This window comes from Variovorax sp. Varisp85 (genome assembly GCF_047304045.1).
Taxonomy (GTDB): domain Bacteria; phylum Pseudomonadota; class Gammaproteobacteria; order Burkholderiales; family Burkholderiaceae_C; genus Variovorax.
Window position 1 is genome coordinate 1 of sequence record NZ_JBGLYN010000059.1, and the last position, 40,502, is coordinate 40,502.

General features: G+C 69.2%; 32 protein-coding genes and 1 pseudogene. 23 read left to right on the top strand and 10 right to left on the bottom strand.

All coding sequences use genetic code 11. The annotated features are described in order from the left end of the window. Nucleotides 1–126: 126 nt before the first annotated feature. Nucleotides 127–1,032: pseudogene (locus ACCC97_RS21065) on the bottom strand (LysR family transcriptional regulator); the annotation flags it as partial. A gap of 48 nt (nt 1,033–1,080) precedes the next feature. Between ACCC97_RS21065 and ACCC97_RS21070 the strand changes: the two are divergent. Further along, nucleotides 1,081–1,605 (top strand): N-acetyltransferase family protein, encoded by a 525-nt coding sequence (locus ACCC97_RS21070; protein WP_413334834.1) that lies wholly within the window; start codon nt 1,081–1,083, stop codon nt 1,603–1,605. 50 nt (nt 1,606–1,655) lie between these two features. Here ACCC97_RS21070 and ACCC97_RS21075 read toward each other — a convergent pair whose 3' ends face one another. The 3 genes from ACCC97_RS21075 to ACCC97_RS21085 all read right to left on the bottom strand — a co-directional run bounded on the left by ACCC97_RS21075 (nt 1,656) and on the right by ACCC97_RS21085 (nt 4,796). After that, nucleotides 1,656–2,924, bottom strand: coding sequence for an AI-2E family transporter (locus ACCC97_RS21075; RefSeq protein ID WP_007830446.1), 1,269 nt, complete (start codon nt 2,922–2,924; stop codon nt 1,656–1,658). Further along, nucleotides 2,921–3,670 (bottom strand): LytR/AlgR family response regulator transcription factor, encoded by a 750-nt coding sequence (locus ACCC97_RS21080; RefSeq protein ID WP_007830445.1) that lies wholly within the window; start codon nt 3,668–3,670, stop codon nt 2,921–2,923. Before ACCC97_RS21080 ends, ACCC97_RS21075 begins: the two co-directional genes overlap by 4 nt. A 127-nt stretch (nt 3,671–3,797) precedes the next feature. Further along, nucleotides 3,798–4,796 (bottom strand): sensor histidine kinase, encoded by a 999-nt coding sequence (locus tag ACCC97_RS21085; RefSeq protein ID WP_413315898.1) that lies wholly within the window; start codon nt 4,794–4,796, stop codon nt 3,798–3,800. Here ACCC97_RS21085 and ACCC97_RS21090 point away from each other — a divergent pair. From ACCC97_RS21090 to ACCC97_RS21100, 3 genes are all read left to right on the top strand, one after another. Next, entirely contained in the window at nt 4,741–4,896 is a 156-nt protein-coding gene (locus ACCC97_RS21090) for a hypothetical protein (RefSeq protein WP_235507842.1), read from the top strand. The genes ACCC97_RS21085 and ACCC97_RS21090 overlap by 56 nt on opposite strands. A gap of 31 nt (nt 4,897–4,927) precedes the next feature. Then, a complete protein-coding gene (gene argH / locus ACCC97_RS21095; protein ID WP_413334836.1) occupies nt 4,928–6,325 on the top strand; it encodes an argininosuccinate lyase in 1,398 nt (465 codons plus the stop codon). Nucleotides 6,326–6,459: 134 nt separating this feature from the next. Continuing rightward, a complete protein-coding gene (locus ACCC97_RS21100; protein WP_413334838.1) occupies nt 6,460–7,929 on the top strand; it encodes a rhomboid family intramembrane serine protease in 1,470 nt (489 codons plus the stop codon). A gap of 13 nt (nt 7,930–7,942) precedes the next feature. On the opposite strand, the gene ACCC97_RS21105 is transcribed toward ACCC97_RS21100, so the two are convergent. Continuing rightward, nucleotides 7,943–9,253, bottom strand: coding sequence for a hypothetical protein (locus ACCC97_RS21105; protein WP_007830441.1), 1,311 nt, complete (start codon nt 9,251–9,253; stop codon nt 7,943–7,945). A gap of 39 nt (nt 9,254–9,292) precedes the next feature. After that, complete coding sequence (locus tag ACCC97_RS21110) at nt 9,293–9,832, bottom strand: hypothetical protein (protein WP_007830440.1); 540 nt, start codon at nt 9,830–9,832, stop codon at nt 9,293–9,295. 142 nt (nt 9,833–9,974) lie between these two features. Between ACCC97_RS21110 and ACCC97_RS21115 the strand changes: the two genes are divergently transcribed. The 3 genes from ACCC97_RS21115 to ACCC97_RS21125 are packed head-to-tail and all read left to right on the top strand — an operon-like array spanning nt 9,975 to nt 12,109. Further along, a complete protein-coding gene (locus tag ACCC97_RS21115) occupies nt 9,975–10,568 on the top strand; it encodes an RNA polymerase sigma factor (protein ID WP_007830439.1) in 594 nt (197 codons plus the stop codon). Between the two features lie 31 nt (nt 10,569–10,599). Further along, nucleotides 10,600–11,349, top strand: coding sequence for an anti-sigma factor domain-containing protein (locus ACCC97_RS21120; RefSeq protein ID WP_007830438.1), 750 nt, complete (start codon nt 10,600–10,602; stop codon nt 11,347–11,349). A gap of 28 nt (nt 11,350–11,377) precedes the next feature. After that, nucleotides 11,378–12,109 (top strand): SGNH/GDSL hydrolase family protein, encoded by a 732-nt coding sequence (locus ACCC97_RS21125; RefSeq protein WP_007830437.1) that lies wholly within the window; start codon nt 11,378–11,380, stop codon nt 12,107–12,109. Between the two features lie 106 nt (nt 12,110–12,215). Here ACCC97_RS21125 and opgC read toward each other — a convergent pair whose 3' ends face one another. After that, complete coding sequence (opgC, locus tag ACCC97_RS21130) at nt 12,216–13,358, bottom strand: OpgC domain-containing protein (protein WP_413315907.1); 1,143 nt, start codon at nt 13,356–13,358, stop codon at nt 12,216–12,218. Nucleotides 13,359–13,554: 196 nt separating this feature from the next. Here opgC and ACCC97_RS21135 point away from each other — a divergent pair, with 196 nt between their 5' ends. The 12 genes from ACCC97_RS21135 to ACCC97_RS21190 all read left to right on the top strand — a co-directional run bounded on the left by ACCC97_RS21135 (nt 13,555) and on the right by ACCC97_RS21190 (nt 32,976). Next, nucleotides 13,555–19,578, top strand: a complete 6,024-nt coding sequence (locus ACCC97_RS21135; protein WP_413334840.1) for an alpha-2-macroglobulin family protein — start codon at nt 13,555–13,557, stop codon at nt 19,576–19,578. Nucleotides 19,579–20,235: 657 nt separating this feature from the next. Then, entirely contained in the window at nt 20,236–21,420 is a 1,185-nt protein-coding gene (locus ACCC97_RS21140) for an HlyD family efflux transporter periplasmic adaptor subunit (RefSeq protein WP_237726054.1), read from the top strand. Between the two features lie 37 nt (nt 21,421–21,457). Next, entirely contained in the window at nt 21,458–22,771 is a 1,314-nt protein-coding gene (locus tag ACCC97_RS21145; RefSeq protein ID WP_413334842.1) for a hypothetical protein, read from the top strand. Next, nucleotides 22,759–26,160, top strand: a complete 3,402-nt coding sequence (locus ACCC97_RS21150) for an efflux transporter outer membrane subunit (RefSeq protein ID WP_007830432.1) — start codon at nt 22,759–22,761, stop codon at nt 26,158–26,160. Before ACCC97_RS21145 ends, ACCC97_RS21150 begins: the two co-directional genes overlap by 13 nt. 94 nt (nt 26,161–26,254) lie before the next feature. Next, on the top strand, nt 26,255–26,623 hold the full coding sequence (locus ACCC97_RS21155; RefSeq protein WP_007830431.1) for a nuclear transport factor 2 family protein: 369 nt from the start codon (nt 26,255–26,257) through the stop codon (nt 26,621–26,623). Nucleotides 26,624–26,725: 102 nt separating this feature from the next. After that, the gene (locus tag ACCC97_RS21160) at nt 26,726–27,643 is read left to right on the top strand and encodes a LysR family transcriptional regulator (protein ID WP_413334844.1); all 918 of its coding nucleotides are present in this window, start codon (nt 26,726–26,728) and stop codon (nt 27,641–27,643) included. Nucleotides 27,644–27,787: 144 nt separating this feature from the next. Further along, nucleotides 27,788–28,474, top strand: coding sequence for a hypothetical protein (locus tag ACCC97_RS21165; RefSeq protein ID WP_413334846.1), 687 nt, complete (start codon nt 27,788–27,790; stop codon nt 28,472–28,474). A 53-nt stretch (nt 28,475–28,527) separates the two neighbouring features. Further along, nucleotides 28,528–29,856, top strand: coding sequence for an MFS transporter (locus ACCC97_RS21170; protein WP_413334848.1), 1,329 nt, complete (start codon nt 28,528–28,530; stop codon nt 29,854–29,856). A gap of 3 nt (nt 29,857–29,859) precedes the next feature. Next, the gene (locus ACCC97_RS21175; protein ID WP_413334850.1) at nt 29,860–30,597 is read left to right on the top strand and encodes a DUF2848 domain-containing protein; all 738 of its coding nucleotides are present in this window, start codon (nt 29,860–29,862) and stop codon (nt 30,595–30,597) included. Further along, complete coding sequence (locus ACCC97_RS21180; protein WP_413334852.1) at nt 30,594–31,985, top strand: amidase; 1,392 nt, start codon at nt 30,594–30,596, stop codon at nt 31,983–31,985. The genes ACCC97_RS21175 and ACCC97_RS21180 overlap by 4 nt, the downstream gene beginning before the upstream one ends. Before the next feature lie 31 nt (nt 31,986–32,016). Further along, nucleotides 32,017–32,295 carry a DUF2277 domain-containing protein gene (locus tag ACCC97_RS21185; protein ID WP_413334854.1) on the top strand — a complete coding sequence of 93 codons (279 nt, stop codon included), beginning with the start codon at nt 32,017–32,019 and terminating at the stop codon, nt 32,293–32,295. Between the two features lie 54 nt (nt 32,296–32,349). Further along, entirely contained in the window at nt 32,350–32,976 is a 627-nt protein-coding gene (locus tag ACCC97_RS21190; RefSeq protein ID WP_007830424.1) for a LysE family translocator, read from the top strand. A gap of 67 nt (nt 32,977–33,043) precedes the next feature. On the opposite strand, the gene ACCC97_RS21195 is transcribed toward ACCC97_RS21190, so the two are convergent. Continuing rightward, entirely contained in the window at nt 33,044–33,250 is a 207-nt protein-coding gene (locus ACCC97_RS21195; protein ID WP_007830422.1) for a thrombospondin type 3 repeat-containing protein, read from the bottom strand. 264 nt (nt 33,251–33,514) lie between these two features. On the opposite strand from ACCC97_RS21195, the gene pbpC reads away from it, so the two are divergent. The 3 genes from pbpC (at nt 33,515) to ACCC97_RS21210 (ending at nt 37,883) form a co-directional block, all read left to right on the top strand. Further along, nucleotides 33,515–35,767, top strand: a complete 2,253-nt coding sequence (gene pbpC, locus ACCC97_RS21200; RefSeq protein WP_413334856.1) for a penicillin-binding protein 1C — start codon at nt 33,515–33,517, stop codon at nt 35,765–35,767. A 143-nt stretch (nt 35,768–35,910) separates the two neighbouring features. After that, nucleotides 35,911–36,594, top strand: coding sequence for a FadR/GntR family transcriptional regulator (locus ACCC97_RS21205; protein ID WP_007830417.1), 684 nt, complete (start codon nt 35,911–35,913; stop codon nt 36,592–36,594). Then, the gene (locus ACCC97_RS21210; RefSeq protein WP_007830416.1) at nt 36,591–37,883 is read left to right on the top strand and encodes a CynX/NimT family MFS transporter; all 1,293 of its coding nucleotides are present in this window, start codon (nt 36,591–36,593) and stop codon (nt 37,881–37,883) included. The genes ACCC97_RS21205 and ACCC97_RS21210 overlap by 4 nt, the downstream gene beginning before the upstream one ends. Nucleotides 37,884–37,889: 6 nt before the next feature. Here the strand turns inward: ACCC97_RS21210 and ACCC97_RS21215 are convergent, their stop codons facing one another. Next, nucleotides 37,890–38,657, bottom strand: coding sequence for a hypothetical protein (locus ACCC97_RS21215; protein WP_413334858.1), 768 nt, complete (start codon nt 38,655–38,657; stop codon nt 37,890–37,892). A 76-nt stretch (nt 38,658–38,733) separates the two neighbouring features. Here ACCC97_RS21215 and ACCC97_RS21220 point away from each other — a divergent pair, with 76 nt between their 5' ends. After that, on the top strand, nt 38,734–39,366 hold the full coding sequence (locus ACCC97_RS21220; protein ID WP_007830414.1) for an ATP-binding cassette domain-containing protein: 633 nt from the start codon (nt 38,734–38,736) through the stop codon (nt 39,364–39,366). A gap of 9 nt (nt 39,367–39,375) precedes the next feature. On the opposite strand, the gene ACCC97_RS21225 is transcribed toward ACCC97_RS21220, so the two are convergent. Beyond that, entirely contained in the window at nt 39,376–40,242 is an 867-nt protein-coding gene (locus ACCC97_RS21225; protein ID WP_007830412.1) for an oxidoreductase, read from the bottom strand. Between the last annotated feature and the right edge of the window lie 260 nt (nt 40,243–40,502).

Genomic DNA, 40,502 nt, shown 5'->3' on the forward strand with positions numbered 1-40,502 from the left:
CCCCCCCCCCCCCCCCCCCCCCCCCCCCCGGCCTTTTTGGCGCCCCGGGGGGGGGGGCCCGGGGGGGGGGGGGGGGGGCCCCCAAACCCAAAAAAAAAAACCCGGGCCCCGGGGGGGGGGGGGCCCCCCCCCCCCCACGATGGCATCGAGCACCGCGCGCAAGGCCTTGCTGACGGGCTTGTCCCGCCGCATCACCACAGCCAGCGTGCGGTGCATGCGGGGATTCAACCGGCTGGTCTTCAGCTCGGGATGGGCGCCGCGGCCCGCCATCGACATGCCGGGCACGATGGCGTGGCCCAGCCCCGCGGCCACCATTTCCTTCATCGCCTCGACGCTGCCCAGCTCCATCACGGGCTGCGGATGCAGGCCCTGCGCGGCGAACCAGCGGTCGACCAGCTTGCGCGTGTTGGCGCCGGGCTCGAACAGCACCAGCGGCAACGCGCCCAGGTCACCCGGCGCCACCCTCGCCTTGAGCGGCGCGAAGTCCGCCCGACCGATCGCGACGAACTCGTCGTCGAGCACCGGCATCACCGCCAGCGAACGCCCCGCCACCGGCAGCGTGACCAGCGCGAGGTCGAGGCTGTTCTCTTCCACCTTGCGCGCCTGGTCTTCCGTGTTGCCGGTGCTCACCACCACGCCGAGTTCCGGAAACCGTTCGCGCAGGCCGCGCAGCACGGCCGGCAGAAAATGCAGGCAGGCCGTGGCGCCCGTGCCCAGCCGCACCCGGCCCGCGATGCCGCTCGCATGGTCGGCCAGCGCGTCGATCGCGTTCTCCACCGCGGCGTCGATGTGCGGCATGTGGCGCAGCAACTCCATACCCGCGGGCGTGGCCTTCGCGCGCTTGCCGACACGCTCGACGAGCCGCACCGCCAGGCGACGTTCCAGTTGGCGGACCTGCAGGCTCACGGCCGGCTGCGAGAGCCCGAGCCGCTCGGCGGCCGCCGAAAAGCTGCCCGTTTCGATCACCAGCCCGAAGGACCTGAGCTGGTCGAGGTTCAGCGACTTGTCCAAAGTATTTCTCATGCCTTGCATATCTCGGCGAAGCTTCACTTATCGAATGTGGGTCGTCAAGATCGGGGCATGCCATCACAACCCATCGCTTCCACCACCGTTGAAGTCCTCGACGCCGAACCGCACCACATGGCCGCCGTGCAGGCCATCTACAGCCACTACGTGCTGCACGACCTCTGCTCCTTCGAGGAGGATGTGCCCACCGTCGAGCTGATGCAGGCGCGACGTGCCGACGTAACCGCTCGCGGCCTGCCCTACCTCGTGGCGACGATCGGCGGCGAAGTGGCCGGCTATGCCTACGCCACGGCCTACCGCGCCCGCTCCGCCTACCGCCATACGGTGGAAGACTCGATCTACGTCGCGCACGGCATGCACGGCCACGGCATCGGCAAGGCGCTGCTGCACGAAGTGATCCGCCGCTGCACTGACAGCGGCTTCACGCAGATGGTGGCGGTCGTCGGCAACAGCGCGAACATGGGCTCGCAGCGGCTGCACGAAAAGCTGGGCTTCGATCGGGTCGGCGTGCTGCGCGACGTCGGCTTCAAGTTCGGGCAGTGGGTGGACACCGTGTTGATGCAGCGCGCCCTGCGCTGAGCGACACGACGGCGCCCGGGAGCGGCTGGCTTGCGCTGCTGCGCGCAGCCCTACTCCCCCAGCAGCTCTCCGACCGGCTGCAGGTCCTCGACCCGGTCGCAGATCGACTTGATCACCATCGTGATCGGAATCCCCAGCAGCAGCCCCCAGATACCCCAGAGCCAGCCCCAGAAGATCACCCCGACGAACACCGCCACCGGGTTCATGCGGCTGGTGCGGCTGGTAAGCCAGGGCATGAGCAGGTTGCCGACCAGCGTGTGGATGACCAGCGAGGTGCCGGCCACCAGCAGGCCCATCTGCAGCGTGTTGAACTGCAGGAAGGCCACGAGTCCGGCCGCCGAAAGCACGATCACCGAGCCGATGTAGGGAATGAGGTTGGTGACCGCCGCGACGATGCCCCAGACGGCAGCGTTCTCGAGGCCGATGGCCCAGAACGAGAGGCCGGTGGCGAGGCCGACCAGCGCACTCGTGAAGATCTGCACCAGCAGATAGCGCTCGATGTTGCGCGTGATGTCGTCGAGCACATGCACGGTGACTTTCTTCTTCTGCAGGCTCGGCCCCGTGATCTTGATCAGCTTGCGCCGGAAGGTGTCGCCCGAGCACAGCGCGAAGTAGGTGAGAAAGGCCACCAGCGTGAGCTGCCCCATGGCGCCGAGCAGCCCGACGGTGCCGCTCAGCAGGTAGTCGCGCACGTTGAAGTTGGGCCGTTCGACGATGACGCGCGCCACGCCCTTGCGCGCCGCCACGCGGGCCGAGTTTTCCTCGGCGGCGCGTTCGAGCTGGGCGGCGGCCTGCTGCACGCTTTCGAGCGGCGTGGCGCTGGCATTCCTGTCCCTGCGCATCGCCTGCCCGAGCTTCTGCGCGGCGACCGGCAGTGCATCGAGCAGCTGCGAGGCATTGCCCGAGAGCGAGTAGCCAGTCCAGCCCACTCCGCCGAACACGCCCGCGAGGATCAGCGCCGCGCCGATCCAGCGCGGCAGCTTCCAGCGATACAGGCGCTCGACCAGCGGCGACAGCGCATAGGCCAGCAGCAGGCTCAGCATCAGCGGAATGAAGACCGCCTTCGCCCACTGCAGCGTGAAGACCGTGGCCAGCACCGCGAGCAGCACCAGGGAGGCGCTGCGCACGTCGATCGGCATGTCCAGCACCAGGCGTTCGCGCCCGGTCGGCGCGGGCTGCGCGAGCAGTTCCTCCGGCGAAGGTTCGGGCGGGGGTTCGGACGCGGCCCCGGATGCAGGCGCGGCAGCCGGAGGCTCCGCGGAGGCTTCGGCGGGTGCGGGCTTTTCTTCGGAGGCCGGGGTCTTCTGCTCGTCGTTCATCGCGTTTCCTTCAGCACTTCGCGCACCGCGGCAAGTTGGCGGCGCGACACGGCCACGGGTTCGGGAATGGCGTCGAGCCGCAGCGCCCAGCCTTCGGCGTCCTCACCATCGTCGTACTTTTCCAAAGCGCGGATGGCCCAGCGCGCCACCAGCGCATTGCGGTGCACGCGCAGGAAGCGGTTCGGATAGCGCTCCTCGAACTCGTTGAGCGAACCGTCGAGGATGTGACTGCGCGTGGCGGTGCGCACGGTGAGGTACTTGTATTCGGACTTGAGGTAGAGCACCTCCGACAGCGGCACGCGTTCGGCGCGGCCACGGTCCTGGATCAGCACCGTCTCGGGTACCTGGGCCTCGGCCTGCAGTGCACGGCGCTCCTTCAGGAAGCGCTCGGCCTTCTGCAGCGCCTGCTGCAGGCGCTCGGCGCGCACGGGCTTGGTCAGGTAGTCGACCGCATCGAGATCGAAGGCCGTCACCGCATGGCTCGCATGCGCGGTCACGAACACCACGGCCGGCGCGTCGGGCCGGCTGCGCAGTGCGCGCGCCACCTCGATGCCGTCGACGCCGGGCATGTGCACGTCGAGCAGCACCAGGTCGAGCGCCAGCGCAGCAAGATGCCGCTGCGCTTCGGCCCCCTGCGAGGCCTCGGCCACCACGTCGGCGGCAGGCGAGGTGCAGTCGCGCAGCAGCGTGCGCATGCGCGAACGCGCCAGGGCTTCGTCGTCGACGATCAGTGTCCTGAGGGTCATGCAGTCTCTCTTCTTCTCTTTCGGTGAACACCGCGGAACCGGCTTTGCCGGGCCGCAGGTGTTGCCCCCGGCAGGGGGTTGGCGCAGCGACACGAAGTGCGCGCAGCCTGGGGGCGAGCCTGATCCGTCATGATTCGGCGGGAATGGCGATGCGAACCCGGTAATTTTTCTGGTCCATGCCGGCGCTGAACTGCATCTGCATGTCGTGCAGCAGCCGCAAACGGTCGCGCACGTTGGCCAGCGCAATGCCGTGGCCGCGCGGCAGCGGCTCGTCGGCCCAGCGCAGCGGCGGCAGGCTGTTGACCACCTCGATCACCACCATGCCGCCGCGCCGCTCGGTGCGGATGCGCACCTTGGCGCCCTCGGGGCTGGGCTCCACGCCGTGCTTGATGGCGTTCTCGACCAGCGGCTGCAGCAGCAGCGGCGGCAGGCGCGCGTTGCTGGCGGCGGCATCCAGGTCCCAGCGGATGCGCAGGCGGTCGCCGAAGCGCACCTGCTCGATGGCGAGGTAGCGCTCGGCCAGCGCGATCTCGTCGGCCAGCGTGCCCGATTCGCCCGGGTCGGCCAGCGCCTGGCGGAACAGCTCGGCCAGGTCTTCGAGCATGGTCTCGGCCTTGGCCGGCTCCTCGCGCACCAGCGCGATGGCGCTGTTGAGCGTGTTGAACAGGAAGTGCGGGCGGATGCGCGACTGCAGCTCTTCGATCCGGGCCGTCATCGCCGCGGGCGTCTGGCCGCGCGCGCGCAGCACCATCGCGGCCATCACCAGCGCCGAGAACAGGGTGCCGGCCAGGGCGCTGGCCAGCCAGGGCGCGGTGGAGAGCACGCCCGTGAGGCGCAACAGGCCGCAGCCATACAGCGCCGACACCGCGCCGAGCACGGCGCCGGCCGTGTACTGCCATTGCTTCGGCAGGCGCTGCAGCGGCTTCTTGAGCCCGCAGGCGCTCACCAGCCACAGCAGCGTGGCAGGCAGGGCCCCGCCCGTGACCGTGGCCGCCTGCACCAGCCATTCGCCGGGCGTGGACGCCACGAACAGGGTCGCAATCGCCACCACCACCTCGACGAACACCACGGTGCGCAGCACCACCCCGATCTGGCAGGCGTCGAAGATGGACGGACTGCCGCGCAAGGGCGCGCGCGCCCTTTCGGGCGATGGCGGGGGCGTGGTTGTGGAGCTGGCCGATAAAATCGCCGGGTTGCGCATCGCAGACATCAGTTACATCGGGTGACCAACCCATTATTGCCTCCTGGACGGCTCCCATGACCCAAAACCAACTCGACAAGAAATCCGAAGCCTGGTCGGCCCTGTTCTCCGAACCGATGAGCGACCTGGTGAAGCGCTACACCTCCAGCGTCTTCTTCGACAAGCGCCTGTGGCAGGCCGACATCCAGGGCTCGCTCGCCCACGCCGGCATGCTGGCTGCGCAGGGCATCATCGGCGTGCAGGACCACGCCGCGATCGAACGCGGGATGGCGCAGATTCGCGCCGAGATCGAATCCGGCGCCTTCGAGTGGAAGCTCGACCTCGAAGACGTGCACCTGAACATCGAGGCCCGCCTGACCCAGCTGGTCGGCGACGCCGGCAAGCGCCTGCACACCGGCCGCAGCCGCAACGACCAGGTCGCCACCGACGTGCGCCTGTGGCTGCGCGGCGAGATCGACCTCATCGGCGACCTGCTGGTCGAGCTGCAGAAGGCGCTGGTGGACATCGCCGAGAAAAACGTCGACGTGATCCTGCCGGGCTTCACCCACCTGCAGGTGGCGCAGCCGGTGAGCTTCGGCCACCACATGCTGGCGTACGTGGAAATGTTCAGCCGCGACGCCGAACGCATGGCCGAGGTGCGCCGGCGCGTCAACCGCCTGCCGCTGGGCGCCGCCGCACTGGCCGGCACCAGCTACCCGCTGGACCGCGAGCTGGTCGCCAAGACGCTGGGCATGGACGGCGTCTGCCAGAACAGCCTGGACGCCGTGAGCGACCGCGACTTCGCCATCGAATTCACCGCTGCGGCCAGCCTGTGCATGGTGCACGTGAGCCGCATGAGTGAAGAGCTGATCCTGTGGATGAGCCAGAACTTCGGCTTCATCCAGATCGCCGACCGCTTCACCACGGGCTCGTCGATCATGCCGCAGAAGAAGAACCCCGACGTGCCCGAGCTGGCACGCGGCAAGACCGGCCGCGTGGTCGGCCACCTGATGGCGCTCATCACGCTGATGAAGGGCCAGCCGCTGGCCTACAACAAGGACAACCAGGAAGACAAGGAGCCGCTGTTCGACACCGTCGACACGCTCAAGGACACACTGCGCATCTTCGCCGAGATGATTGGCGGCATCACCGTGAAGCCCGAGGCGATGGAAGCCGCCGCGCTGCGCGGCTACGCCACCGCCACCGACCTGGCCGACTACCTCGTGAAGAAGGGCCTGCCCTTCCGCGACGCGCATGAAACCGTGGCCCATGCCGTGAAGGCCGCCACCTCGCACAAGGTCGACCTGGCCGAGCTGCCGCTGTCCGTGCTGCAGCAGTTCAACCCGAGCATCGAAAAGGACGTGTACGACGTGCTGAGCCTGCGCGGCTCGCTGAACGCGCGCAACATCCTGGGTGGCACCGCGCCCGCGCAGGTGAAGGCGCAGGTAGTCCGCCACCGCGCCCGCCTCGGCTAGAAATGTCGGCCCCCCGGCTTTTCACTCGCTGCACTCGTGTAACTCCACCCCCCAAGGGGGAGGCGCGGCCCGCCTTGGGGCGGCCCGGCGGCAGCCGCCCGTAAGCGGCCAACCCAACAATTGGGAAACGCACCGTGTTCTACGCCATACCGCTCGAGAACAAACCGAGCTGGCGCAATCCACCGTGGATGACGGTGCTGCTGATCCTCGTGAACATGATCGTGTGGTGGGGGCCGCAGCGCAGCGAGGAGAACGCACGCGAGCGCGCCGCCCACTACTACGTGAACAGCGTGCTGCCCGAACTCGAGCTGCCGCCTTTCGTGGAATGGCTCGAAAAGACGGACCCCAAGCGCGGCAAGCTGGCTCGCCGGATGCTGCCGCACGAGGAAACCTACCCCCAGCTTCTTGAAAGCCTGCAGAACGACAGGAAGTTCCTGGCGAAGCTGCAAGCCGACGGGATCATCACGCCCACCAACCCGCAGTACGGCGAATGGAAGCGGGACCGCCAGCAGTACGAGGCCATGCTGCCCACGCCCTTCACCGCGCGCTGGTCGCAGGACTACACCAAGGACGCCGAGTTCAAGCCCTGGACCTGGATCACCGCCGCCTTCCTGCATGGCAGCACCGGCCACCTGCTGGGCAACATGCTGTTCCTGTTCCTGTTCGGCTTCTCGGTCGAGCTGGCGCTCGGACGCGGCACCTACCTGAGCTTCTATCTGCTGGGCGCCGTCGGCGCCTCGGCGCTGGCCGGCTGGGCTTATGCCGGCAAGGACGGCTATGGGCTGGGCGCCTCGGGCGCCATCTCGGCGTTGATGGGCATGTACGCGGTGATGTACCGGCTCAAGCGCATCCGCTTCTTCTACCAGCTGTTCTTCTATTTCAACTACGTCACCGCGCCGGCCTTGCTGCTGCTGCCGGCATGGATCGTCAACGAGCTGATGCAGCATTGGCTGGGCGGCCAGGGCATCGCCTACATGGCCCACCTGGGCGGCCTGCTGACCGGTGCGGCATTGATGACCGGCGCGCTGCTGCTGCGCCGGGTGCAGGCGCCGGAGACGGCCGCCGCACCCGAGCCCGACCGCTTCGGCGAGCATGTGGCCGCGGCCCAGAAGTTCGGCGCCGCGATGAAGTTCGACAAGGCGTGTGGCGAATGGCGCGCCGCCGCCGCGCTGCGCCCCGGCGACAGCGACACGCTGCGCGCCTGGTTCAACACCGCGCGGCTGCAGCCCGCGAGCGACGACTTCCACCAGGCCGCCCGCCGCATCTTCCGCCTGCCCGCCACCGACGAGGGCACGATGGCGCTGCAGCACGCCAGCTACAAGACTTATCTCGACCAGGCCAAGCCCGGCGCACGGCTGAAGCCCGAGGACATGGCCCGGCTCGCGCGCCGCTTTGCCCGCATCCGCCAGTTCGAAGACACCGACAAGCTCTGCCGCATCCTGCTGAAGACGGCGCCCGACCATCCGGAACTGGCCGACACGCTGTCGGCCTGTGCGAACGGGTTGCTGCATGCGGGCGAGCGCGACAAGGCGATCGGCCTGCTGCCGCACCTGCTGCGCCTCGCGCCGAATGACATGGTGACGCGCGCACTGCAGCGCGCCTGAGGAGCCTGAAGAACTAGGCGGCCGCCGCCGGCCGCAACAGCCAACGCACTTCCTGCGTCTGCTCGCTGTCGGGGTAGCGCGACTCCATCGTCGCCAGGATGGGCTGCGCCATGTCCGAGCGCCCCAGCCCCTGCACCAGCGCACGCGCCGCCAGCTCGTAGGCCTGCGGAATCGCCTCGTGGCCGCGAAAACGCTTGTCGAAGCCCGACAGCAGCGCCAGCGTGGCGTGCGCGTCGCCGCTGCGCCATTCGGCGCGCGCCATCGCGACCACCATCGCCGCGTCGTCGAGCGCGAAGGCCTTGTCCTTCTCCTTGCAGGCCTTGAAGACCTTGAGCGCCTCCGAGGCCAGGTCGCGCCGCATCAGCAGCGGGACGAAGCGCCGCGCCTGGTCGAGCATGGTGTCCTTCTTCTCGGGCATCAGCGCCAGCACGCGGTGGTAGCGGCGCTGCGCCGCGAGGTCGTCGGACGCGGCCGTGCGCTGGGCCTCGTAGGCCGTGCCCAGCGCGGCCGCGAGATCGCCCTCGGTGATCAGGTGGGCCACCTCGGCGTCGATGCGCTGCGCCGCGATCTGCTCGGGCGTGCGGCGGTCGACCGGGGAGCCGTCGCCCAGTTCGCTGCCCGGCACCGCGTCGAAACCGAAGGCGTCGTGGTGCTGGAACATCACGTAGCCCAGCAAGCTCGCCATGACCCAGCCGAAGTAGATGAACGCGAAGTTGACGACCGGCAGCGCAATGCGCCCGTCGAACATCGGCAGCAGCAGCGACAGCGCCACCTGCGCGCCCGTGCTCAGCAGGAACAGGAAGAAGCACAGCAGCGCATACGGCCAGCCGATGGTGCGCATCGCGTCCATCACGTGGCCGGGGTTCATCGCCTGGAAGAAGCTGGCCGACTGCACCAGCACGATCACCGCCGCCGGGAAGGTGAAGGACATGACGAACAGCCCCACCGTGCCCAAGATCGGCGCATACCAGGCAAGCCAGCCGATCAGGAAGGCCTGCACCAGCGTGATCGCGAACAGCTTCCAAGGCAGGTAGGTCCAGTCGTCGCTCGATTCGCGGCCGAAGTCGGCCGAATCGCGAATGCCGCGCGCGCCCAGCGCGATGATCTTGAAGCCGTATCGGCTGGCCGCCAGCATGATGCCGACCTCGATGACGAAGAGCGCCAGCGCATCCGGCAGGAAGAAGATCGCATCGAAGAGCAGGCTGCAGAAAGACAGCAGCAAGCCATAGGCCAGCGGCCGCATCTGGAACGGGAACGCGAAGAAGCTGTTCAGCCGGCGCCAGAACGGCGGTGGCGGCGGCAGCGAATCCTTGACGGCGATCATGGCAATTCCTCCTGTTTTTCTTCTTGTGCCTGTATCCGCTTACTTGCGGAAGAACTCGCTCTGGCTCATGGCGCCGGCACCGCCGATGCGCATCACCGTGACCTCGTCGGCATGAACGAGGCGCATCTGGCCGAGCTCGCGCTCCAGGCGCTGGGTGAAGCTGGTCTTGTATTGCAGCAGCGACTCGCCCATCTTCAGCACATTGGTGCCCGTGACGGTCGCGCTCTTGCGGTCGGTGGCCACCTCGATGGTGTCGATGTGGTAGTCGTACTCGATGGTGAGGATGCCGCCCATGCGCTCGCCGACCCTGCTGAAGGTCTCGAAGGCCTCGCGGTTCGCCTGGCAGGCCTCGTCGCGGTTGTGGGAGCGCTCCACCGTTTTCCCCATCATGGTGGTCTTGCTCTCGATCCGGGCCTTGCGGCTGAGCTGCTTGCACAGCATCTCGGCGTCGCGCGAATAGATGGCGTGGGCTTCCTTCTGGTAGAAGTCGCGCACCATCGATTCGTCGAGCTTGCGGCCGCCGATAAAGAAATACCACGCGCCCACGCAGAGCGCGATCACGATCGCAATTTGCTTCATTTCTTCCCGCCCGCGCCTGCGCGCATCCCTCTTGATTTTGCGGGGCAGTATACGTTGCCGAATGTTTCCTGGAGGCATCGAAACGAGCTCGCGCCCCTGAATCCGGCCGCCCGGGAGCCCCGTATACCGGGCATGTGCATCGATGCCCGACAATCCCCGAATGCCAGCACCCAGCCCCGACGCCGAACTGATGGCACTGATCGACCGGATCGGCCGTCGCGACGAAGCCGCCCTGCGCCAGCTGTACGACCGCACCTCGCCCAAGCTGATGGGCCTCGCGATGCGCGTGGTGCGGCAGCGCGAATGGGCCGAGGACGTGCTCCAGGAAGCCTTCCTGACTGTCTGGCGAGTCGCCGGCGACTATCGCGCCTCGCTCAGCCCTCCGCTCGCGTGGCTCGGGTTGATCGTGCGCAGCCGGGCGCTCGACCTGCTGCGTCGCCGCGCCGCCGACCGCACCCGGCTGACCCAGGAATTCGACGAACTCATGGCCGACCAGTTCGAATCGGATGCGCCCAGCCCCGCCGACACCGCCGATGCCAGCGAGCAGGCCTGGGCACTGCACCAGTGCCTGAGCCAGCTCGAGGGCCGCCAGCGCGAGGTGGTCAGCCTGGCCTACCTGCGCGAAATGAGCCACGGCGAGCTGGCCGAGCAGCTCAGGCTGCCGCTGGGCACGGTCAAGACATGGATCCGGCGCGGGCTGGAAAAGCTGCGCATCTGCATGGGGCGCTTTGCGTGAGAGCGATGGCGAAGAAGAAGGCGGCCCTCCCATGAATCTCCTCGCACACCCCGAGCTGCTCGAACTGCTGGCCGCGAACCACGCGCTCGGCACGCTGCGCGGTGGCGCCCGCCGCCGCTTCGAGACCCTGGCCCGCGAACAGGCGCCGGTACGCGCCGCCGCGCTGGTCTGGCAGAGCCGGCTCGCGGGCATGACCGAAATGCAGTCCCCGGTCGTGCCCGACCCGGCCGTATGGACCCGCATCCGCAACACGATCGCCGCCGAGCAGTCCGCGCTCGCCATCGAACGCCAGCGCAATGCCGCCGCCGGCAAGCCGCAGCCGCAAGGCGGCTGGCTGCGCAGCCTCGCGCTGTGGCGCGGCGCCACGGCCGCCGGCGCACTGGCCACGGTGCTGGCCGTGGTGGTCGGGCTGAACCTGCGCGACCAGCTGCAGAACGCCCCGGCAGTGCAGTACGTGGCCGTGCTGAACGACGACAAGGCCGCGCCCTCGATGCTCGTCACCTTCGATCCGAAGAAGAAGCAGCTGGTGCTGCAGCGCGTGGGTGGCTTCGACGAAGGCAACGACAAGTCGCTGCAGCTCTGGGCCCTGCCCCCGGGCGGCGCGCCGCGTTCGTTGGGCGTGCTCGACAAGGCGCCCGCGCTGCGGCTGGCTGCGTCAGAATCCGACGTGCGCGTGCCGGCCCTGGCGATCAGTCTCGAACCGAAGGGCGGCGTGCCCAGCGAGGGCGGCCCGACCGGCCCGGTGCTCTTCCACGGCGCCCTCATTGAAAAAACCATCTGACCTGTTTGCTGCCCTTCCGATGCCTTCGATGAAAACCGCGCTGGCCGCGGTCGCGCTGCTGACTGCGGCACTCGCCTCGCATGCCCAGTCCGCCTTCTTTCCCCAGGAATCGGAGACCGCCGCCGCCGAGGCCGCGTCCGCCCGCGACTACCTCGCCGCCAAGGAGCGCTGGCACAACGAGCTCGCGGCCTTCGCGCGTGCCGACCAGGAGCGCTTTCCGGCGCCCGGCGGCGTGGTGTTCGTCGGCAGCTCCACGGTGCGCATGTGGACCCGCCTCTCGCAGGACTTCGCGCGTGTGCCCGGCGGCGTGGTCAACCGCGGCTTCGGCGGCTCGACGCTGGCCGACTGCAGCTTGTTCGCACGCGACCTCGTGGTGCGCTACAAGCCGCGCCAGGTGATGGTCTATGCGGGCGACAACGACCTGGCCGAAGGCCGCACCCCGCTGCAGGTGCTCGACAGCTTCGCGCGCTTCGCCAACGCGGTGCGCGCAGAGCTGCCCGACACGCGCATCAGCTTCATCTCGGTCAAGCCCAGCCCGTCGCGCGAGCAGCTGATGCCGCAGATCCGCGAGACCAACCACGTGATCTCGGCCTACCTGAACCTGCTGCCCAACAGCGAGTTCATCGACGTCTACACGCCGATGCTGGGCGCCGACGGGCGCCCGCGCGCGGAGCTGTTCCGGGGCGACAGGCTGCACATGACGGACGAAGGCTACCGGCTGTGGCATTCGATCATTGCGCCGCACCTGCCGAATCCTTGACTCGCCCCCAGGCTTCGCGCACTTCGTGTCGCGCGCGCCTTCCCCCTACCGGGGGCAACACCAGTGGCCCGGTAAAGCCGGTTCCACGGTGTTCCAGGAAAAGACCTCAGGCGGGCGCGGTCTCCGACGGCATGTCGTCCGCCGGCGGCGGCACATCAGCCCCGCGCGTGAAGCGGGCCACGAAGTACATCCCCGAGAACACCGCCAGCAGCAGCAGGCCGTCGCCCCACCACGGCCGCGCCATCTGGTTGTCGCCGTAGAAGGCCAGCACCAGCAGCACCGCCACGAGGTGCGCGCAGAACACCGGCAGCGAGGCGGAACCCATCGCCTCCAGCCAGCGCAGCCGCGGAATGCGGCGCATCAGCCACGGCCCGAAGCGCACTGCCAGGATGCACAGCGCCACGAGGTTCACCAGCCGCAGCGGGCCGAGTTGCCATTTGTCGAACAGCAGGTTCAGCTCGACGTCGCCGCCGAACGGCGCCTGGCCGTTGATGCCGGTGTGGCGCCAGTAGACCCCGTAGAGCGCAATGCCCGCCGCAAGCATCAGCAGCCACCACGGAAAACGCAGGGGCCGGGCTTCCGGCCCGCTGCGCGTGGCGCCGATGCACAGACCCGCGAACCACAGGAACTGCCACGCATACGTGTTGAACGCGCCCATCTCATGGAACGGCACCGGCACGTCCAGGTAGCGCACAGCCAATGCATAGATCCATTCGCTGACCCCGAACTGCGCCGCCGCCCACACGGTCGCGCTCGCCACCATCACCCCCGTCCAGCCGTGGCGCATGGCAAAGGCCAGCACCCAGGGACTCATGAGCATGAAGAAGATGTACATCGGCAGGATGTCGAGCAGCGCCGGCTCGTAGATCAGCAGCAGCCCGAACAGGAAGCCGTCGCGCGGCTCCGCCAGGTAGTACGACACCAGGTTCTTCACGGCTGGCTGGTCGATGTGCAGCCCCACCGCCGCGATCACCGTGAACAGGAACAGCAGGATCGCCGCCTGGCACAGGTAGACCTTCACCACGCGCCGCCAGAAGGCCTGGCGCATCGAGTCGACGCCGCGCAGGTAGCCGATGCGGCTGTACACCAGCCCGGCCACGAAGGCCGACAGCAGCACGAAGCCCTCGGCGGCCGAGACGAAACCGAAGGGCTGGCCCAGCGGATCGGTCAAGCGGGTGGGCAGATGGGTGACGGTCATCAGCACGAGCATCAGCCCGCGCAAGGCGTCTATTTCCCAGTAGCGTTTCATCGGTCGGCGGCGAGGTCTTGGTGGCGGTCCGCGCGGCGCACGCACGACGGCCCCGATTGTAAGAAGACCGGCGTAAAGCCCGCGTAAGGCCCGCCGCGCCCGGCGATCAAGCCAACGGCCTATGACTGTTGGCACTCCCGAACCGTCGCGCAAATCGGATACGCTGCGCGCTGCCTTCAGGTGGAGATACAAAAAAGTGAATCGTTTCTTTCCAACATTGCTCCTGGCTGGCGGTGTCCTCGCGGCCGCCCCGGGCTTTGCCCTCCAGATAACCAGCCTCACGCCGCAAGGCGAAGTCGCCCGCGTGCGCCAGGTCGTCGCCAAGTTCGACCAGGCGGCCGTCAACTTCGGCGACCCCAAGGCCCCTGCCCCGCTTGCGGTGAGTTGCACCGACGCGCAGGCCGCCAAGGGTACCGGCCGCTGGACCGACGCCAAGGCCTGGGTCTACGACTTCGAGAACGACCTGCCGCCCGGCGTGCGCTGCACGGTCACCCGCATTCCCACCTTCAAGCCCGCGTCCGGCGAACTCACCGGACCCGAGCGCTACCAGTTCAACACCGGCGGCCCGTTCGTGCGCAACTACATGCCGGGCAGCTACAGCCGCATCGACGAGCAGCAGATGTTCATGCTGGAGCTCAACGGCGCGGCCACGCTCGACAGCGTGCGCCAGAACGTCTGGTGCGCGGCCGACGGCGTGGGCGAGCGCATTCCGGTCAAGCTGCTCGATGGCGATCAGCGCGCCGGCCTGCTCAAGGCCTTCGGCCGCGACAAGGCGGCAGAGAAAGACCCGCTGCGCTTCGTCACGATGCAATGCAACCGCACGCTGACGCCCGGTGCGAAGGTGCAGATCGTCTATGGCAAGGGCGTGGCCACGCCCTCGGGCGTGCCCAACAACGTGGAACGCCGCTTCGACTTCCAGGTGCGCGAGCCCTTCGCCGTGTCGTTCACCTGCGAGCGCGAGAACGCGCAGGCCGGCTGCCTGCCGCTGCGCCCGATGCAGCTGACCTTCAACGCGCCGGTCACGCGCAAACTGGCTTCGCAGATCGAGCTCAAGGGCAAGGGTGAGACCGTCAAGGCCCAGATCGAAGGCAGCACGCAGAGCGACGATGACGTGGTCAACGGCGTGTACTTCGGCCCGCCGCTGGCCGAGAGCGCGCAGTTCAGCATCGAGCTGCCCTCGAAGTTCGAGGACGCCTCGGGCCGCCCGCTGGCCTCGCCCGGCAGCTTTCCGCTGAAGGTGGCGACCGGCGCGATGCCGCCGCTGGCCAAGTTCGCCGCCTCGCCCTTCGGCGTGGTCGAGCGCCTGGCCGAGCCCGACACCCCGGCCATGATGCCGGTCACCGTGCGCCGCGTGGAGCCGAAGCTGATGGTGAATGCCCTCACGCCCGGCAAGGTGAGCGACATGAACCCGAAGACCGACGCGGAAATCATCGCGTGGTTCCGCAAGGTGCGCCGCTACGACAGCTTCACCATCTCGCGCGAACAGGCCCGCAAGGACGTGAAGGGCCCGCTGCCCCCGGTCATCGACAAGGACGACCGCACCACGCTGCAGACCCGCATGCTGTCGCTGCTGGCGGGCCAGTCGGGCGTGAAGGCGCTGGACATGCCCAAGTCGGACAGCGGCGATCCGCGGCCCTTCGAGGTCATCGGCATCCCGCTGACGCCGGGCTTCCACGTGCTCGAAATCGCCTCGCAGAAGCTGGGTGAGGCGCTGCTCGACGAGCGCTACAACGCCGGGCGCACGATGTACGTGCGCACCACCGCGCTGGCCACCAACCTGGCGGTGCACTTCAAGCTGGGCCGCGAGAACTCGATGGCCTGGGTCACCACGCTGGACAAGGGCAAGGTCGTGGCCGGCGCCGATGTGCGTGTGTCGGGCTGCGACGGCAAGGCCGTGGCCACCGGCACCACCGATGCCAACGGCGTGGTCATGCTCAATGGCATCTCGCCGCAGGCGCCGTCGTGCAACGGTCCGAACGAATACGACACGGCGGCCTGGTTCGTCAGCGCCCGCGCCAAGGACGACAAGGGCGTGGAAGATCTCGCCTTCACCTGGAGCGACTGGCAGCGCGGCATCGAGCCCTGGCGCTTCAACGTGCCGACCAGCATGCAGGCCGAGGCCGACCGCGTCGCCCACACGATCTTCGACCGCACGCTGCTGCGCGCCGGCGAGACGGTGTCGATGAAGAGCCTGATCCGCACGCAGACCAGCAAGGGCTTCGGCCTGCCCGAGAACCGGCCCGACACGCTGGTCATCACCCACGTGGGCAGTGGCCAGCGCTTCACGCAGCCGCTGAAATGGCGCAAGACCGCCACCGGCGGCCTGAGCGCGGAGAACACATTCCCCATTCCGCCGGCCGCCAAGCTCGGCGTGTACGAGGTGATGCTGCGCACCGGCGGCGGCAAGGACGCCAACGGCGAGGGCGAAAGCGATGGCGACGAAGGCTACGGCCGCAGCTTCTCCACCGGCATGTTCCGCGTCGAGGAGTTCCGCCTGCCCGTGCTCGAAGGCCGCATCGCGCCCACCGACAAGAAGCCGCTGGTGGCCGCCACCAGCGTGCCCACCGACGTGCAGATCAACTACGTGGCCGGCGGCGGCGCCGCCAACCTGCCGGTGCGCGTGTCGGCCATGGTGCGCGGCAAGAGCTTGAGCTTCTCCGACTACGACGCCTTCAGCTTCAACCCGCCGCGCGCAGCGCAGGGGGACGGCAGCGAGGCCGCCACCGCAGTCAGCGCCGCGGCCGAGGCCGGCTCGGGCGAGGAAGACCTCAACAGCGTGAACGACACCCGCGTGATCGCAGACAAGCTGCCCCTCACGCTGAACAAGGACGGCGCCGGCAAGGTCACGATCGACAAGGTGCCGAAGGTCAAGGCCGCACGCGAGCTGCTGCTGGAGGCCACCTACGCCGACCCGAACGGCGAGGTGCAGACCATCCGCAGCACGCAGACGCTGTGGCCGGCCTCCGTCATCGCCGGCATCAAGACCGAGGGCTGGGTTTCCACTGCGCAGAAGCTGAAGTTCCAGGCGCTCGCGCTCGACCTCTCGGGCAAGCCTCAGGCCAACGTGACGCTCAACGTGCGCGCCGTGGCGCGCATCACCACCACCAGCCGCAAGCGCATGGTGGGCGGCTTCTACACCTACGACAACAAGACCGAGACCAAGGACATCGGCACCGTCTGCAGCGGCAAGAGCGATGCGCGCGGCCTGCTGCTGTGCGAGTCGGAGCTGAAGGAAGCCGGCGAGGTCGAACTCATCACCAGCGCCACCGACGGCGAAGGCCGCGACGCCAAGGCCGTGAGCTCGGTCTACGTGACCAAGCAGGGCGAGCTCTGGTTCGGCGGCGAGGACAACGACCGCATCGACGTCCTGCCCGAGAAGAAGAGCTACCAGCCCGGCGAAGTCGCCAAGTTCCAGGTGCGCAGCCCGTTCCGCTTCGCGACCGCGCTGGTCGCAGTGGAACGCGAAGGCATCATCGAGACGCACGTGGTGCAGCTCGACGGCAAGGACCCGACCGTCACCCTGCAGGTCAAGCCCGAATGGGGGCCCAACGCCTACGTGAGCGTGCTCGCCCTGCGCGGCCGCCTGCGCGAAGTGCCGTGGTACAGCTTCTTCACCTGGGGCTTCAAGTCGCCGCGCGAGTGGTGGACGGCCTTCTGGTACGAAGGCAAGGAATACGTGGCGCCGACCGCCATGGTCGACCTGAGCAAGCCCGCCTACCGCCTCGGCATGGCCGAGATTCGCGTCGGCACGCGCGCCCACCAGCTCGACGTGACCGTCACCAGCGACAAGCCCAGCTACCCGATACGCAGCAAGGCGCAGGTCACCATCAGCGCCAAGCTGCCCGACGGCAAGCCGGCGGCAGGTGCCGAAGTGGCGCTGGCCGCGGTCGACCAGGCCCTGCTGGAGCTGATGCCCAACGACAGCTGGAACCTGCTCAACGCCATGCTGCAGCGGCGCAGCTGGGGCGTGAGCACCTCCACCGCGCAGATGGAAATCGTCGGCCGGCGCCACTACGGGCGCAAGGCCGTGCCAGCGGGCGGCGGCGGCGGCAAGGGCCAGACGCGCGAACTGCTCGACACCCTGCTCGTGTGGAACCCGAAGGTGGTGCTCGACGCCAATGGCCAGGCCGTGGTGACGGTGCCGCTGAACGATGCGCTCACCACCTTCAAGATCGTGGCCGTGGCCGATTCGGGCGCCAGCCTGTTCGGCACCGGCCAGGCCAGCATCCAGGCCACGCAGGATTTGCAGATCATCAGCGGCCTGCCGCCGCTGGTGCGCGAGGACGACCAGTTCCGCGCGCAGATCACCTTGCGCAACACCACGCAGAAGCCGATGAAGGTCGAGGCCACGCCGCGCGCCACCCTGCTCACGCTGGAGACGCAGACCGTGGACATCCCGGCCGGCGAAGCACGCGAGGTGGCCTGGACCGTTACCGCGCCCGCGCAGCTCGCGCAGACGCGCGCCGAAGCCATCCTGTGGGAAATCGAGGCCAAGGACACCATCGGCGGCGCGCGCGACGCGCTCAAGGTGCGCCAGCGCATCATCCCGTCGGTGCCGCTCACGGTGCAGCAGGCCACGCTGGTGCAGCTCGATGGCCCCTTCACGCTCGACGTGGCGCCGCCCGCCGACGCCCTGCCCGGCCGTGGCGGCCTGAAGATGTCGTTGCAGCCCAAGCTGGCCGAGGGCCTGCCGGGCGTGCGCGACTGGTTCGCGAACTACCCCTTCATCTGCCTCGAGCAGAAGACCAGCAAGTCGGTCGGCCTGCGCGACGCGAAGATGTGGCAGGGCGTGCTGGCCCAGCTGCCGACGTACCTCGACAGCGACGGCCTGGCCAACTACTTCCCGCCGCGCGACGGCGAGGCGAACCGCGGCAGCGACATCCTCACCTCGTACCTGCTCGCGGCGACGAACGAGGCCGCGCAGCTCAACCCCGCCTTTGCGCTCGCCGACGACGTGCGCGCGCCGATGGAGTCGGGCCTGATCGCGTTCGTCGAAGGCCGCATCACGCGCGAGTTCTGGAGCCCGCGCAAGGACCTGGACGTGCGCAAGCTCGCCGCGCTCGAAGCGCTCTCGCGCTACGGCAAGGCCAAGGGAAGCATGGTCGGCAGCATCACCATCGCGCCGAACCAGTGGCCCACCGGCGCGGTGATCGACTGGCTCAACATCCTCAAGCGCGTGAACGACGTGCCGCAGCGACAGCAGCGCCTGGACGAAGCCAACAACGTGCTGAAAGCGCGCCTGTCGTACCAGGGCACCAAGCTGATCTTCAGCACCGAGCAGGACGACTACTGGTGGTGGCTGATGACCAACGGCGACGTCAACACCGCCCGCCTGCTGCTCAGCGTGATGGACGACCCGGCCTGGAAGGACGACATCGGCAAGCTCGCCAACGGCTTCATCGGCCGCCAGCAGAACGGCGCCTGGCACACCACCACCGCCAACCTGTGGGGCGGGCTGGCGCTGGAGAAATTCAGCAAGGTGTTCGAGAGCACCCCGGTGGCCGGCGTCACCGCCGCCACGCTCGGCGCGGTGAAGGCGCAGGTCGACTGGAGCAAGGTCGAGCGCGTGAAGACCAGCGACGCCACCGGCGCGCCCAACCAGACCACCTTCTTCGGCGCGCCCGCCTCGCCGGGCAACCTGAAGAACAACACGATGTTCCTGCCGTGGGCTGCATCGCCGTCGGGTGCACCCGTGCGCGACACGCTGCTGGTCACGCAACAGGGCACCGGCAAGCCGTGGCTCACGCTGCAGTCGATCGCGGCCGTGCAGCTGAAGGCGCCGTTCGCGGCCGGCTATGCGCTCAAGAAGACCATCACCCCGGTCGAGCAGGCCGTGGCCGGCAAGTACACGCGCGGCGACGTGCTGCGCGTGAGCATCGAGGTCAACGCCAGCACCGACATGACCTGGGTCGTCATCAGCGACCCGATCCCCGGCGGCGCCACCATCCTCGGCAGCGGTCTGGGTCGCGATTCGCAGATCGCCACGCAGGGCGAGAAGAAGAGCGGCTCCGGCTGGCCGGCATTCGAGGAGCGCAGCTTCGAGGCCTTCCGCAGCTACTACGAGTACCTGCCCAAGGGCGTCGTGAAGATGGAATACACGGTGCGCCTGAACAACGTCGGCGACTTCGCATTGCCCCCGAGCCGCGTCGAGGCGATGTACGCGCCCGAGATGTTCGGCGAGACGCCGAATGCGCGGGTGAAGGTGGAAGCGGCGAAGTAGCGGCCCACCGCGCTTCTTCTCCAGCGTCCTTACCTCGTCGACCCGGCCGGCTCCGCACCCCGCGGCGCATCCGGCTGTTTCGCCCCGGCCGCGGGCGAGCGCAGCGCGGGGGGATCGGCGAGCGGCGCAACCTGGCCAGGTTGTGCGGCCGCGGTCAGCATCGTTACTGAATACCCCGCCGGTTCGCCTCCCGCCATCCCGCATGGCGGAAGAGCAAGGGCCGCCCATCGGCGTCTTTAGGCGCCGCCACCCCGCGCATTCCCTTGAGAAGCCCGGCCCCGCCTCGGCCGGCATGCCTGTGCGCCTTTTGATCGTCAACGGCGCGCAATCCGACGCCTTTGTAGGACTTTGGCCTGACTCGCGCTGTGGTTGAAATGTGAAGTTTGCACACTTTGTTTCGCCTCGAAGCAGCCCAAATCCGGGTTTTGCCCTACCTTTATATTGCACTGCAGCATGCCACGTGAGGGCCGCGGGCAGTCTCTTCAATCCCATGGATGTACGCCGACGTTCCGGCGTGCGCCGTCGCCACGAGAGGTTGGTATGCATGTCTCGAAAACCGGTTCGTTCCGTCCTTCCCGCGCCCTAAGGCGCAATGCCCGCGCCTCGGCACGCCGACCTTCCGGCTCGTCCGGCCGCCACCGGCAGCGGGGCGCTTTCGTGCCCAAGCTCGCGGGCTACGGGCTGCTCGCGTTCGTGCTGTGGCTGATGGTCGAGACGCTGATCCAGCCGCTGCTGTCCTCGCAGGCCACCCGGGCCGTGTTGCAGGCGCCGGTAGGGCTGATCACCTCGCCGATCAACGGCGTGGTCACCCGGATGGTGGTCCACACGCGCGATGCGGTCGAAGCCGGCACCGTCGTGGCCACGGTACGCAATCCGACCGTCAGCCAGGAATTACTGACCACCCTGAGATCGCAGCACCTCGCGCTGCAGAGCCAGCTTGCGCAGCTCGGCAACCAGTTCAAGGCCGACAGCCAGGAAATGAAGTTCGTCGGCCATGAGGCCAATGTCCATCGCGAGGCCTCGCTGGCCCAGGCCTGGGAGGCCTGGCAGATCGCCCAGCGCCAGCGCGACGTGGCGCAGAGCGTCGTGGAGGAGCAGGAGAACAAGGTCCGCACCAACCAGGCGCTGCTGGAACAGGGGGCGATCAGCGAGCAGGTGATGAACGCGTCCGAGGCCCAGCTGAACACGGCGCGTGCCAACGCCGCGGTGGCGGCACAGGCCTTCGCCGGGCAGGCCCAGACGGTGGCGAGCGCCGGACAGGGCGCCTTCGTGGGAACAGGCGGCAACAGCCTGTTCCAGACGCTGGAGAGCCGGCGCGGCGTGCTGCGCAACAGTGTCGACCGTGCCCGGCAGGACGGCACCGCCATCCTCCAGCAACTCAAGCAGGTGGCGGCGCTCGAGGAAGAGGAGCGCCAGCGGGTGGAGAAACTGTCCTCCTACGAGATCAAGGCCACCCAGCCGGGGCAGGTCCACACCGTGCTGGCGCCCGAAGGCGCGTACGTCACGGCGGGACAGTCGCTGGTGCGCGTCACCGATTGCAGCCGGCTGGGCGTGGTGGCGGTGTTTCCGGCCCGGCTGGCCAAGCGGCTGAGCATCGGTTCGGTGCTTGACGTGAAGGTCGGCCAGGCCGTCGCATCGGTGCCGGCGCGCGTGGAGCAATTGCTGCCGGTGGCATCGGACGCGCTGCAGAGCACCTACAGCGTGCCCTTCCCCTTTGCCGAGCAGGGTTCCATCTACGCCGTGGCGCGCATCGACAGCAACGAGCCGCCGAAGGCGCAGTCCGCCGGCGAGAGCAACCTGTGCGCGCCCGGCAAGGTGGTCTCGGCCAGCCTCAGGTCCTGAGTACAGGCAATGAACTGCCCTGCATCGAAAGACAAGCATGCGTTTTTCCCCCCGCGGCCTGGCCCTGGCGCATTGCGCGGCCGCCCTGGCGGCGCTGGCCTCGCCGCCGGCGCTCGCCGAGCAACCCGGTGCCACGCAGCAGCGGCTCGCACAGCAAAGCTGTGAGGGTTTGCGACGGGCGGTGGCGCAAGACCAGAAGGGCGCTGCGTCCGGCCCCCTCTTCCTTGCCAGCTACAGGCTCGCCGCAGGCGGCCAGGGCACGCCACCGCTGGAACCCGCGCTGGCGGGCGCAGCCTTCACCTACGACAACGCACTGGCCGGCATCGCGCTGCTGGCATGCGGCGACGCGGGCTCGGCCAGGCGCATCGGCGACGCGATCGTCCGCGCGCTCGAGCGCGACCCGAACGTGGCCGACGGGCGCGTGCGCAACGCCTATCGCGCCGGGCCGATGACGGAGGACAAGGCCGCGCTGCCGGGCTACTGGGATGCGGGCAAAAAGCAATGGATCGCCGACGCCTACCAGGTGAGCACCGCGACGGGCAACGTGGCATGGGCCGCACTGCTGCTGTTGAACCTGAACCAGGCCGAACCGTCGCCAGCCTATCTGGCGAGCGCGCGAAAACTGCTCGGCTGGATCGAGCAGCGCACGCGCGCCCGGAACGCCCCCGACGGCTACAACGGCGGCTGGTACGGCTGGGACAACAAGCAGCGCCCCCAGACCTGGAAGTCGACCGAGCACAACATCGATATCGCGGTGGTCGCTGCGTGGGCGGCGCGCGCCGGCGGGCAAGGCGAGGCCGAGACCCAGCAGGCGCGCACCGCGCTCGATTTCGTGACCCGCATGTGGAACCCGTCCGAGCAGCGCTTCAACATCGGCACCAAGGAAGACGGCGCCACCATCGCCACCGAAGGCTCCGGGCTCGATGCCCAGCTCTGGCCGCTGCTGGCGGCTACCGACCGTTCCTGCGGCTGGATGCGGGGGCTCGAATGGGTGGAGAAGAACCATCGCTTCGGCGAAGGCTACGGCTTCTCGCGCAGCCCCGACGGCATCTGGACCGAAGGCAGCGCGCAGGTCGCCGCCACGCTGGTGGCCCGCAAGGGCGCGGCGCCCGAAGCGCTGTGGCGCCTGCTGGCGTCGCAACGCGCCGACAACGGCCTGTACTACGCCACCCCCGCTCCCCGCATCTCCACCGGGCTGGCCATCGGGCCCGACTCGGCGGGCGCCGACTTCTTCTACTACCACTGGCCGCACCTGGGCGCCACTGCGTGGATCGCATTGGCCGCCACCGGCTTCAACCCATTCACCGGCAAGACCGCCGCAACCGGAGCCAATCCATCATGTCCCACCTGATCGCCACGCCGGAGTTCCAGCTCAATGCCCTCGTGGCGGGGCTCGCGCTTCTCCTGATGACGTGGGGCCGCGTCGAGCGCATCGGCCACCGCGCGTTGTTCGGGGCACTCACCGCCCTGCTGCTGATGCGCTACGCCGTCTGGCGCGTGGTGGCGACCATGCCGCCCTCGGACCTCGGCTTCGAGACCCTGTTCGCCTGGGTCTTCCTGGTCTTCGAGCTGACGGCCATCGTCTACACGCTGATGTCCATCCACATGCTGCTGCGGCGGCGCGACAACCACGGGCTGGCCGATCGCGGCGAGGCCGCGCTGCGCGGACGCGGCGAGCAGGTGCCGGCACTGGACGTGTTCATCTGCACGTACAACGAGGAGCTGGACGTGCTCGAGAAAACCATCATCGCCGCCCAGGCCATCGACTACCCGCAACTGAAGGTCTGGGTGCTGGACGACACCCGCCGCGACTGGCTGCGCGACTACTGCGAGCGCCGGGGCGTGCACTACGCGCGGCGGCCCGACAACAGCCACGCCAAGGCCGGCAACCTCAACAACGGCCTGCGCCTGTCGGCGGAGGTGACCAACGCGCCTTTCATCCTGGTGCTCGACGCGGACTTCGCGCCGCAGCGCCAGATCGCCTACCGCATGCTGGGCCTGTTCGACGATCCCAAGGTGGGCCTGGTGCAGACGCCGCAGTTCTACTACAACGCCGACCCTATCCAGCACAACCTGCGCGCCACCAACAGCTGGGTCGACGAGCAGCGCGTGTTCTTCGACGTGCTGCAGCCCGCGAAGGATGCCGTGGACTCGGCCTTCTGCGTGGGCACTTCGTTCATCGTGCGACGCGACCTGATCACGGCCGCGGGCGGCTTCCCCGTCGGCAGCGTCTGCGAGGACATCCACACCACCTACCTGCTGCTGCGCCATGGCCACATCACGCGCTGGCTGGGCGAACGGCTTTCGCACGGCCTGTCGGCCGAGAGCATCGTCGACTACATCAACCAGCGCAGCCGCTGGTGCCTCGGCACGGTGCAGCTTGCGCTGCTGCCCCAGGGACCCTTGCGCGGCAAGGGCTACAGCCTGTCGGCGCGGCTGCATTTCCTGCACGGACTCCTGCACTGGCTGGGCAAGCCGTTCATGGCGATGATCATGGTGGCGCCGGCGTTGTACTGGTATGCCGGCGTCTCGGTCTTCCACGCGACGCCGCAAGCCTTCGCAACCTACGGGTTGCCGCCGCTCGTGATGTTCTGGGCCTACAGCTACTGGATCAGCCAGCGGCGCTGCCTGCCCGTGTTCAGCGAGGTGAGCCAGCTCGTGGCGGCGATGGCCGTCACCAGCACGCTGCTCGCCGCGATGCTGAAGCCCTTCGGCCACCCCTTCAAGGTGACCGCCAAGGGCCTGGACCGCTCCAAGACAGTGGTGCACTGGAAGCTGGTCGCCGTGTTCGGCGGGCTGCTCGTCGCACTGCAGGGCGGCGGTGCATCGGCCGTCATGAGCGGCGCTGCGCTCACGCCGGGCGACCAGCTCAATCTGGTGTGGACCGGCATCGCGCTCATCCTGTGCCTTGGCGCGCTCATCGCCTGCGTCGACCTGCCGCGGCCCGACCAGGAAGAGCGCTTCCCCTGGCGCGCCGCGACGCGGGTCCGCACGGCGACGGGCGAAGGCGATTCGCGCTTCGTCAATATCGCCGTGGACGGGGCGCTGCTCGAAGGCGGCGCCCTGCTGAAACGCTTGCGCGTGGGGCAGGCCCTGGAGGTCTACGTCGATGCGGTGGGCTGGCTGCCCGCGCTCGTCGCCGGTCGCAGGCGCACCAGCGCGGAGCTGCGCTTCGCCGGCACCGAGACGCAGCGCGAGCAACTGGTGAGCCATGTCTTCAACGTGCTGCCGAGCCACGTCGCGGTGCAGGTGCGCCCGTGGGGGGCGGCTTCGGCGCTGCTCGCGAGTGCGGGGTTCCGTGCGCCTGGCGCCGGCTTCGTGCGCCTGTTCCTGCGGCTGTCGCTGCTCGTCCTGGCGGCCGGCCTCCTGCTGGTGGTGAGCGGCTGCAACCTCACGCCGCCGCTCAAGCAGCCCGACCTGGCGGTGCCTTCCAGCTGGCCCGCCGGCCAAGCGGTGCCGGCATCGGAGCCCGCGGACTGGCGCAGCTTCGTGCGGGACGATGAACTGCGCGGCCTGATCGCCACTGCCCTGAACCAGAACCGCGACCTGCGCGTCTATGCGGCCCGTGCGCGCGAAGCCCGCGCGGCCTACGCGGGCAGCCGTGCCTCGCTGTTCCCGCAGATCGGGCTGTCGAGCCATGCACAGCGCGCCCAGACCACGACACAGGGTTCGCTCAGCCCGGTGGGGAACGTGCCGTCCGACGGGCGGATCTCGAACAGCTTCGACGTGCAGGCCGGCGTCACGTCGTACGAGCTCGACTTCTTCGGCCGCCAGCAGAGCACCGCCCAGCAAAGCGGCTCCCTCGCCGAGGCCGGCGACAAGGACTACGCCGCAGCCCGCATGAGCCTCGTAGGCGAAGTGACCAATGCGTATCTCACGCTGCGCGCCGACCGCGCCCAGCTCGCCCTGGCCAGTGCCAACGAGGCCTCGCTGTCTTCCAACGCCGACATGATCGGCCGCGCCAAGGCCGCGGGCGGTGCGGCGCAGCTGGACGTCTTCCGCGCGCAGTCGCTGCTGCAGAACGCCCGCGTGCGGCAGGAGGAATACCGCATGCGCGTTGCCCAGGACCTGCAGGGGCTCAACGTGCTGGTGGGCCAGCCCGTGTCGCCGGACACCGGCGCCGCGCGCCCCTGGCCCGAACAGTCGACGGAATCCGTGGCGGCGGGCCTGCCGTCCAGCCTGCTGCAGCGCCGGCCCGACCTTCTCGCGGCCTATGCCCGCGTCGAGGCTGCGAACTCGGGCGTCGGCGCGGCCAAGGCGGCCATGCTGCCGACCATCTCGCTGACGGCCCTCGCCGGCGGCGTCAGCGGCGAGCTGTCGACGCTGCTGAGCAGCGGCAGCCGGAGCTGGGCCGGCGTGCTCGGCGTGTCGCTGCCTCTGTTCGACTGGGGACGCCGCTCGGCCAACATCACGGGCAGCGAAGAGCGGCTTGCGGCAGCGATGGCCTCGTACGAATCCGCCGCGCAAGTGGCCTTCCGCGAAACCGCCAATGCGCTGATCGCCAGCGACCACCTGCGCCCGCAGCTGCAGGCGCAGCAGTCCCGCGTGCAGGCGCTGGAAAACGTGGCCCGCATCTCGCGCACGCGCTTTCGCAGCGGCCTGGAAGACTACTTCTCCAGCCAGGATGCGCAGCGCGAGCTCTATTCCGAGCAGCAGCAGCTGATCGAGCTGCAGCTCAAGGAAGCCGTGAACATGGTCAACCTCTACAAGGCCCTGGGTGGGGGGTGGAGCAGCACCTGAAGCGAGCCGGCCCCTGCTGAAGACACACACACGCATGTAGCTTCGGCAGGCGCACCGGCCTACACTCGCGCCTCGATCAGTGCAGGAGAAACGCATGGACACCCTGGAGATCGCCAACAAGCTCGTGGCGCTGTGCAAGGAAGGTAAATACGAGGATGCCAAGGTGCTCTACGCACCCGAGGCCGTGAGCGTCGAGGCCGGTGCGCCGCCCGGCCAGGCGCGCGAAGCGGCCGGCCTTGCGGCCATCAAGGCCAAGGGCGATTGGTGGGTCGCCAACCACGAGGTGCATTCCGCGCAGGTCGCAGGCCCATGGCCGCATGGCGACCGCTTCATTGTCGGCTTCCGCTTCGACGTGACCATGAAGTCCAATGGCCACCGCTTCACGATGGAAGAAATGGCGCTCTACACCGTCAGGGACGGGAAGATCGTGCGGGAAGAGTTCTTCTACGACACCGGCGAATAAGCGCCGATGGCGCCGCGCCGGCAGCCTTCCACACGCAGGCACAAGTAGGAAGCAAGTTCTCCTGTGGGCGCGATGCGGGCAGAATGCCCCGCAGGTGCCCTCATGAACACAAGATTTGTAGAAGCCTTCCTCTGGGCCGCCCGGCTCGGCAGCTTCCGCGCGGCGAGCGACCGGCTCCACATCACGCAAGCGGCGGTGTCCAACCGCGTCGCCTCCCTCGAAGAAGACATCGGCGCGCGCCTGTTCGAACGCGACGCGCGCGAACTGCGGCTCACGCCCGTGGGCGTGCGGCTGATGGACTACGGCGAGCGCCTGCTGGAGCTGCGGCGCGAGATCGTCTCGCTCGGCCGGCCGCGGGAAGACATCCTCGGGCTGGTGCGCATCGGCGCCATCGAGACCGTGGTCCACACCTGGCTGCTGGGCTTTCTCACCAACCTGCGCTCCACCTATCCGGGCATCGAGGTGCAGCTCACCTCCGAGACCACTCTGGCGCTGCATCGCGGCCTGCGCGAGGGCGCGCTCGACATCGCGCTGCAGACCGACCACATCGCCGGCGCGGGCATCGTGAGCACGCCCTGCCTGCCGATGCCCATGGGCTGGGTGGGCGCGCCCGGCGCCGAGCCGGTGCAGACGGTCGAGCAGCTCCTGCGCCAGCCCGTGCTCACGATGAGCCCCGGCTCGCAGCCGCACGAGGCGTTGAAGAACCTGTTCCGCGCGGCGGGCATTCCGCTGGGCAAGGTGCACTGCGTGAGCTCGATCTCGGCGCTGGCGCGGCTGGTGAAGGCGGGCTTCGGCAACGCGCTGGTGCCGCTGCCGCCCTGCTACGAATACGTGGCCATCGGCGACGTGAAGATCATCGAGTGCGATGCGCTCATCTCGCCCCAGCGCATCGTGGTGAGCCACCTGGAAGCCGCCGACTCCGACGCCATCCGGCTCGTGGCCGAGCTGGCCTGCCGGGCCTCCGACCAGTTCACCACCTCGGCTGTCGCACCAACCTGGAGCGCGACCACAGAGGATTAACCCTCGAAATGGCGCATTTCGGCCCCGAAAAGGGGCCAGTAATTCTTGTGGCTGTCGCCCAGAAAAACTCGTTTGTGACAGCCCGACCACGCGGCGGAAGATCGCGCCTTCATTTTTTCGAAGGCCCGCTCCTCTTTCGCCGTCATGACCCCCCCTGACTCCCTTTCTTCCGCAACAGCAGCAGCAGTGAACGGCCTGCTGTTCGTCGCCTCCGACGTCGAGCCCGCCGACGAGGCCGACTTCAACCGCTGGTACGACCTGGAGCATGTGGAAGAGCGCGTGCGCATTCCCGGCTTTCTCTCGGGCGCGCGCTACTTCTCGCTCGAAGGCGGCCGCAAGTACCTGGGGCTGTACCGCACCGAGTCGCTGGCGGTGTTCGGCTCGCCCGGCTACCGCGCCGCATTCGAGAAGCAGACGCCGTGGTCGGTCTCCAACCTCGATCGCATGCGCCAGCCGATGCGCCGCGTGTGCGCCGTGCGTGCCGTCACCGGCTTCGGCAGCGGCAGCCACGTGGCCGTGCTCCCCCTGGCGCCCGCCGCCGATGCCGAAGCCCAGGTGGCAGCCGCCGCCAGCACCAGCGCGCAGCTGAAGAAGGAGCAGGCAGGCTTCGTGCAGTCGTACCTGCTCGTGCCCGACGCTGCGCTCAGCACGCCGCTGCCGCGCGAATCCACCGAAGGCCGCGTCCTTCAGCCGCTGCTGGTGATCGAAACCAGCAGCGAAGGCGCGGCCCGCGCCGCGCGCGCCACGGCCGCCGCCGCATTCGACGCCGATCCCGCCAGCGGCTGGCTGCTCGCGCTCGGCTGGAAGCTGACCGCGGCCGAGCTGGCCTGAAACAGCAGACCTCTGTCCCCCACACATCCCCCCTCACCGAACAAAGGCATCCAATGACCGAACATGTTCTTCCCGCCGCGGCTTCCGTGGCACCCGGGCAGGCCGCGCCGGCCTCCGCGAAGATGGGCCGGCTGGCCATGGCCAGCTCCATCGGCACCACGCTGGAGTGGTACGACTTCACCGTCTACAACATCATGGCGGCGCTGGTCTTCAACGCGGTGTTCTTCCCCTCGTTCGACCCGCTCACCGGCACCATCCTCGCGTTCTCGACCTACGCGGTCGGCTACATCTCGCGCCCGCTGGGCGGCGTGGTGTTCGGCCACCTCGGCGACCGGCTGGGCCGGCGCTTCGTGCTGGTGGCCACGCTGGTCATCATGGGCGTGTCCACCGGCCTGATGGGCCTGCTGCCCACCTATGCGAACTGGGGCATCTGGGCACCCGTCGCGCTGGTGGCGCTGCGCTTCGTGCAGGGCGTGGCGCTCGGCGGCGAATGGGCCGGCGCGGTGCTGCTGTCGATGGAGCACGGCAAGCCCGACGAGCGCGGCCGCAATGCCTCGTTCACGCAGGTGGGGCCCTCGTGCGGCACGCTGATCGGCACCGGCTTCATCGCCATCGTGTCGGCCTGGCTGAGCCCTGAGGACTTCCAGAGCTGGGGCTGGCGCATTCCCTTCATCTCCAGCGTCGCGCTGGTGCTGTTCGGCCTGTGGCTGCGCCGGGGCGTGGACGAGACGCCCGTCTTCCGCGAGATGGAAGAGAAGAAGGCCACCGCCAAGACGCCCATCAAGGAAGTGCTCACGCAGCACTGGCGCCGCCTGCTGGTGGCCGGCGGCTCGCGCATCGGCTCCGACGTGCTGTATGCGCTGGTGGTGGTGTTCACGCTGACCTACGTGACGACGGTGCTGCATCTGTCACGCCCGCTGGCGCTCACCGCCACGATGATCGGCGCCGCCTGCAACGCGATCGCGGTGCCGTGGTTCGGAAGTCTCTCCGACCGCATCGGCCGCCGCCCGGTCTACATCGCCGGCGCGCTGCTGGGCATGGTCTGGGCCTTCGTGTTCTTCGTGCTGATGGACAGCGCGCACCCGGTCGCGATCTGCGCGGCGGTGGTGGTGGGCCTGCTGATCCACGCGATGATGTACGGCCCGCAGGCCGCCTTCGTGACCGAACAGTTCCCCGGCCGCGTGCGCTACGCGGGCGCCTCGCTGGCCTACACGCTGGCGGGCATCGTGGGCGGCGGCTTCGCGCCGCTGATCATCGCGAGCCTGTTCAAGTCCTGGGGCAGCACGGTGGCCGTGTCGTTCTACGTGGTGGCCGCACTGTGCGTGACGCTGATCGCCCTGGTGGTGGCGCGCGAAACCGCCAAGCGCCCGCTGGAGAGCTGATCGATGACGACGACGAGCAACACGAATTCCCGCCTGCGCTTCGCCTGCGAGAGCATCGCCGACGACGGCACGCGCTCCACCGCCTTGCACCTCGTCGCGCCGCGCGCGCTGGTGGTCGCGGGCTGGACCGGGCGCGACATCGCTGCCATCGAGCACCACATCGAAGAGCTGGCCGCGCTCGGCGTGCCGCGCCCTTCGAGCGTGCCGCTGTACTACCGGGTGGCCGCCCAGCTGTTGACGCAATCGCCCGCCATCGAGGCGCTGGGCGACCAGAGTTCCGGCGAGGCCGAGCCGGTGCTCTTCTTCTCGCAGGGCGAGTGGTGGCTGAGCGTGGCCTCGGACCACACCGACCGGCAGGTCGAGAGCTACTCGGTGGCGGTGTCGAAGCAGATGTGCGCCAAGCCCGTGGCCGAGACCGCCTGGCGCTGGCGCGACGTGCAGGCGCACCAGGACACGCTGGAGCTGCGCTCGCGCATCCTGGAGGACGGCCGTTGGGTCGACTACCAGCGCGGCACGCTTGCATCGATCCGACCGCTGGCGGGCCTGCGCGACGGCATGCCCGGTGCCGATGCGGTTCCCGAGGGCCTCTTCATGACCTGCGGCACACTGGGCGCGCTGCCCAACGCCAAGGGCGAAGGCATCCGGCCCGCGACGCAGATGGAAATAGAGCTGCACGACCCGAAGCTGCAGCGCCGCATCGTGCATCGCTATGCGGTGGAAGCACTGCCGGTGGTGGCATGACGATGAAGAACGGCAACACCATCACGGCGCTGCGCAAGCGCATCGCGCGCGGCGAGCTGTCGCACGAGGCGCTGATCGACGAGGTGCTCGAAGCGGCTGAACAGCCTGCTGCACAGCATGTCTTCACGCGCCTTTACGCCGACGCAGCCCGCGCCGCCGCGCGCCATGCCGATGCGGCGCGCAAGGCCGGCGTCGAGACCGCCCCGCTCGCCGGGCTGCCGGTGTCGGTGAAAGACCTGTACGACGTGGCCGGCGAAACCACCATGGCGGGCTCCGCCGTCTGCGGGGGCGAAGCGCCGGCGGCGCACGACGCGACCGCCGTGGCGCGGCTGCGCGCACAGGGTGCGGCCATCGTCGGCAAGACCAACATGACGGAGTTCGCGTTTTCCGGCGTGGGCATCAACCCGCACTACGGCACGCCGCGCAACCCGGCCGATGCACAGACGCCGCGCATTCCGGGCGGTTCGTCGTCCGGCGCTGCAGTGTCGGTGGCGCTCGGGCTCGCGGTGGCCGGGCTGGGCTCGGACACGGGCGGCTCGATCCGCATCCCCGCCGCGCTGTGCGGCCTGGTCGGCTTCAAGAGCACGCAGTCGCGCGTGCCGCGCACGGGCGCCTTCGAGCTCGCGCGCTCGCTCGACACGGTGTGCGCCATGGCACGCAGCGTGGAAGACTGCCTGATCGCCGATGCCGCCATTGCCGACGCGCCGCTCGCGGTGCGCCGCCGTCCGCTGCAGGGCATGCGCCTGGCCGTTCCGCGCACGCTGATGTTCGACGACATCGAGCCCGCGGTGGCGCGCGCCTTCGACCGCGCGCTGCAGGCGCTCTCGGCGGCGGGCGCGCAGGTCGTGGACATCACGCTGGCCGAACTCGCCGAGATCGCGACCGTCAACGCGCCCGGCGGCTTCTCGCCGGTGGAAGCCGCCGCCGTGCACCGCGAGCGCTTCGCCGCCAGGCGCGACGGCTTCGACGCGCGCGTGGCCGCCCGCATCGCGCTCGGCACCGAGGTGCGCGCCGCCGACTACATCGCCATGCAGGACCGCCGGCGCGACTGGATCGGCCGCGTCGAGCGCGCCATCGAAGGCTTCGACGCACTGGTGTGCCCGACCGTGCCCATCGTCGCGCCGCCCATCGATGCGCTGGCGGAAGACGCGGCCTTCTTCAAGGCCAACGGCCTGCTGCTGCGCAACACCTTCGCGATCAACCTGCTAGACGGCTGCGCCTTCAGCCTGCCATGCCATGCGCCGGGCGAACTGCCGGTGGGGCTGATGCTGGCGTCGGTGCACGGCGACGATGCGCGGCTGGCGGCGGTGGCACTGGCTGCCGAGCCCGTGCTGCGCCACATCGATGGCATCTACTACGACTCTCACGCCATGGCCCTCCTTCGCTAGACTGGATGGCGTCGTCGAATGGAGAGCACCCATGTGCCGCAGCATCAAGACCCTCTACAACTTCGAGCCGCCCGCCACCGAGCAGGAAATTCGTGCCGCGGCGCTGCAATTCGTGCGCAAGCTCAGCGGCTTCAGCGTGCCGTCCAAGGCCAATGAGGAAGCCTTCGGGCGCGCGGTCGATGAATTGGCCGCCACCGCGGCTCGGCTGATCGAATCGCTGGTCACCACGGCCGAGCCGCGCGACCGGGGCGTCGAGGCCGAACGCGCCAAGGCCCGCGCGGCCCTGCGCTTCGGCAACAGCCCTGCATGATAGAAGACAAGCGACAGCCTCCATCCAACCAACAGCCACACAGGAACACAACCCATGCCTATCGAACTCTGGCTCGCTTTCGTCGCGGCCTCCGCCGTCATGCTGGTCATTCCGGGGCCGACCATCCTCACTGTCATCAGCTATTCGATGTCGCACGGGCGCCGTGCCAACGTGCCGCTGGTGGCGGCCGTGGCGCTCGGCGACTCGACCGCTCTGGTGGTGTCGCTGCTGGGGCTGGGTGCGCTGCTGGCCACCTCGGCCTTCTGGTTCACGGTAGTCAAGTGGGTGGGCGGGCTGTACCTGCTGTACCTCGGCATCAAGCTGCTGCGCGCGGGCATCTCGTCCACCGAAATCGCCGCGCCGGCCGCGCCCGCCTCGCGGCTGCGCCTGTTCGCCAACACCTACCTGGTGACGGCGCTGAACCCGAAGGGCATCGTGTTCTTCGTGGCCTTCCTGCCGCAGTTCATCAGCCCGGCGGCCAATGTCACGTACCAGTTGTGGGTGCTGGCCGTCACCTTCGTCGTGATGGCAGCGACCAATGCCACGCTCTATGCGGTGTTCGCGGGCTCGGCGCGCAGGCTGCTGTCATCGCCGCGCGCGCAGCGGCGCTTCAACTTCGCGGGTGGCTCGCTGCTGGGCGCGGCCGGCATCTGGGCGCTGATGGCGCGCCGGCCGGGCTGAGCGGCCCGCGCGTGCTCATGAAAAAGGCCGCGAAGCGCCATGCCTTCGCGGCCTTTGCCTGCGGCAGTCAGTAGCGGTACGGATTGTTCGGGGCGCGGTCGTAGCGATTGGGCACGCCGTCGTTGTCGCGGTCCCTGTCGTAGCGGTTAGGCACGCCGTCGCGGTCGCGGTCGCCGTAGTAGTGGCCGCGCGGCGGCGGGCGGTCGTAAGGCGCGACCACGCAGCCGGCCAGGATGGCCGACGCGGCCAGCAGGATCGCCAATGTCTTCGTCATGTGAGTTCTCCTTGGAGTGTTTGTGGAACCGGGCTTCGCCTCCTGCGAGCCGGTACTGCATTGAAGGCCACGCCGGTACGCATCGGGTTTCTCCAGTGAAGCGCTTGTGTGAAGTTGGTTACCGGATGTGGAACATGGCGAGAACTTTGGGCTGAAGTCTTCATGCCCGCAAGGCGGCAAGCCGCCCGTCGCGGAGTAGGCGCCGTTCCCGTGGTGCATCGCAGAGAATGTCGGCGCCCACGCTTCCGGACACCGACCTTTTCGATGCAATCCGCGCCCCTCTTCGTTCCCGCCCGCAAGGCCCTCGCCGCAGCCCTGCTGGCGGCGGCCTGCGTCCATCCGGCCTGGGCCCTCGTGAGCTTCGAAGAAGTCAAGCGCGACTTCCGCTCGTCCGACACCGAGGTGCTCGACCGCAACGGCGAGTTGCTGCAGCGCGTGCGCACCGATCCCACCGTGCGGCGCGGCCGGTGGACCGCGCTGGCCGACGTGTCGCCCGCGCTGCGCACGGCCATGGTGCTGAGCGAGGACAAGCGCTTCTACGAACACAGCGGCATCGACTGGCGCGCGGTCTCGGCCGCGGCCTGGGCCAACGTGTGGAACACGCGCACGCGCGGCGCCTCGACCATCACGATGCAGCTATCGGGCCTGCTCGACGACGACCTGCGCCGCGCCTCTGGCGGACGCAGCTTCACGCAGAAGATCGGCCAGACAGTGGCGGCCGCGCAGCTGGAGCGCAACTGGCGCAAGGACCAGATCCTGGAGGCCTACCTCAACACCGTGCCGTTCCGCGGCGAGATCGTGGGCATCGACGCGCTCTCGCGCACGCTGTTCGGCAAGGCACCGAGCGGGCTCGATGCGCGCGAGGCCGCCGTGGCCTCGGCGCTGGTGCGCGCGCCGAATGCAAAGCCTGCCGTGGTGGCGCAGCGCGCCTGCGAGGTGCTGCGCGCGATGGAGCCGCAGCAGAAGGTCGACTGCGAGGCACTCGACATGTTCACGAGCGCAGCGGTGCAGCGGCGCGCCTTCGAGACGAACGAAGGGATTGCGCCGCATGCGGCTCGGCGCGTGCTGCGCGAGATTCGGGATGCGAATGCGGTGGCAGCCCCCACCCCGGCCCTCCCCCAGAGGGGGAGGGAGAAAGACAGCAAGGAAACCGGTGTGCGCACCACGCTGCGCGCGGCGCTGCAGCGCTTTGCGCTGGACACGCTGCAGCGCCACCTGCGCGAACTGCGCGAGCGCCACGTGGAAGACGGCGCGCTCGTCGTGCTTGACAACACGACCGGCGAGGTGCTTGCCTGGGTCGGCTCCTCCGGCCCGCTGAGCCAGGCGGCCGAGGTCGATGGCGTGACCGCGCTGCGGCAGCCCGGCTCCACGCTCAAGCCGCTGCTCTATGGCCAGGCGATTGCCGAGCGGCGCATCACCGCGGCCTCGCTGATCGAGGACTCGTCGGCGCAGATCAGCACCGCCAGCGGCCTCTACATTCCGCAGAACTACGACCGCCGTTTCAAGGGCCCGGTGTCGGCGCGCACCGCGCTGGCCGCCTCGCTCAACGTGCCGGCCGTGCGCACGCTGGTGATGGTGTCGCCCGAAGCCTTCGCGCGCGAGCTGCGCGCCGCCGGCCTGCCACTGCGCGAGAGCGGCGACTACTACGGCTACAGCCTCGCGCTCGGCAGCGCCGAGGTGTCGCTGCTGTCACTCACCAATGCCTACCGCATGCTGGCCAACGGCGGGCGCTACGGCACGACGACGCTGACCATGCGGCCACCCGTCCCGGCCGAAAGATCGAAGCCGCCGATGCTCGACCCGCGCGCCGCCTTCATCGTCGGCGACATCCTCTCCGACCCCAACGCGCGCACCCGCACCTTCGGCCTCGACAGCATCCTTTCCACCCGCTTCTGGACCGCCGTGAAGACCGGCACCAGCAAGGACATGCGCGACAACTGGGCCGTGGGCTGGTCGCAGCGCTACACGGTGGGCGTGTGGGTCGGCAACGCCAGCGGCGAATCGATGTGGGACGTGAGCGGCACCAGCGGCGCCGCGCCGGTGTGGGCCGAGGTGATGCGCTTCCTGCACGCGCGCGAGCCCAGCCGCGCGCCCGCGCCGCCGCCCGGCCTCGTCGAAGCGCGCGTGAGCTTCGGCAACGGCGCCGACGGCAACCCGCTCGAAGCGGCACGCAGCGAGTGGTTCCTACAGGGCACCGAGCAGACGCTGTTCGCGCTCGACGCCGGCATGGCGACCGACGCCGCCTCGGCGCGCATCACCGCGCCGGCCGACGGCACCATCATCGCGCTCGACCCCGACATCCCGCCGCAGCGCCAGCGCGTGCGCTTCGACTCCGAAGGCCGCGGCGTGCAGTGGCGCATCGACGGCAAGCCCTTCGAGCGCGGCAACAGCGTGCAGTGGTTTCCCTGGCCGGGGCGCCACGTGATCGAGCTGGTGGACGCCGGCGGCAAGGTGGTCGACCAGCGCCGGCTCGAAGTGCGCGGCGCCGGCGTGGTGACGAAAAGCGCGCGCCGATAAAGACCGCGGACGGCGCGCTTCGGGGCGCGAAGAGAGGGCCGGCGCTTGGTAAAGATGCTGTCCAGGCCAACCACCACATGTACAGTCCGGGCTTTGTTTGGCGGCAAAATTCGTCCAATCATTGAATGACCCAGGCCCTCCCGATGCTTGCCCAAGCCCCCCGAACCTCCCTGGCGGACACCGCCGCCGACAGCATCCGCGCCGAGATCTCTGCCGGCCGCTGGGCCGTCGGCTCCCGCATCCCCATCGAGCCTCAGCTCGCGCAATTGCTGGGCGTGAGCCGCGGCACGGTGCGCGAGGCGGTCAAGACGCTGGTGTCGCGCGGGCTGCTCGAAGTGCGGCAAGGCTCCGGCACCTATGTTCGTTCGGGCTTCGACCCCTCGTCCAGCCTGCAGAAGCTGCGCCTGGCGAGCCTGCGCGACCAGTTCGAAGTGCGCCGCGCGCTCGAGGTGGAAGCCGCCCGGCTCGCCGCGGTGCGCCACACCTCGCGCGACCTGCGCCGCCTCCACACCCTGCTCGACAAGCGCGGCGTGCCCGACGCCAACGACAACGGTGCGAGCTTCATCGAGCGCGACCTCGCCTTTCACCTCGCCATCGTCGACGTATCGGGCAACCTCGCGCTGGCCGAAACCTGCCGCTTCATCACGGGCTACATCAAGGAGACGATCGCGAGCTCGATGGGCGGCACCAACCTGCCCGAGCCCGACGACGCCGCACACCGCGCGATCGTCGAAGGCATTGCCAGCCGCGACCCCGACGTGGCCGCCGCGGCGGTGCGCGCCTTCATGGCGCCGATGATCAACGCGCTGGCGCTGGGCACGCGATGACCTCGCTTACGCTCGCCCCAGGCCACACCACGGCCGACGACCTGCTGATCGACGCCGAAGTCGACAGCCAACCCGCCCCGCGCCCCACGCCCGCGCCCACCCTCGCGCGCCGCATCCTGCTCGCCGCCAGCGTGGTGCTGATCGCCTTCAACCTGCGCCCGGTGTTCGCCAGCCTCTCGGTGGTGCTGCCGGAGATCATCAAGGCCACCGGGCTCTCGGCCACGGCCGCGAGCCTGCTGACCACGCTGCCGATCGTCTGCCTCGGTGTGTTCGCGCCGCTCGCGCCTGGGCTGGGCCGCCGCTTCGGCACCGAGCGCACGCTGCTCGCGTGCATGGTGCTGATCCTGGCCGGCACGGTGCTGCGCGGCACCGGCAGCATCCCGCTGCTGTTCCTCGCCTCGGCCATCGCGGGCAGCGGCATCGCGGTGTCGAACGTGCTGCTGTCGGGCCTCGTGAAGCGCGACTTCGCGAAGCAGGCCGCGCTGATGATGGGCCTCTACACCATGGCCGTGTGCGGCGGCGCGGCCAGCGCCGCGGGCCTGACGGTGCCCATCGAGCACGCGCTGGGCGGCGGCTGGACCATGGCGCTCGCGATGTGGGCGCTGCCGGCCGCGCTGGTCACGCTGATCTGGGCGCCGCAGGCGCTGCCGCTGAAGCCGGTGGCGAGCGAATCGGGCTTCACGGTGCGCGGCCTGTGGCGCGACAGGCTGGCCTGGCAGGTCACTTTCTTCATGGGCCTGCAGTCCGCGCTCGCCTACATCGTGATGGGCTGGCTCGCGCCGATATTGCGCGAGCGCGGGCTCGGCAGCGAAACGGCCGGCTACGTGGTGTCGCTGTCGGTCATGACGCAGGTGGTGACCTGCCTCGTGGTGCCCGCGCTGGCGGTGAAGCTGCGCAACCAGCGCGGCCTGGCGGTCGCGCTGGCACTCCTCACGGTGGGCGCGATGCTGGCGATGCTGTTCGCTCCGCTCGGCGGTGTGGGCGGCGTGTGGGCCTGGGCCGTGCTGCTGGGCATTGCGCAGGGCGGCACCTTCGCGCTGGCGCTCACGATGATCGTGCTGCGCTCGCCCGATTCGCACGTGGCCGCGCATCTCTCGGGTATGGCGCAGGGCGTGGGCTACATGGTGGCCGCCTTCGGGCCGCTGGTGGCCGGGCTGCTGCACGGCTGGACGGGGAGCTTCCGCGCCTCGTCGTGGCTGTTCATCGGGCTGGGCGTGGCGCTCGTGGCCGCGGGGCTGGGCGCGGGCCGCACGATGCATGTGGGCGCGACGACCGTGCCCAGTCGCTGAACAGCCTCATTGCGGGCCGCCGCAGAAATCCGCGCGCTCGGTGGTCTTCGCGGTGAAGCGGATGCGCGTGGTGGTCGCGACGCTCTGCGGCTCGTTCTGCGGCCACTTGCTCTGCAGCCAGGTGTACTGCCACTCGTAGGGCGCGCCCGGCTTCGCGGCCTCGCCGTAGGCGATGCGCAGACTGCCGTTGCTCTCGTCGTGGCAGTGCTTCGAGGTCTTGTATTCCTTCTCGCTGAAGCAGGCGCGGATCATCTTGAAGCACGAGAACGGAATGTCCTCATGCACCGCCTTGCCGCCTTCCAGCGGCACGAAGTCCGCGGTGTCGAACGAGGCGCCGCCGCCGGAGTACATCTCCGACACGGTCTGCAGCACTGCCACGGCCCATTTGCCTTCGGCCAGCGGATAGAGCGCGGGCGCGAGCGACAGGCGCGCCTCGGGCTGCTCGGCGCCGCTGTCTTTCTTCAGGGACTGCACGTAGCCCGAGAAATCGTGGAGGCGGTCGAGCTGCCAGCCCGCCGCATCGGTGCTGCGTTTGATGCGCGCCATGGCCAGCGGCTCGGCCGACAGCACCACGTAGTCGCCGGGCGCGGCGCCGCGCGGGCGGTACAGGCCGAGTTGCTGCACGTCGCAGGGCTGCGGCAGCAGGGCGCACAGGCGCGCGCGCCATTGCGCATCGAGCGATTCGGGTTTTTTCACGGCGTCGAACACCTGGGCCGAGGGCGCGGCGAGCACGGGGACGGCGAACGACAGCGTAAGCAGCAGCAGCTTTTTCATGGAGCCGAATGGTAGCCATGGCCCGGGGGCGCCGGGCGGGTTTCGTACGCGTCGCTTGATAAAGTCGGGCGCGACCATGAACCCATCCTCTCCCCTCCTCCAGATCGATGCGCTGCGGTTTGCCTATCCCGATCAGCCCGCGCTGGTGTCGAACTGGAACGCATCCGTTGGCCCGGGCGTGACGCTGCTGTATGGCGACACCGGCTCGGGCAAGTCGGCGCTGCTTCAGGTGATCGCGGGCACTCTGCCCGCATCCGGCCGGCTGACGCTGGCGGGCGCGAGCCTCGACGCCGTGCCGGAGGCGTACCGCCGCCAGGTGTTCTTCGTCGATCCCCTGACCGACCGCTTCGACCAGCTCAGCGCGCGCGAATGCACGGCTTCGCTCGTCGAGGGCGACGCGGGCTTCGACGAGGCGAAGTGGCAGGCCATCGCCGACGGCTTCTCGCTGGCCCCGCATCTGGACAAGAAGATGTTCATGCTCTCGACCGGCTCCAAGCGCAAGGTGTGGATGGCTGCCGGGCTGGCATCGGGCCGGCCGCTCGTCCTGCTCGACGAGCCGACGGCCGGCCTGGACATGCCCTCGACGCGATGCCTGTGGGCCACGCTCTCGGACTTCTCGGCGCAGGCCAGGCAAGCGGTGATCGTGGCCAGCGCGGCGCGCATCGACACCGTGCCGCTAGCGGCCACCATCGAACTGCCGCTGGCCTGACGCCTGCCTTCAGGCGGCTGTGTCGAAGTCGGTGCTGCGGCTCACGGCTTCCCAGGCTTCCATTTCCTTGAGCATCGCCTGCGCATGGGCCCGCACCGCGTCGACCGAATCGCCGCCCAGTTGCAGCCGCAGCGGCGTGTGCCGGGCCTCCAGCGCCTTCGCGATGGCCGCCGCGGCCTTGCGCGGATCGCCGGCCTGCGTGTTGTGCATGCTGTGCGCGAACTCGCGCGTGGCGCCCACCACCGGCTGGTAGGCCTCGATCACCGGCATGTGGCGCATGCCGCTGCCCGCGAGCTGGGTGCGGAACTGGCCCGGCTCGACGATCAGCACCTTGATGCCGAAGGGAGCGACCTCCTGCGCCAGCGCTTCCGAGGCGCCTTCCAGCGCGAACTTGGAGGCCGAATACGCGCTGAAGCCCGCGAACGACAGCTGTCCGCCAAGGCTCGATATGTTCACGATGGCGCCCGACTTCTGCGCACGCAGCACCGGCAGCGCGGCACGCGTGACGGCCATGGCACCGAAGAAGTTGGTGTTCATCAGCGCGCGCAGATCGGCGTCGGAGGTTTCCTCGAGCGCGCCGACCACGCCGTAGCCCGCGTTGTTGACCAGCACGTCGATGCGGCCGAAGCGGGCCACCGCAGCTTCGACGGCGGCTTCGGCGGCGCCGGCCACGTCCACGTCGAGCGGCGTGGCCAGCACGCGTTCGGGCGCCAGCGCCACGAGGTCGGCGAGGCGGCCGGCATCGCGGGCGGTGGCGACCACGTTGTGGCCCCGCGCGAGCGCGTGCTCGGCGAAGGCGTGGCCGAAGCCGGAGGCGGCGCCGGTGATGAACCAGGTCTGGCGGGTTTGCGAAGAGATGCTGACGGGGATGGACATGAGGCTGGCTCCTTGAGGGTGGAAGGGTTGCCTTGAAGGCATGGCGTGACTGTCCCAGCATTGCCACTCATCGACTAGATGGGTCAAATTGAATGCACTATGCAATATGATGCATGAATGGACCGCAACCTGCTCCCGCATCTCGCCATCGTTCTGGCGGTGCACCGGCGGGGGGGGGGGGGGGGGGGGGGGCCCGCCCCCCCCCGCCCCGGGCCCGCCGCCGGCGGCCCCCCCCCGCGGCGGCGCCGCGGGGGGAGAAA

Coding starts and splice junctions, on each gene's coding strand:
- ACCC97_RS21070 (WP_413334834.1), top strand. CDS start 1,081: ATGCCATCACAACCCATCGCTTCCACCACCGTTGAAGTCCTCGACGCC.
- ACCC97_RS21075 (WP_007830446.1), bottom strand. CDS start 2,924: ATGAACGACGAGCAGAAGACCCCGGCCTCCGAAGAAAAGCCCGCACCC.
- ACCC97_RS21080 (WP_007830445.1), bottom strand. CDS start 3,670: ATGACCCTCAGGACACTGATCGTCGACGACGAAGCCCTGGCGCGTTCG.
- argH (WP_413334836.1), top strand. CDS start 4,928: ATGACCCAAAACCAACTCGACAAGAAATCCGAAGCCTGGTCGGCCCTG.
- ACCC97_RS21105 (WP_007830441.1), bottom strand. CDS start 9,253: ATGATCGCCGTCAAGGATTCGCTGCCGCCGCCACCGCCGTTCTGGCGC.
- ACCC97_RS21110 (WP_007830440.1), bottom strand. CDS start 9,832: ATGAAGCAAATTGCGATCGTGATCGCGCTCTGCGTGGGCGCGTGGTAT.
- ACCC97_RS21115 (WP_007830439.1), top strand. CDS start 9,975: ATGCCCGACAATCCCCGAATGCCAGCACCCAGCCCCGACGCCGAACTG.
- ACCC97_RS21120 (WP_007830438.1), top strand. CDS start 10,600: ATGAATCTCCTCGCACACCCCGAGCTGCTCGAACTGCTGGCCGCGAAC.
- ACCC97_RS21125 (WP_007830437.1), top strand. CDS start 11,378: ATGAAAACCGCGCTGGCCGCGGTCGCGCTGCTGACTGCGGCACTCGCC.
- opgC (WP_413315907.1), bottom strand. CDS start 13,358: ATGAAACGCTACTGGGAAATAGACGCCTTGCGCGGGCTGATGCTCGTG.
- ACCC97_RS21145 (WP_413334842.1), top strand. CDS start 21,458: ATGCGTTTTTCCCCCCGCGGCCTGGCCCTGGCGCATTGCGCGGCCGCC.
- ACCC97_RS21150 (WP_007830432.1), top strand. CDS start 22,759: ATGTCCCACCTGATCGCCACGCCGGAGTTCCAGCTCAATGCCCTCGTG.
- ACCC97_RS21155 (WP_007830431.1), top strand. CDS start 26,255: ATGGACACCCTGGAGATCGCCAACAAGCTCGTGGCGCTGTGCAAGGAA.
- ACCC97_RS21160 (WP_413334844.1), top strand. CDS start 26,726: ATGAACACAAGATTTGTAGAAGCCTTCCTCTGGGCCGCCCGGCTCGGC.
- ACCC97_RS21165 (WP_413334846.1), top strand. CDS start 27,788: ATGACCCCCCCTGACTCCCTTTCTTCCGCAACAGCAGCAGCAGTGAAC.
- ACCC97_RS21170 (WP_413334848.1), top strand. CDS start 28,528: ATGACCGAACATGTTCTTCCCGCCGCGGCTTCCGTGGCACCCGGGCAG.
- ACCC97_RS21175 (WP_413334850.1), top strand. CDS start 29,860: ATGACGACGACGAGCAACACGAATTCCCGCCTGCGCTTCGCCTGCGAG.
- ACCC97_RS21180 (WP_413334852.1), top strand. CDS start 30,594: ATGACGATGAAGAACGGCAACACCATCACGGCGCTGCGCAAGCGCATC.
- ACCC97_RS21185 (WP_413334854.1), top strand. CDS start 32,017: ATGTGCCGCAGCATCAAGACCCTCTACAACTTCGAGCCGCCCGCCACC.
- ACCC97_RS21190 (WP_007830424.1), top strand. CDS start 32,350: ATGCCTATCGAACTCTGGCTCGCTTTCGTCGCGGCCTCCGCCGTCATG.
- ACCC97_RS21195 (WP_007830422.1), bottom strand. CDS start 33,250: ATGACGAAGACATTGGCGATCCTGCTGGCCGCGTCGGCCATCCTGGCC.
- pbpC (WP_413334856.1), top strand. CDS start 33,515: ATGCAATCCGCGCCCCTCTTCGTTCCCGCCCGCAAGGCCCTCGCCGCA.
- ACCC97_RS21205 (WP_007830417.1), top strand. CDS start 35,911: ATGCTTGCCCAAGCCCCCCGAACCTCCCTGGCGGACACCGCCGCCGAC.
- ACCC97_RS21210 (WP_007830416.1), top strand. CDS start 36,591: ATGACCTCGCTTACGCTCGCCCCAGGCCACACCACGGCCGACGACCTG.
- ACCC97_RS21215 (WP_413334858.1), bottom strand. CDS start 38,657: ATGAAAAAGCTGCTGCTGCTTACGCTGTCGTTCGCCGTCCCCGTGCTC.
- ACCC97_RS21220 (WP_007830414.1), top strand. CDS start 38,734: ATGAACCCATCCTCTCCCCTCCTCCAGATCGATGCGCTGCGGTTTGCC.
- ACCC97_RS21225 (WP_007830412.1), bottom strand. CDS start 40,242: ATGTCCATCCCCGTCAGCATCTCTTCGCAAACCCGCCAGACCTGGTTC.